The 55,697-nt window shown below is 62.5% G+C and carries 53 protein-coding genes; 21 read left to right on the top strand and 32 right to left on the bottom strand.

Annotated elements, in window-relative coordinates:
* Positions 1 to 213: 213 nt before the first annotated feature.
* Positions 214 to 2,091, bottom strand: coding sequence for a sugar-transfer associated ATP-grasp domain-containing protein (locus ACE3PP_RS07700; RefSeq protein WP_374380061.1), 1,878 nt, complete (start codon positions 2,089 to 2,091; stop codon positions 214 to 216).
* A 415-nt stretch (positions 2,092 to 2,506) separates the two neighbouring features.
* On the opposite strand from ACE3PP_RS07700, the gene ACE3PP_RS07695 reads away from it, so the two are divergent.
* The 5 genes from ACE3PP_RS07695 to ACE3PP_RS07675 all read left to right on the top strand — a co-directional run bounded on the left by ACE3PP_RS07695 (position 2,507) and on the right by ACE3PP_RS07675 (position 9,223).
* Entirely contained in the window at positions 2,507 to 4,399 is a 1,893-nt protein-coding gene (locus ACE3PP_RS07695; RefSeq protein WP_374380058.1) for an LTA synthase family protein, read from the top strand.
* On the top strand, positions 4,396 to 6,204 hold the full coding sequence (locus tag ACE3PP_RS07690; protein ID WP_374380056.1) for an LTA synthase family protein: 1,809 nt from the start codon (positions 4,396 to 4,398) through the stop codon (positions 6,202 to 6,204). Before ACE3PP_RS07695 ends, ACE3PP_RS07690 begins: the two co-directional genes overlap by 4 nt.
* A complete protein-coding gene (locus ACE3PP_RS07685; protein WP_374380053.1) occupies positions 6,201 to 6,665 on the top strand; it encodes an N-acetyltransferase family protein in 465 nt (154 codons plus the stop codon). Before ACE3PP_RS07690 ends, ACE3PP_RS07685 begins: the two co-directional genes overlap by 4 nt.
* Before the next feature lie 72 nt (positions 6,666 to 6,737).
* On the top strand, positions 6,738 to 8,207 hold the full coding sequence (locus ACE3PP_RS07680; RefSeq protein WP_374380050.1) for a sensor histidine kinase: 1,470 nt from the start codon (positions 6,738 to 6,740) through the stop codon (positions 8,205 to 8,207).
* 29 nt (positions 8,208 to 8,236) lie between these two features.
* Positions 8,237 to 9,223: a glycoside hydrolase family 5 protein gene (locus tag ACE3PP_RS07675; protein ID WP_374380047.1), complete on the top strand. Its 987-nt coding sequence runs from the start codon at positions 8,237 to 8,239 to the stop codon at positions 9,221 to 9,223.
* Between the two features lie 27 nt (positions 9,224 to 9,250).
* Here the strand turns inward: ACE3PP_RS07675 and lpdA are convergent, their stop codons facing one another.
* The 11 genes from lpdA to ACE3PP_RS07620 all read right to left on the bottom strand — a co-directional run bounded on the left by lpdA (position 9,251) and on the right by ACE3PP_RS07620 (position 24,268).
* Positions 9,251 to 10,654 carry a dihydrolipoyl dehydrogenase gene (gene lpdA, locus ACE3PP_RS07670; protein WP_374380044.1) on the bottom strand — a complete coding sequence of 468 codons (1,404 nt, stop codon included), beginning with the start codon at positions 10,652 to 10,654 and terminating at the stop codon, positions 9,251 to 9,253.
* Positions 10,655 to 10,709: 55 nt separating this feature from the next.
* Positions 10,710 to 11,447, bottom strand: a complete 738-nt coding sequence (locus ACE3PP_RS07665; protein ID WP_374380041.1) for a peptidase C39 family protein — start codon at positions 11,445 to 11,447, stop codon at positions 10,710 to 10,712.
* A 6-nt stretch (positions 11,448 to 11,453) separates the two neighbouring features.
* Complete coding sequence (gene odhB / locus ACE3PP_RS07660) at positions 11,454 to 12,695, bottom strand: 2-oxoglutarate dehydrogenase complex dihydrolipoyllysine-residue succinyltransferase (protein WP_374380038.1); 1,242 nt, start codon at positions 12,693 to 12,695, stop codon at positions 11,454 to 11,456.
* Positions 12,696 to 12,743: 48 nt separating this feature from the next.
* The gene (locus ACE3PP_RS07655) at positions 12,744 to 15,641 is read right to left on the bottom strand and encodes a 2-oxoglutarate dehydrogenase E1 component (protein WP_374380035.1); all 2,898 of its coding nucleotides are present in this window, start codon (positions 15,639 to 15,641) and stop codon (positions 12,744 to 12,746) included.
* A 332-nt stretch (positions 15,642 to 15,973) separates the two neighbouring features.
* Positions 15,974 to 16,849 (bottom strand): succinate--CoA ligase subunit alpha, encoded by an 876-nt coding sequence (gene sucD / locus ACE3PP_RS07650; protein WP_374380033.1) that lies wholly within the window; start codon positions 16,847 to 16,849, stop codon positions 15,974 to 15,976.
* Between the two features lie 6 nt (positions 16,850 to 16,855).
* Positions 16,856 to 18,022 (bottom strand): ADP-forming succinate--CoA ligase subunit beta, encoded by a 1,167-nt coding sequence (gene sucC, locus ACE3PP_RS07645; protein ID WP_374380031.1) that lies wholly within the window; start codon positions 18,020 to 18,022, stop codon positions 16,856 to 16,858.
* A gap of 271 nt (positions 18,023 to 18,293) precedes the next feature.
* The gene (locus ACE3PP_RS07640; RefSeq protein ID WP_374380028.1) at positions 18,294 to 18,452 is read right to left on the bottom strand and encodes a hypothetical protein; all 159 of its coding nucleotides are present in this window, start codon (positions 18,450 to 18,452) and stop codon (positions 18,294 to 18,296) included.
* Positions 18,449 to 19,414 (bottom strand): malate dehydrogenase, encoded by a 966-nt coding sequence (gene mdh, locus ACE3PP_RS07635; protein ID WP_374380025.1) that lies wholly within the window; start codon positions 19,412 to 19,414, stop codon positions 18,449 to 18,451. Before mdh ends, ACE3PP_RS07640 begins: the two co-directional genes overlap by 4 nt.
* 153 nt (positions 19,415 to 19,567) lie before the next feature.
* Positions 19,568 to 20,713, bottom strand: a complete 1,146-nt coding sequence (zapE, locus tag ACE3PP_RS07630; protein ID WP_374380022.1) for a cell division protein ZapE — start codon at positions 20,711 to 20,713, stop codon at positions 19,568 to 19,570.
* 292 nt (positions 20,714 to 21,005) lie between these two features.
* Positions 21,006 to 22,670, bottom strand: a complete 1,665-nt coding sequence (locus tag ACE3PP_RS07625; RefSeq protein ID WP_374380019.1) for a hypothetical protein — start codon at positions 22,668 to 22,670, stop codon at positions 21,006 to 21,008.
* Positions 22,671 to 22,855: 185 nt separating this feature from the next.
* Positions 22,856 to 24,268: a tetratricopeptide repeat protein gene (locus ACE3PP_RS07620; protein WP_374380016.1), complete on the bottom strand. Its 1,413-nt coding sequence runs from the start codon at positions 24,266 to 24,268 to the stop codon at positions 22,856 to 22,858.
* A gap of 102 nt (positions 24,269 to 24,370) precedes the next feature.
* On the opposite strand from ACE3PP_RS07620, the gene ACE3PP_RS07615 reads away from it, so the two are divergent.
* Positions 24,371 to 24,727 (top strand): DUF1636 family protein, encoded by a 357-nt coding sequence (locus ACE3PP_RS07615; RefSeq protein WP_374380013.1) that lies wholly within the window; start codon positions 24,371 to 24,373, stop codon positions 24,725 to 24,727.
* Here ACE3PP_RS07615 and ACE3PP_RS07610 read toward each other — a convergent pair.
* The 7 genes from ACE3PP_RS07610 to ACE3PP_RS07580 form a co-directional block, all read right to left on the bottom strand.
* Entirely contained in the window at positions 24,724 to 25,296 is a 573-nt protein-coding gene (locus tag ACE3PP_RS07610; protein WP_374380010.1) for a DUF924 family protein, read from the bottom strand. The two genes, ACE3PP_RS07615 and ACE3PP_RS07610, sit on opposite strands and share 4 nt — an antisense overlap.
* Positions 25,293 to 26,042 (bottom strand): glutathione S-transferase family protein, encoded by a 750-nt coding sequence (locus tag ACE3PP_RS07605; protein WP_374380007.1) that lies wholly within the window; start codon positions 26,040 to 26,042, stop codon positions 25,293 to 25,295. The genes ACE3PP_RS07610 and ACE3PP_RS07605 overlap by 4 nt, the downstream gene beginning before the upstream one ends.
* 21 nt (positions 26,043 to 26,063) lie before the next feature.
* On the bottom strand, positions 26,064 to 26,885 hold the full coding sequence (locus ACE3PP_RS07600) for an ABC transporter permease (protein WP_374380004.1): 822 nt from the start codon (positions 26,883 to 26,885) through the stop codon (positions 26,064 to 26,066).
* Positions 26,886 to 26,900: 15 nt separating this feature from the next.
* A complete protein-coding gene (locus ACE3PP_RS07595; protein ID WP_374380001.1) occupies positions 26,901 to 27,761 on the bottom strand; it encodes an ABC transporter permease in 861 nt (286 codons plus the stop codon).
* A 27-nt stretch (positions 27,762 to 27,788) separates the two neighbouring features.
* Positions 27,789 to 28,928 carry a PotD/PotF family extracellular solute-binding protein gene (locus ACE3PP_RS07590; protein ID WP_374379998.1) on the bottom strand — a complete coding sequence of 380 codons (1,140 nt, stop codon included), beginning with the start codon at positions 28,926 to 28,928 and terminating at the stop codon, positions 27,789 to 27,791.
* 104 nt (positions 28,929 to 29,032) lie between these two features.
* Positions 29,033 to 30,157, bottom strand: coding sequence for an ABC transporter ATP-binding protein (locus ACE3PP_RS07585; RefSeq protein ID WP_374379995.1), 1,125 nt, complete (start codon positions 30,155 to 30,157; stop codon positions 29,033 to 29,035).
* Positions 30,158 to 30,363: 206 nt separating this feature from the next.
* Positions 30,364 to 31,095, bottom strand: coding sequence for a Bax inhibitor-1 family protein (locus ACE3PP_RS07580; protein WP_374379992.1), 732 nt, complete (start codon positions 31,093 to 31,095; stop codon positions 30,364 to 30,366).
* A 178-nt stretch (positions 31,096 to 31,273) separates the two neighbouring features.
* Here ACE3PP_RS07580 and trpS point away from each other — a divergent pair, with 178 nt between their 5' ends.
* The 6 genes from trpS (at position 31,274) to ACE3PP_RS07550 (ending at position 36,768) form a co-directional block, all read left to right on the top strand.
* Positions 31,274 to 32,305: a tryptophan--tRNA ligase gene (trpS, locus tag ACE3PP_RS07575; protein WP_374379990.1), complete on the top strand. Its 1,032-nt coding sequence runs from the start codon at positions 31,274 to 31,276 to the stop codon at positions 32,303 to 32,305.
* A 99-nt stretch (positions 32,306 to 32,404) separates the two neighbouring features.
* Positions 32,405 to 33,442 (top strand): DUF2333 family protein, encoded by a 1,038-nt coding sequence (locus ACE3PP_RS07570; RefSeq protein ID WP_374379988.1) that lies wholly within the window; start codon positions 32,405 to 32,407, stop codon positions 33,440 to 33,442.
* A gap of 267 nt (positions 33,443 to 33,709) precedes the next feature.
* Positions 33,710 to 34,630 (top strand): sulfite exporter TauE/SafE family protein, encoded by a 921-nt coding sequence (locus ACE3PP_RS07565; protein WP_374380469.1) that lies wholly within the window; start codon positions 33,710 to 33,712, stop codon positions 34,628 to 34,630.
* Between the two features lie 26 nt (positions 34,631 to 34,656).
* On the top strand, positions 34,657 to 35,400 hold the full coding sequence (locus tag ACE3PP_RS07560) for a TIGR02186 family protein (RefSeq protein ID WP_374379985.1): 744 nt from the start codon (positions 34,657 to 34,659) through the stop codon (positions 35,398 to 35,400).
* A gap of 33 nt (positions 35,401 to 35,433) precedes the next feature.
* Positions 35,434 to 35,925: a universal stress protein gene (locus tag ACE3PP_RS07555; protein WP_374379983.1), complete on the top strand. Its 492-nt coding sequence runs from the start codon at positions 35,434 to 35,436 to the stop codon at positions 35,923 to 35,925.
* 150 nt (positions 35,926 to 36,075) lie between these two features.
* Positions 36,076 to 36,768 (top strand): FecR domain-containing protein, encoded by a 693-nt coding sequence (locus ACE3PP_RS07550; RefSeq protein ID WP_374379981.1) that lies wholly within the window; start codon positions 36,076 to 36,078, stop codon positions 36,766 to 36,768.
* A 29-nt stretch (positions 36,769 to 36,797) separates the two neighbouring features.
* On the opposite strand, the gene ACE3PP_RS07545 is transcribed toward ACE3PP_RS07550, so the two are convergent.
* Positions 36,798 to 37,727 (bottom strand): threonine/serine dehydratase, encoded by a 930-nt coding sequence (locus ACE3PP_RS07545; RefSeq protein ID WP_374379978.1) that lies wholly within the window; start codon positions 37,725 to 37,727, stop codon positions 36,798 to 36,800.
* Positions 37,724 to 38,170 carry an Lrp/AsnC family transcriptional regulator gene (locus ACE3PP_RS07540; protein ID WP_374310559.1) on the bottom strand — a complete coding sequence of 149 codons (447 nt, stop codon included), beginning with the start codon at positions 38,168 to 38,170 and terminating at the stop codon, positions 37,724 to 37,726. Before ACE3PP_RS07540 ends, ACE3PP_RS07545 begins: the two co-directional genes overlap by 4 nt.
* 244 nt (positions 38,171 to 38,414) lie before the next feature.
* Between ACE3PP_RS07540 and ACE3PP_RS07535 the strand changes: the two genes are divergently transcribed.
* Positions 38,415 to 39,602 carry an MFS transporter gene (locus tag ACE3PP_RS07535; protein WP_374379975.1) on the top strand — a complete coding sequence of 396 codons (1,188 nt, stop codon included), beginning with the start codon at positions 38,415 to 38,417 and terminating at the stop codon, positions 39,600 to 39,602.
* Positions 39,603 to 39,733: 131 nt separating this feature from the next.
* Positions 39,734 to 40,201 (top strand): phosphorelay protein, encoded by a 468-nt coding sequence (locus tag ACE3PP_RS07530; protein WP_374379972.1) that lies wholly within the window; start codon positions 39,734 to 39,736, stop codon positions 40,199 to 40,201.
* Between the two features lie 6 nt (positions 40,202 to 40,207).
* Here ACE3PP_RS07530 and ACE3PP_RS07525 read toward each other — a convergent pair whose 3' ends face one another.
* The 4 genes from ACE3PP_RS07525 to ACE3PP_RS07510 form a co-directional block, all read right to left on the bottom strand.
* A complete protein-coding gene (locus tag ACE3PP_RS07525) occupies positions 40,208 to 40,780 on the bottom strand; it encodes a demethoxyubiquinone hydroxylase family protein (protein WP_374379969.1) in 573 nt (190 codons plus the stop codon).
* 20 nt (positions 40,781 to 40,800) lie between these two features.
* The gene (locus tag ACE3PP_RS07520; RefSeq protein ID WP_374379966.1) at positions 40,801 to 41,298 is read right to left on the bottom strand and encodes a disulfide bond formation protein B; all 498 of its coding nucleotides are present in this window, start codon (positions 41,296 to 41,298) and stop codon (positions 40,801 to 40,803) included.
* An 18-nt stretch (positions 41,299 to 41,316) separates the two neighbouring features.
* Complete coding sequence (locus ACE3PP_RS07515; protein ID WP_374379963.1) at positions 41,317 to 41,868, bottom strand: YqaA family protein; 552 nt, start codon at positions 41,866 to 41,868, stop codon at positions 41,317 to 41,319.
* Between the two features lie 142 nt (positions 41,869 to 42,010).
* Positions 42,011 to 42,379: a DsrE family protein gene (locus ACE3PP_RS07510; protein ID WP_374379960.1), complete on the bottom strand. Its 369-nt coding sequence runs from the start codon at positions 42,377 to 42,379 to the stop codon at positions 42,011 to 42,013.
* 88 nt (positions 42,380 to 42,467) lie between these two features.
* On the opposite strand from ACE3PP_RS07510, the gene ACE3PP_RS07505 reads away from it, so the two are divergent.
* Positions 42,468 to 43,508, top strand: a complete 1,041-nt coding sequence (locus ACE3PP_RS07505) for a cupin domain-containing protein (RefSeq protein ID WP_374379957.1) — start codon at positions 42,468 to 42,470, stop codon at positions 43,506 to 43,508.
* Here the strand turns inward: ACE3PP_RS07505 and ACE3PP_RS07500 are convergent, their stop codons facing one another.
* Complete coding sequence (locus ACE3PP_RS07500) at positions 43,509 to 43,778, bottom strand: usg protein (protein WP_374379954.1); 270 nt, start codon at positions 43,776 to 43,778, stop codon at positions 43,509 to 43,511. It abuts the gene before it with no gap.
* A gap of 397 nt (positions 43,779 to 44,175) precedes the next feature.
* Here ACE3PP_RS07500 and groES point away from each other — a divergent pair, with 397 nt between their 5' ends.
* The 3 genes from groES to ACE3PP_RS07485 all read left to right on the top strand — a co-directional run bounded on the left by groES (position 44,176) and on the right by ACE3PP_RS07485 (position 47,179).
* Positions 44,176 to 44,496, top strand: coding sequence for a co-chaperone GroES (gene groES / locus ACE3PP_RS07495; RefSeq protein WP_374379951.1), 321 nt, complete (start codon positions 44,176 to 44,178; stop codon positions 44,494 to 44,496).
* A gap of 52 nt (positions 44,497 to 44,548) precedes the next feature.
* The gene (gene groL, locus ACE3PP_RS07490) at positions 44,549 to 46,192 is read left to right on the top strand and encodes a chaperonin GroEL (RefSeq protein WP_374379948.1); all 1,644 of its coding nucleotides are present in this window, start codon (positions 44,549 to 44,551) and stop codon (positions 46,190 to 46,192) included.
* 210 nt (positions 46,193 to 46,402) lie between these two features.
* A complete protein-coding gene (locus ACE3PP_RS07485; RefSeq protein WP_374379945.1) occupies positions 46,403 to 47,179 on the top strand; it encodes a tetratricopeptide repeat protein in 777 nt (258 codons plus the stop codon).
* A 53-nt stretch (positions 47,180 to 47,232) separates the two neighbouring features.
* On the opposite strand, the gene ACE3PP_RS07480 is transcribed toward ACE3PP_RS07485, so the two are convergent.
* Positions 47,233 to 48,387: a DUF3734 domain-containing protein gene (locus ACE3PP_RS07480; RefSeq protein ID WP_374379942.1), complete on the bottom strand. Its 1,155-nt coding sequence runs from the start codon at positions 48,385 to 48,387 to the stop codon at positions 47,233 to 47,235.
* Positions 48,388 to 48,402: 15 nt separating this feature from the next.
* On the bottom strand, positions 48,403 to 49,185 hold the full coding sequence (locus ACE3PP_RS07475) for a 3-hydroxybutyrate dehydrogenase (RefSeq protein WP_374379940.1): 783 nt from the start codon (positions 49,183 to 49,185) through the stop codon (positions 48,403 to 48,405).
* A gap of 229 nt (positions 49,186 to 49,414) precedes the next feature.
* On the opposite strand from ACE3PP_RS07475, the gene ACE3PP_RS07470 reads away from it, so the two are divergent.
* The gene (locus ACE3PP_RS07470) at positions 49,415 to 50,686 is read left to right on the top strand and encodes a serine hydrolase domain-containing protein (protein WP_374379937.1); all 1,272 of its coding nucleotides are present in this window, start codon (positions 49,415 to 49,417) and stop codon (positions 50,684 to 50,686) included.
* Between the two features lies 1 nt (position 50,687).
* Here ACE3PP_RS07470 and ACE3PP_RS07465 read toward each other — a convergent pair whose 3' ends face one another.
* Positions 50,688 to 51,290: a DUF1989 domain-containing protein gene (locus ACE3PP_RS07465; RefSeq protein ID WP_374379934.1), complete on the bottom strand. Its 603-nt coding sequence runs from the start codon at positions 51,288 to 51,290 to the stop codon at positions 50,688 to 50,690.
* Positions 51,291 to 51,370: 80 nt separating this feature from the next.
* On the opposite strand from ACE3PP_RS07465, the gene hemN reads away from it, so the two are divergent.
* A complete protein-coding gene (gene hemN, locus ACE3PP_RS07460; protein WP_374379931.1) occupies positions 51,371 to 52,714 on the top strand; it encodes an oxygen-independent coproporphyrinogen III oxidase in 1,344 nt (447 codons plus the stop codon).
* Between the two features lie 3 nt (positions 52,715 to 52,717).
* On the opposite strand, the gene rdgB is transcribed toward hemN, so the two are convergent.
* The 3 genes from rdgB to ACE3PP_RS07445 all read right to left on the bottom strand — a co-directional run bounded on the left by rdgB (position 52,718) and on the right by ACE3PP_RS07445 (position 54,417).
* A complete protein-coding gene (rdgB, locus tag ACE3PP_RS07455; RefSeq protein ID WP_374379928.1) occupies positions 52,718 to 53,317 on the bottom strand; it encodes an RdgB/HAM1 family non-canonical purine NTP pyrophosphatase in 600 nt (199 codons plus the stop codon).
* Complete coding sequence (gene rph, locus ACE3PP_RS07450) at positions 53,317 to 54,051, bottom strand: ribonuclease PH (protein ID WP_374379925.1); 735 nt, start codon at positions 54,049 to 54,051, stop codon at positions 53,317 to 53,319. The genes rdgB and rph overlap by 1 nt, the downstream gene beginning before the upstream one ends.
* 63 nt (positions 54,052 to 54,114) lie before the next feature.
* A complete protein-coding gene (locus ACE3PP_RS07445; RefSeq protein ID WP_374379922.1) occupies positions 54,115 to 54,417 on the bottom strand; it encodes an HNH endonuclease in 303 nt (100 codons plus the stop codon).
* Between the two features lie 121 nt (positions 54,418 to 54,538).
* On the opposite strand from ACE3PP_RS07445, the gene ACE3PP_RS07440 reads away from it, so the two are divergent.
* Positions 54,539 to 55,636 carry a calcium-binding protein gene (locus tag ACE3PP_RS07440; protein ID WP_374379919.1) on the top strand — a complete coding sequence of 366 codons (1,098 nt, stop codon included), beginning with the start codon at positions 54,539 to 54,541 and terminating at the stop codon, positions 55,634 to 55,636.
* Positions 55,637 to 55,697: the final 61 nt, after the last annotated feature.

Here is a 55,697-nt window from a genome sequence, read left to right as displayed (position 1 = left end):
CCCAAGTCCGCTTGCGCCGACACCCCCGCTCGCTGGCGCGCACCCCCACCCTAACCCTCCCCCTGAAGGGAGAGGGGATTCGAGCCGGAATTGCATCGATGTTCCAGCTAGCTCGGTGAGATTCCCTCTCCCTTCAGGGGGAGGGGCTGTCGGCGAATGCCGACATGCGTCGGCGGGGTGGGGGCGGAAGCGACGGCTCTTGCCGTCAAGTACTCACCCCAGCAGCGCGCCGCGCAGATCGCGCTTCACATGCCAGGCGATCAGCTTGCCGAGGCGCGCGTTGCCGAGGGGTGCCCGCATCGTGCGCTGGATGATGTCGAGGTCCGGGGCGCCGTTGGCTTCGATGATGCTGGGGCCGTCTTCCAGGATGGCGATGTCCCAGCCGATGACGGTGAAATCGCTGAAGTGCGGATGCGCCCGTTCCACCAAGGCACGCGCTTCGTTCCAGAGCGGCAAAATGCGGCCCTCGATCGGGGCGTCGGTGATGGGATGCCGCGTGAACCAGCCGGAATCAATTGAAAGGCCCAGATCCGTCGCGGGGCCCAATCGTCCGGTCTCGATGTCGACCGCCGAGGCAATGCCGCCAGCGTGAAAGTTATCGACCGGTGAACCGGATACGCGCGGCATGCGGAAAGCCGCATTCGTCACCTCATAGGCACCGGTCTCGTTGCGGCAGGTGACGATGCGGATCGTGGCCAATGTCTTGCAATTGACGTCGGCAAGCGCAGGATGATTGACAAGGGTCTTCTGCACCAGCAGCGGCACCTCGGCCGACTGCTCGGTGACGGATTGGCGCAGCGCCGCCGGCGACATGTGCTGGCCGTCCTTGGCGATGAAAATGCCCTCGGCATACTGCCATTTGACGGCACCGCGACCACCGCTGCCCTTGCGCGGCTTGATGAAAAGATCGAAGGGCGGCAGTTCCTTGACGCTCTCATAGGCGGGCTCGGCCTGGCCCCGGCTGGCGGCGAAGACCACCGGTGCAACGGGTAGCCCAAGTTCTCGGCAGCGATCGTGGAAACTGAGTTTCTCGCTGAGGCGGTGCCCGGTCGGCTTGTGCATGATCTTGTAGGCAGCCGACTTGGTTTCGTTGCGCTGCAGATACTGACCGGCGACGCGGCCGCATTCGGGGGCGAAAAGCTCGAACTGATAGTAGGCTTTGGGTGCCAAGCCGAATTGCCACATGAAGCGCATCTGCTCGGCAAACTGGCGCAGCTTCGACTTGCCGGTCCGTTGGGCGATGCTGGGGCCGAGCTTGCGCGTCAGGCGCAGCCCCGCGGCGATGCCGCCGAAACCCTGGCCCAGTGCCAAGCCCATGACCGCACGATGGAAGCGGCGCCGGCTGAGCTTTTCCGAGGTGAAGGCGGCCGTTGCGAAAGCGAGCTGTGCCGCGCGGAGGGAGGCGGCATTGTCGGCAAGCGATTCCGCCTCGCCAATGCGGGCCAGCAAGGCGTGGCGCGTCGAGATCTCGGCCGCCAGCAGGATGAAGCCCAGCAGATAAAGCTGCAGGTAAATGAATTCGATAAGATCGCCGATATTGTCGTAGGTATCGAAATCGAGGCCCATTTGGAGCCTGAGATGCGGTTCGCCGATTTCAAGGCCGAGCGCGATGCTGTTGAGGCCGAAAGCGAGGGCCAAAATGGCAACGATCGGCGTCGGCTGCCGTGTGGCATGCGTGGCGCGGCGCGGCCGCAGGCGGGCGATGGTGAGGAGGAAGGCGCCGCCCGCCATCCAGCGCATGACGGCACCGAGCCAGCTCGGCGAGATTTGTGCCTCGAAATGTTCGGCGGCGGTGCCGCTCAGTTCGATGAGAACCAGAAACGCGCAGAAAGCCGCCGTGGCGATCCAGAAGGCGCGCCCGAAGGGATCGGCGTCGCCCGGCGTCGCCGCCACCTTCGCTTGACGTGCCAGGGCCACGGCCAGTACGGCGGCAAAGGCGTAAACAAAGCAGTTCACGCTGTCGACCCAGTCCTGGTGGGTGATCTGCGCAACGACAAAGGCAATGAGCGCCAGCGGTATGAGCAGGGCCCAGATGAAGACGGAACGAATAAGGTCGCGGGGGTCGACGGCGCGGGAGCTGGGGGCGATCATCTTGGGCGGATGGTCCTTCGTACTTCAATGTGGCCGGCTCGGGGTCGGCCTTATCCAGAGACGATCCCGCAAGGGGATCCGTTGGGCCGGCAAGCATTGCGTCGCCCCCGACGTCCTATGCTAGCAGGGCATAGCGCAGTCTTGTTACTCTTTCCTGACAAAAAACTGACTGCGGCAGCAATCTCTTGGTCTGCTTTAAAATATATATATTTCAAATAGTTAAAATCATCCCGCCGCAATCAGACCAGCCGTCTTTGCCAAGCCAGGCGCCCGCGCGTGGTCGCCGTTCGATCACGTACTTTTGTGACTGAAATCGGCGCCGAACCAAGACTCTTTTGTTAAATTCGTCTAGAAACGCTTGCCCGCCGGCAGGGGACCCGGCGCGCAGCAAAAGGCGACGGGCGGCCGGACAGAAATGATGTGGGCGGGAAAGAACTGGGGCGCCGTGCGCGCGCATTTGAAGCATCGCTGGCAATTGCCGCTGATGGTGGTCGCCCCCGCCTATCTGGTTTCCTATTTGGTGTCCGGTCTTGCCTTCGGCGTCTGGGTGGAACCGCACCGGGCACTCATCGACCTGGCCCTGCTCGTGCTCCTGGCGCGCCTGGTCCTCACCTTCTCGCGCAAGGTCTGGGCGTTTGCCGCCCTGATGAGCCTGCTCATCGCCGCTTTTTTCATCGGTTCCAGTGCCAAGATCGCCATGCTGGGCCGGCCGGTCATGCCGGACGACATCTACAGCGTGGTGGCGCTGGTGCGCATCATGGGGTGGGCAGGCTGGATCGTCGTGGCGTTGCCGCTCATGGTGATGGCGGGGCTCTTCATCGGCAATCTGAAGTTCCGCGGGCGTGCGGCCAAGGCTTCGTTCGCGACCCTGGTCGCCTTGCCGATCGGAATCGGTGCCATCAGCGAGCAGGCCCTGCGCGGTGCCGACATCCTGGTCGGCAACCATCCCTGGGACCAGCGCGAGAATTTCACCATGCGCGGGCCCACCTTCCACATCCTCCAGGAGACGTTGCGCGCCTTCGCAACGCGCAAGCCCGCCCCCAGCGAGACGGAGGTGGCTGCCGCACTCGACCGGATCGACAGCGAAGCCGGGGACCAGCCCAGCACCGCCTATCTGGATGCGAATGTCACCCCGGCCGGCCTTGGCAACTCGAAGCCGCGCAATGTGCATATCCTGCTGCTGGAAAGCTTCTGGGATCCGACGCCGCTTCTGCCCAAGGACCATCCGACCCTCGACGGCAAGCCGCTCCTCGATCCGCGCTTCACCAAGCTGTGGGACGAGACGGGGCGCTCCACCGCCATGTCCCCCACCTTCAGCGGCGGCACCGCGAATGCCGAGTTCGAAGTGCTGTGCGGCTTCCCGATCGACAGCTGGGCGGTGAAGTTCGAACAGGGGTTCAATACCGCGCCGTGCCTGCCCTCCTTGCTGGGGGAAGAAGGCTATCGGACGGTGGCAAGTCATCCCAATGCGCCGGGCTTCTGGAACCGCATCAACGCCTATCGGCGCTTGGGGTTCGAGACCTTCTGGTCGCAGGGCGATTTCAAGATGGACGAGATGATCGTCTGGATGCTTTCCGACCGCTCGCTCTACCGGCAGGTGGCCGAGAAGATCGCGGCGGAGAAGGCCGCCGACCCGCGCCCGGTGCTCGACTTCATCGTGACGCTCTATGGCCACTGGACCTATGACATGGTGCCGGAACGGCCCGCCGTGGTGCCGGTCAATCCGGAACAGACGGAGCTCGGCCAATATGCGACGGCGATGCATTACAAGTCGATCGAACTCATGGACGAGATCGAACGGCTGCGGCGCGAGGATCCGGATTCACTCATCATCGCCTTCGGCGATCATCTTCCCAATCTGGGCTACAATTGGGGCGAATATAAGAATAACGACTTCTTCAAGGGCGGATGGGGCGATTTCTCGCCGGCCATGTATGCCCGTTCGCGCACCACGCCGCTCATTGTCATCGATGGCGAGAACGGTCCCCTGAAGCTGGGCTCGCAGCCGCTCTACCGTCTCAACCAGCTGGTCCTCGATCGGCTCGGCATCGACGCGCCGAATATCGGCGCGCTGGTGCCGCCGCCGGAAAGGATCACCGTGCGCCCGGTCCCCGACACGATCATCGGCTATGACGCGGCCAATATGCCCTTCCTCTGCAACCCCGGTGTCGTGAGCGGCGATTGTGCGACTGCCGCGGCCTGGCTTGAGGATGTGAAGCTGGTGGCGCGCGATATCTTCGACGGCGCCGGGCATGCGCTGACGCTCCTGGAACGGCACCGCCATCCGGTCGCGGCCAGCCTGCAATGAAGGCCCAGCTCGCGCGTCATCCCTGGCTTCTGCCGGTGCTTTCGACCTCTGTCTATTACGCCCTGGCCTATCTCGCTTCGTCCCACTTCTTCAATGTCGCCATCGTGCCGCGCCGTGTGCCGGCTGATCTTCTGGCGCTGCTCCTCCTCTCGCTGCTGCTCTTTGCCCTGTCGCGGCGGGTGAGCCTTTTCCTCATGCTGCAGGGTCTCCTCGTCGCGACCCTCTATCTCGGGAGTGCCGCGAAGAACGCGATGACCGGCCGGCCCCTGATGCCGGAAGATATCTACAGTCTCGATGCGTTCATCCGCCTGATGGGGCCGCTCGGCTGGCTGGTCGCCGGCATTCCGTGCCTTCTCATCCTGGTGCTCTTCTTCGGCAATCTCAAATTCGAAGGGCGCCTGCGTCGGGCGGTCCTGGCGACCGCGACCGGCCTCTTCCTCAGTGCCGGCGCGGGGTCGATCGGGCTGGTCGACTGGATGGATCATTTCTGGGGCGACAAGCCCTGGGACCAGCGCGAGAATTTCGTCTGGCGCGGCGGCACCATCCACATGCTGCAAGAATTGGTGCGGGTCGTGGCGCTGGCCACACCAGCACCCAAGGCGGATGCGGTGAAGGAAGCGATCGACCGGCGTCTCGCCGCCGCAGACGTGGCGCCCCGCGCCGGGCATCGCCGCAATCTTCATGTCGTGCTGGAGGAGAGCTTCTGGGACCCGTCGCCGCTGACCGCCACGGGGTTGACGCAATCGCCGCTCGACCCACGCTTCGTGGCGCTGTGGGGTGCGGCCGGCCGCTCGACCGCCATGTCGCCGGCCTTCGGCGGTCAGACCGCCAATGCCGAGTTCGAAGTGCTGTGCGGCTTTCCGCTGGCGCAAGGGGCCGTGCGTTTCGAGCAGCCGCTCAATGACGATCTCCCCTGCCTGCCGCGTGTGCTGGCCGAGAGCGGCTACCGGACGGTCGCAAGCCATCCCAACACGCCCGGTTTCTGGAACAGGCAAGCAAGCTATGACCGGTTGGGCTTCGAAACCTTCTGGTCGATCGGTGACTTCGTTCAGGACGACATGACATCGATCTTTCTGTCGGACGCGTCGCTGCACCGGCAGGTCGCCGGGAAGCTGAAGGCAAGCGACGATCCGCGCCCGGTCTTCGACTACACAGTGACCTATTACGGTCACTGGATGTATGATGTCGACGCCAAGCGCCCGCTCATCGCGGGCTCGGCCAGCCATGTCGATGAAGTGAACCGCTATGTCAGCGTCGTACATTGGAAGTCGCGCGAGATGATGGACGCGATCGAGCGCTGGCGCCGCGAGGATCCGGATTCGGTCATCGTCGTCTTCGGCGACCATCTGCCGCTTCTTGGCCAGAATTTGGCCGGCTATGCGGAGTCGGGCTTTCTGGGCGGTGCCGACGATCATGTCTCGCCGCCGGTCCAGGCCAAGAGCACCGAGACGCCGCTTGTCGTCATCGACGGTGAAAAGGGGCCGCTGCGCCTGGGAGCCCTGCCCATGTACCGGTTGCCTTCATTGCTTCTTGATCTGGTGGGCGCCGAGCATAAGGCGATCGCGGATCTTGCCGCCCCACCGGCGGGTCTGGCCCTGCGGCCGCTGCCCGGCCATGTGGTCGGCCTCAATGCTGCGGGCGAACCGTTCCTCTGCCAAGGTGCCGATCGCAATCCGCCCTGTGATGCCGTGGCGGCCTGGCAGAAGGATCTCGATATCTTGTCACACGATCTATTTTCGGGCGCTGGCCATGCGGCAGATTGGGATGCGGTGCCGCGCGACAAGTTTGCCGGACTGCGCCAATGACGAGTGTGCGGCCTCTGACGGTCGCCGATGTCGATATCGTGCAGGAAATGGTGCTGGAGTTCGGTGCCTATCTCCGCAATCTCGGCGACAATTGGCAGCACAATTTCACGGCCGAGAAATACCTGCGTGACGGCTTCGGCCCACACCAGGCCTTCCGCGGCTTTATTGCGGAACGCGACGGCATGGCCCTAGGCTATATCCTGATGGCGCCCAATTACGACGTCGATCAAGGCATGCGCATCGAGATCGTCATCGATCTTTGGGTCCGGGCGCACGTGCGCAGGAGCGGGGCTGGCCGCCTGCTGATGCAGCGGGCAGCCGCTGAAGCACGGCAGAAAGGTGCAGGTCAATTGCTGTGGGCGGTATATCGTCCCAATGAACTGGCGCGCGATTTCTATCTGGCCATCGGTGGGAAGATGGTCGCCGACCTGGACTGGATGTATCTGCCGTTGGAGAATTGAGCCAAGACAGCCAAGATATCGCCTAACCGGTCGTTAATCTTGTGAAGGTTAGGGTGCAGATGGAGAGACATCTTGCCCCATTCGCGTGCTCAAAGCCTCAAATTCGTCCGCCGGGTCGCTGTCGTCAGCGCCATCGTCATGCTGTTTTCAGCACTGCTTGTAGCGCCTATCCGCTATCGCACGGAAAGCGAAGACATCCGGCATACGGCGGAAGCATATAATGAAAGCATGGCGCACAGCCTCGTGCTGATGGTGCGCGACGATATTGTGACCGTTCTTCTCAGTCATGACCATGCCCCTGACCCCAAGGCGATGCGCGGTGTGCAAACGGTGTTCAACACGGCCTTCGGGGAGTTGGCGCAAAGCTCCAAGCTGCTCAAGGTGAAGCTGTTCGACGAGACCGGGCATCTCATCTATTCGACCGCGGCCGATGAGGAAGGCGAGGAGGGGGACGACGAGGACAACGCCTTTGCCTGGGCGATGCGCGAGAAAACCACCAAGAGCGATTTGACGTTCCGGCGCAATATGGCGACTTTGGAAGGCATGCGATCAGATCGTCATGTCGTCGCCAGCTATGTGCCGATTTTTGCGGATAGGGAGCGAAAGACGTTCCTGGGGCTTTTCGAGATTTACTCCGACGTCACCGACCGGATGCAATCCTTCAAGAATGAGATCTTTCTTGAAATGACCCTGACCGTCGTCGTCGTCGGGCTCGGCTATGCCGGCCTGCTGATGGCTGTTGTGATGGGGGCGCGCAGCCTGGACCGAGCTCATCGGGATGGGTTGAAGATGGCAGCGCAGGTTGCCTCCCTGAGCGCTGCGGCTGATGCCAAGACCAAGCTGTTCACGTCCATGAGTCATCATCTGAAGACACCGCTCAATGCCATCATCGGCTTTTCGGAGATGATCGAAGGTGAGCGGCTGGGCCCCATCGGCGATCGTCGGTATGTCCGCTATGCTGGCGACATTCTGGAATCCGGCAAGGGTCTGCTGAAAGGCATCGACAACATTCTTGAATATGTCCGGGTCGACAGCGGCAAGCTGGTTCTCCACCCTGACTTGGCAGATCCGCGCGACATCCTGTCGGCCATTGTGCGCGAGCTGAGACCTGTGGCTGAAGCGGCCAAGGTTGTCTTGGATATCGAGGTCGTGCAGGAACTTCCCTATATTGTCGTTGATGCCAAGTGCCTGCGCCAGATCCTGCGCAATTTGGTGGACAATGCGGTGCGTTACAGCAAAGCCAACGGGCATGTCCGCCTCGGTGCCCGGCTCATCAATGATACGCAGATCCTTTTCACGGTCGAAGATGACGGCATCGGCATATCGGAAGAAGATCTGGGCGGTGTCTTCGTCCCGTTTGGACAACGGGCGCAGATTCTGACACAGTTTCAAGGCGGCTTCGGTATCGGCCTGCCTTTGTCGAAGCGGCTTGCCGAGTGCATGGGCGGTTCATTGTCATTGGAGCGGCGGGTGGAAGGCGGCATGTTGGCATCGCTGATCCTGCCGCACGAGACGGCGGAGGCCGGCGACAAGACGGTCTGAGCAAGATTGGAAAGGAGAGGGAAGCAGCCATGATCAACGCTCTGTTCCACTGCCTTTCAATCGGGCTCCTTCTGATCCTTGCGACAAGTTTCCCGGCGTCAGCCATCGACGTGAAGGGGCGGTTCTTCGTCGATCATGGCAGCGTCGTGCGCCTTAAGGGGATCGCCATGGGCGATGTCGGCGATCTGCCGGCGGATCAGAATCCCTATCCCGAGATTGCCGGCGATTGGCACGCGAACATTGTTCGCCTCTCGATCCACCCCGGCTTTTGGCGCGACGATTCCGTGGGGGCATTGGCACGCCTGACCCAGCATGTCGAGTGGGCCCGTGCGGCCGGACTCTATGTCATCATCGACTATCACGCCATCGGCTGGCCGGACGGCTATCGACAGAATGTGTTCGTCGACGGCGATACGAATACGACGGATTGGTACGACACGCGTCTCAGCCTGGCGCTGGATTTCTGGCGCGCCGTCGCCGCCACGTTCAAGGACGACGATATCCTTTTTGAACTGTGGAACGAGCCCGTCTCGTCTGCCGATGAGAACATGCGCGGTGCCGCCGAACGCTGGCGGAAGTTGGCACCGATCTGGCAGCAATTGACGCATCTCATCCGCGGACAGGGGAACCGCAATGTCATCCTGGCGGCCGGTTCGCAATGGGCCTTCGCGCTCGACGGCATTGCCGACTATCCGCTGCCGGATCCGAACACGGCTTATGTCTGGCATGCCTATCCCAGCGCCGATTTCCGCGCCTATGCGGCTACCGTCGAAAAGTTGGCGGAGGAGCAGACGATCGTTGTCACCGAATGGGGCTTCGAGCCCGGCGCCAAGGAACATTGGGGCGGCACGGCCAAGGGCTTCGGCGAGCCCTTTGCGGCGCTGCTCGATGCCAACAAACTGTCCTATACCGGCTGGTGCTGGAACGTCGACTATGGCCCGACTTTGCGCAAATCGGACGGCAGAGCGCTGACACCCTGGGGCGCTTTCCTGAAACGCCATCTGCACGCCGGCTGAAAGCCGGCGCGCGAGATAGCAAGCTGTTTACATGTGGATAGGCTTCATGGTGATCGCCATCGCCGCTTCCTTGATGGCTTCGTTATGGGTTGGATGGCCGTGGAAGGCCCGCGCCACATCCTCAGACGAGCCCTGGAATTCCATCGCCATGACGCATTCATGGATGAGCGTGCCGGCACCCGGCCCCAGAATGTGGGCGCCGAGCAGGCGGTCGCTCTTGGCGTCGGCCAGCAGCTTGACCTGACCGTCGGTTTCGCCCGCCGCCTTGGCACGCGAATTCACCGTGAAGGGGAACTTGCCGACCTTGTAGGCGATGCCTGCCGCCTTCAGTTCTTCCTCTGTCTTGCCGACCGAGGCCAGTTCCGGGTTGGTGTAGACGATGCTGGGGCAGGTCTCGTAATTGATATGGCCCCTCTGCCCAGCGAGCGTTTCGGCGATCGCCACGCCTTCTTCCTCGGCCTTGTGGGCGAGCATCGGGCCGACGATCACGTCGCCGATCGCATAGATGCCGGGGACATTGGTCTGGAAGTGATGATCGACCGCGACGCGGCCGCGCTCGTCCAGCTTCACGCCGGCTTTGTCGAGGCCGAGGCCTTCGGTATAGGGGCGGCGGCCGACCGAAACCAGGACCACGTCGGCAGTGACGGTTTCCGCCGTGCCACCTTTCGCGGGCTCGACGGAAAGATCGATCTTGGCGCCTTTCGATTTCGCGCCGGTCACTTTCTGGCCGAGGCGGAACTCGATCCCCTGCTTGGCGAGGATCTTCTGGAACTGGGTCGCGATCTCGCCGTCCGTCGTCGGGATGATGCGATCGAGAAACTCGATGACCGTCACTTTGGCACCGAGGCGCCGCCAGACGGAGCCGAGTTCCAGACCGATGACGCCGCCGCCGATGACGACCATGTGCTCGGGCACCTTTTCCAGGGTCAGCGCGCCGGTCGAGGTGACGATCTTCTTCTCGTCGATGGTGAGGCCGGGAAGGGGCGTCGAGTCCGAACCCGTCGCAATGACGATGTTCTTCGCAACGACCGTCTGATTGGCCTCGCCCGTCACCTGCACCTTGCCGCCGCCCAGCAGCGCGCCGCTGCCTTTGAGGTAGGTGACCTTGTTCTTCTTGAAGAGAAATTCGATGCCCTTGGTGAGATCGCCCACCACCTTGTCCTTGCGGGCCAACATGGTCTTCAGGTCGAGCGAGACGCCTTTCACCTCGACGCCGTGGGCGGCTAGGTGATGAGCGGCCTCCTCGAACTTCTCGGACGAGGCGAGGAGCGCCTTCGACGGAATGCAGCCGACATTGAGGCAGGTCCCGCCGAGCACGCCGCGCTTTTCAACACAGGCGACCTTGAGACCCAGTTGCGCCGCCTTGATGGCGCAGACATAGCCGCCCGGCCCACCGCCGATGACGACGACATCGAATGTTTCTTCGGCCATGATACTCACTCCCTTTCGGGCCGCGCGGCCCGCCAATATCAGATCTGTTGGGTTGTCAGAATTGCTGGGCGCGGATCAGGATCACCGCGCGTTCCTGGCGAGGTCCATACTTCGCCATCTCCATGAATGACGCATGGGTGGCAGCGCGGCCGGTCTGCGACCGGGCTGTCTGCCCCTTGTTGCGCGAAATCCACGGATCGTTGAGGTAGACGTGCTTGTCGTCGCAATCGGCAAAGACCAGCCAATGCGGTGTGTTGTCGCCATGAAAGGCCTTGGTCGACACCAGCACGATCGGAATGGCGCCTTCGGCCCGTGCCTTGGCAAGGTCGGCGATATCCCATTTGCGGACGGTGATGGGCAGGCCCAGTTCGCGGACGGAGGCTTCGTCCGTCTCCTGCACCAGCTTGCCCGCTTTCCGCCATTCCGGCTTCTTCTGATAGTCGAGCAGAACGGCGCCTTTGTGGCTGAGCCAGATTTCCGGCAGAAACCCGCGCCGCCAGGCGGCAAGGGCGATGCCATAGGGTGACGAGCCGGCATGGCCTGCCCCCATATAGACCGTGTTGGCTTCGCGCCAGACCTGCAGCTCGTGGACGCGATCGAAATCGGTCGAGCTGTCGAGGCCCTTCATCGCCATCAGCAGCGACGCGGCACCACAGGAAAAGTCGGTCGTCTGGTTGTAATAGGGAAGGCGCTGCCGCGTTCTCTTCGCGGCAGCTTTGCCTTTCCCGGTCTTGCGCCCCAGTGCCTTAGGGCCTGGTGCTTTGCGGGCCGATGCCTTCTTGGCCAAGGCCATTTGGCGTCAGAGCTCGATCAGCAGGCGCTGCGGATCTTCGAGGCATTCCTTGATGCGGACCAGGAAGGTCACTGCCTCGCGCCCGTCGATGATGCGGTGATCGTAAGAGAGCGCCAGATACATCATCGGGCGCCCCTCGATCTTGCCATCGACCACCATCGGCCGCTGCTGGATCTTGTGCATGCCAAGGATGCCGGATTGCGGCGGGTTGATGATCGGCGTCGACATCAGCGAGCCATAGGTGCCGCCGTTCGAGATGGTGAAGGTGCCGCCGGTCAGGTCTTCGATGGAGAGCTTGCCGTCGCGGGCGCGCTTGCCGAGCTCGGCGATGGAGGATTCGATCTCGGCGAAGCTCAAGGCATCGACATTCCTGAGGACCGGCACGACCAGGCCCTGCTCGGTGCCGACCGCGACGCCGACATCGTAATGGTTCTTGTAGATGATGTCGTCGCCGTCGATCTCGGCATTGACGGCCGGAATTTCCTTGAGCGCCTGCAGCGAGGCCTTCACGAAGAAGGACATGAAGCCGAGCTTCACCTTGTGCTTCTTCTCGAAGCTGTCCTTGTACTTGTCGCGCAGCGCCATCACGGCCGTCATGTCCACCTCGTTGAAGGTGGTGAGAATGGCGGCATTGTTCTGGGCCTGCTTCAGGCGTTCGGCGATGCGGCGGCGCAGGCGCGACATCGGCACGCGTTCCTCGCGCTCGGTGAGGTTGCGCGGCACATGCGGCACGACGGGAGCCGGGGCCGGCGCCGGGCGCGCGGCGGCCGGGGCAGCAGCGGGTGCCGCCTTCTGCTTTTCCAGATGATCGAGCACGTCGCCCTTGGTCAGGCGCCCATCCTTGCCGGTGCCGGCAATGGCCGATGGGTTGACGCCGCTTTCATCGACCAGCTTCTTCACGGCCGGGGACAGGCGGTCGTCGGCGGCAGGGGCAGCAGCAGCCGCCTTGACGGCTGGCGCGGGTGCGGCGGCGGCCACCGTGGGCTTGGCGGCCGGGGCAGCTGCAGCGCCACCGGTGACGATCGAGCCGATCACGGTGCCGACATTGACGGTGGTGCCGGCCGGGGCCGAAATCTCACCCAGCGTGCCAGCCGCGCTGGCGAAGACTTCGACGGTTACCTTGTCGGTTTCCAGCTCGACCAGCGCCTCGTCCTTCTTCACGGGGTCGCCGATATTCTTCATCCACTTGGCGACGGTCGCTTCGCTGACCGATTCGCCCAAGGCTGGAACCGTGATCGGTGTTGACATTCTTTTCTCTCCCAATGCCGATGATGTTGCTTTGCTGGTTGGCCGGGCTCAGCTGAGGCTGAGCGCTTCGTCGACCAGCTTGGCTTGTTCCTTGATGTGTCGCTTGTAGAGGCCGGTGGCCGGCGAGGCCGAAGCCGGGCGGCCGACATAGCGGACGCGGCGCTGTTTGGTCTCCAGGCTTTCCATGACTGTGTCGATTTCCGGCGAGACGAAGAACCAGGCGCCCATGTTCTTGGGCTCTTCCTGGCACCAGACGATTTCGGCGCCGGGGAAACGCTTCAGCTCGGCTGCAAGGGCCTTGTCCGGGAACGGATAGAGCTGCTCGACGCGCATGATGTAGACATCCTCGAGCCCGCGCTTCTCGCGCTCCTCGAAGAGGTCGTAATAGACCTTGCCGGTGCACAGCACGACGCGCTTGATCTTCTTGTCCTGGAGCTTGGGGTTGTCGTCCCAGAGCAGGCGGTGGAAGGTCGTGCCGGGGCCGAACTCGGCGAGCTTCGAAACCGCCAGCTTGTGACGCAGCAGCGATTTCGGCGTCATCAGGATGAGCGGCTTGCGGAAGCTCCGGTGCAGTTGCCGGCGTAGCGCGTGATAGTAATTGGCCGGGGTGGTGAGGTTCGCCACCTGCATATTGTCTTCGGCGCAGAGCTGCAGATAACGCTCAAGCCGGGCCGAGCTGTGCTCCGGACCCTGGCCTTCATAGCCGTGGGGCAGCAGCATGACGAGGCCCGACATGCGCAGCCATTTCGATTCGCCCGAGGAAATGAACTGGTCGATGATGACCTGGGCGCCGTTGGCGAAATCGCCGAACTGCGCTTCCCAGAGGACCAGGGTCTTCGGTTCGGCGAGGCTGTAGCCGTAATCGAAGCCGAGCACGCCGGCTTCGGAAAGCGGCGAGTTGATCACTTCGAAAAAGGCCTGGCCGTCGCGGATGTGGTTGAGGGGCGTGTATTCCTCTTCCGATTCCTGGTCGGTGAAGACGGCGTGGCGCTGGCTGAAGGTGCCGCGCTTGCAATCCTGGCCGGAAAGGCGGACGCCGAAACCTTCGTCGAGCAGCGTGCCGAAGGCCAGGGCTTCGCCGGTCGCCCAGTCGATGCCTTCGCCCGATTTGAACATCTCTTCCTTCTGGGCGAGCTGGCGGGCGATCTTGCGGTTCAAGTTGAAGGTGCCGGGCACCGTCGTCATCGCCTTGCCGACCAACTGCAGCTTGTCCTCAGGGACGGCCGTGTCGCCGCGGCGTTCATCCGCCGTCGCGGTGCCGAGGCCCGCCCAGGCGCCTTCCAGCCAATCGGCCTTGTTGGGCTTGTAGGACATCGACGCCTCGAACTCGGCATCGAGCCGCGCCTGGAAGTCGTTCATGATGCGGTCGACTTCGTCCTGGCTCATGCTGCCTTCTTCGACCAGGCGCTGGGCATAGATCGTGCGCGTCGTCGGATGCGTCGCGATCTTCTTGTACATCAGCGGCTGGGTGAAGGCCGGCTCGTCGCTTTCATTGTGGCCATAGCGGCGATAGCAGAACATGTCGATGATGACGTCGTGCTTGAACTCCTGACGGAAGTCCATCGCGGTCCGGGCGACGTGCAGCACGGCTTCCGGGTCGTCGGCATTGACGTGGAAGATCGGCGCCTGAATGGCCTTGGCGATGTCCGAGCAATAGGGCCCGGAGCGCGAGGCCGTGGGGCTCGTGGTGAAGCCGATCTGGTTGTTGATGATGAAGTGGATCGTGCCGCCCACTTCGTAGTCGAAGAGCTGCGACAGATCGAGGCATTCCGGCACCAGACCCTGGCCGGCAAAGGCCGCATCGCCGTGCAGCAGCAGGCCCATGACCTGCTCGCGCGTCTTGTCCTTGCGCTGGTCCTGCTTGGCGCGGACCTTGCCGAGAACGACCGTGTTGACGCATTCGAGATGCGACGGGTTGGCGGTCAGCGACAGATGCACGGTGCGGCCGTCGAACTCGCGGTCGGCCGAGGTGCCGAGATGGTATTTGACGTCGGCGGAACCCTGCACGTCCTCGGGGTTCGAGGCGTTGCCCTGGAATTCCGAGAAGATCGCGGCGTAGGGCTTGTTCATGAAGTTGGCGAGCACGGAGAGGCGCCCGCGATGCGCCATGCCGATCACCACTTCCTTGAGGCCAAGCTGGCTGCCGCGCTTGATGATCTGTTCAAGCGCCGGAATGAGCGTCTCGCCGCCATCAAGGCCGAAGCGCTTGGTGCCGGTATATTTCTTGTCGAGGAAGTTCTCGAACATCTGCGCCTCGGTGAGGCGCTCGAGGATGGCCTGCTTGCCGCGTTCGGTGAAGTCGCGGTGGTTGCGGCTGCCTTCCATGCGCTGCTGCAGCCATTTGCGCTGGTCGGAATCCTGGATGTGCATGTACTCGACGCCGATCGAGCCGCAATAGGTCTGGCGCAGCGCGTGGATGAGTTGGCGGAGCGTCGCCGTCTCGAAGCCCATCGCGCCGTCGAGGAAGATCTCGCGGTCGAGATCGGCATCGTTGAAGCCGTGGGTGCGGTAGTCGAGTTCGGGATGGCGAGCGCGGGGTTTGAGCTCCAGCGGATCGAGATTGGCCTCGAGATGGCCGCGCACGCGGTAGACGCGGACCAGCATGATGGCGCGCAGCGAATCGCGGGCGGCGGCGCGCTGTTCGGCGGCACCGACATGGCTGCTGATGAAGGCGCGGCGGCCGGCATCGCTGGTGGTGAGATTGATCGCTTCGGCAACACCGTTGCCGATTTCGATATCGCGCTCGCGCGGGGCCCAACTAGCACCGTGGAGATCCTTCAAGGCCGCGGCGGCCTCTTCCTTCAGGTCGGCAAAGAAGCTCTGCCAGGATTCATCGACCGAATTGGGGTCGGTCAGATATTTGGCATAGAGCTCTTCGATGAACGGCGCGTTGGGGCCGGAAAGGAAGTTGGGGACCGCTTGGAGATTGGGATTTGGCTGGTTCATGGTTCACCCGTTTGGGCCGATGCCCGCAAGAGATCAAGCCACCAAAAGGTCTAGCATGGCGCCAGGCCGAAGGCGGCCGTCGATGGAGTTGGAGCGGATATGTCGGGGAAATCGCCCGGCGGTGGCCATGTTGGCCCGGGGGCGGCTTCTCCGACAAATCCCGCTGCCGTCATTTGCGCATGGGATGGTTACCCAATGGTTACCGCTTCCCACAGAACTGTGCCGGGGAAGGACTTTGGGGAGATAGCAACCGGGTCCCGGGATATCAACCCGGAACCCGGCAGGGTAATTTATGGCGGAAAGACGAACCCGGTGCCGGGAGCCGGTCACCGTTACTTGCCCATCGCTTTCAGCATGGAGGACCCAAGCGCCGCGGGGGAATCGGCCACGACGAAACCGGCCGACTTCATGGCCTCGATCTTGTCGCCCGAACCGCCCTTGCCACCGCTGATGATGGCGCCGGCATGGCCCATGCGGCGGCCCGGAGGGGCCGTGACGCCGGCGATGAAGCCGACGATGGGCTTTTTCTTCTTGGCCGCCTTGTAGAAGGCGGCGGCGTCTTCCTCGGCATTGCCGCCGATTTCGCCGATCATGACGATGCCCTGGGTTTCGTCGTCGGCCAGGAACATGTCCAGGCAGTCGACGAAGTTGGTGCCGTTGACGGGATCGCCACCGATGCCGATGCAGGTGGTCTGGCCGAGGCCGGCCGCCGTGGTCTGGGCGACGGCTTCATAGGTCAGCGTGCCGGAACGCGACACGATGCCGATCTTGCCCTTCCGGTGAATATGGCCCGGCATGATGCCGATCTTGCACTCCTCCGGCGTGATGATGCCGGGGCAGTTCGGACCGATGAGGCGGGTTGCGGAACCCTGGAGGGCGCGCTTCACCTTCACCATGTCGAGGACCGGAATGCCTTCGGTGATGCAGACGGCGAGCGCGATCTTGGCGTCGATCGCCTCAAGGATCGCGTCTGCCGCGAAGGGCGGCGGCACATAGATGACGCTGGCGTTGGCGCCGGTCTTGGCGACCGCTTCGGCCACCGTGTCGAAGACGGGCAGGTCGAGATGCTTGGTGCCGCCCTTACCCGGGGTGACGCCGCCCACCATCTTGGTGCCATAGGCGATGGCCTGCTCCGAGTGGAAGGTGCCTTGCGCGCCGGTGAAGCCCTGACAGATGACTTTGGTGTTTTTATTGACGAGAACGGACATGGTTGCTCAAGCCTCCTTCACGGCCTTGACGACCTTTTCGGCCGCATCCGCAAGGTTGTCGGCGGACAGGATGGGCAGCCCGGACTGCGCCAGGATCTTCTTGCCCAATTCGACATTGGTGCCTTCGAGGCGCACGACCAGCGGCACGTGGAGGCTGACCTCACGCGCGGCGGCGACGACACCCTCGGCGATGACATCGCAACGCATGATGCCGCCGAAGATGTTGACCAGGATGCCTTCGACATTGGGATCGGAAAGGATGATCTTGAAGGCCGCGGTGACGCGTTCCTTCGTGGCACCACCGCCGACATCGAGGAAGTTCGCCGGCGATCCGCCGTAGAGCTTGATGATGTCCATCGTCGCCATGGCAAGGCCGGCGCCGTTGACCATGCAGCCGATCGACCCGTCGAGCTTGATGTAGTTGAGGCTGTGCTTGGCCGCTTCGAGCTCGGCCGGATCTTCTTCATCCGGATCGCGCAGCTCTTCGACGTCCTTGTGACGGAAGAGCGCGTTGTCGTCGAAGTTGATCTTGGCATCGAGTGCCAGCACGTCGCCGGCACCGGTGACGACCAGCGGGTTGATCTCGACGATCGAGCAATCGAGATCGACGAAGGCCTTGTATAGGGCCATGATGAACTTGGTCGCGGATGCGATCTGGTTGCCGGTGAGCTTCAGGAAGAAAGCGATCTGGCGGCAATGGAACGCCTGCACGCCCGTCACCGGGTCGACCGCCACTTTGAGGATCTTTTCCGGGTTCTTGGCGGCGACCTCTTCGATCTCCATGCCGCCTTCTTCGGAGGCCATGATGGTGATGCGCGATGTAGCGCGGTCAACCAGCATACCCAGATACAGTTCGCGTTTGATGTCGCAGCCGGCTTCGATGTAGACGCGCTTCACGACCTTGCCCACGGGGCCGGTCTGGTGCGTCACCAGCGTCATGCCGAGCATCGAGGTCGATAGGCTTTTGACGTCGTCCAAGGTCTTGGCAACCTTGACGCCGCCGGCCTTGCCGCGGCCACCGGCATGAATCTGCGCCTTCACGACACAGAGACCACCGCCCAGTTTCTTGGCTGCATCGACCGCCTCGTCGGCGGAATAGGCGACGTGGCCGTCTGGAACGGCGACGCCAAACTTCCGGATCAGGGCTTTAGCCTGATATTCATGGATGTTCATCCAGGATGACCCGCTTGCTGCGTTGCGAAGGGCTGCACCCCGGCGGTCATTCGGCAGCCACCGGGCCGCGCGATTATTCCTAGGAAGTCTTTAGGAATTCTTAGAAAAAAAGCGGGCGACAGCGACAGCCGACGATTTGCTGTGGTGCAGCAGATCGTACTCTATCACCATGCCGGGCGGGTTCAAGCCAATTGAACTGAAACCCGCCGGTGCAAAGCAATAGGACTGTCGCCGTCGCAGGCCGTTTGGTCAAAAAAGACCAGACCGGAAGTTACTTCTTCTTCGCGGCCTTCTTGGCGGTCTTCTTGGCGGTCTTCTTCGCTGCCGGCTTCTTGGCAGCGGCCTTCTTCGTGGTCTTCTTCTTGGCAGCCGGCTTCTTGGCAGCCTTCTTGGCAACCTTCTTGGCCGCCAGTTCGATGGTCTTCTTCATTGCTTCTCTCCTCTTTGAAGCTTCCTCACCACATCGATGAGGCCCCTTACGGCCGTGACCGACTTGTCGAACATGGCTTTTTCAGCCTTGTTGAGGTCGATCTCGACCACTCTCTCTACCCCGCCCGCGCCGATCACGACCGGCACGCCGACATAGAGTCCCTTCACCCCGTACTGGCCCGACAAATAGGCCGCGCAGGGAAGCACGCGTTTCTTGTCCTTGAGATAGGATTCGGCCATCGCGATGGCGGAAGCCGCCGGCGCATAGAAAGCGGAACCCGTCTTCAGAAGATTGACGATTTCAGCGCCGCCATCGCGGGTGCGCTGGACGATCTGGTCGAGCTTGGCCTGCGTGGTCCAGCCCTTCTTCACCAGATCCGGCAGCGGAATGCCGGCGATCGTGGAATAGCGGACCAGCGGCACCATCGTGTCGCCATGACCACCCAGCACGAAGGCAGTCACGTCTTCGACCGAGACCTTGAATTCCTCGGACAGGAAATAACGGAAGCGCGCAGAATCGAGCACGCCAGCCATGCCGACGACCCGGTTCTCCGGCAGGCCGGACGCCTGCTGCAGGACATAGACCATGACGTCGAGCGGATTGGTGATGCAGATGACGAAGGCCTTCGGGGCATATTTCTTGATGCCCTTGCCGACCGATTCCATCACCTTTGCGTTGGTGGCGATGAGATCGTCGCGGCTCATGCCCGGCTTGCGCGGGATGCCGGCGGTGACGATGACGACGTCGGCGCCCTTGATCGCCTTATAATCGGACGCGCCAGCATAATTGGCGTCGAAACCTTCGACCGGCGAGGCTTCCGCGATGTCGAGTGCCTTGCCCTGGGGAACGCCATCGACAACGTCGAAAAGAACGATGTCACCGAGTTCCTTGAGGCCAGCGAGCAGTGCCAACGTGCCGCCGATCTGACCCGCACCAATGAGGGCTATCTTATTCCGTGCCATTCTGTAATCCTGATGTCCCTTACGCATTGCCACGATTCGCTTTAGGCAATGCACCTGCGCTTTAAGCGCACTCCTCTAGATGTTGAGTTAATAACCTGAATTTGCCACAAGGGCAAGAGGCATTAACTCTTCGCGCGAAAATTCTCCCTCACCTCACGTCAAATGCGGTCGCGTCAGATAGTCGACCGACTGCATTTCGTTGAGCCGGCTCACCGTGCGTTCGAATTCGAACGCGCCGTCGCCGGCGGGATAAAGACGTTCCGGTTTGTCGGCGGCGGCGATGATCGTCGTCACCTTATGTTCGTAGAGTTCATCGATCAGCGTCATGAAACGCCGGGCTTCGTTGCGTCGATCGGCGTTGAGCGTCGGCACGCCGTCCAGCAGCACGACGTCATAATGCGTGGCGATGGCGAGATAGTCGGCGGCGCCGAGGGGCTTGGCGCACAGCTCGTCAAAGTCGAACCAGGCGACCCGGCCGTGGGCATTGGCAACCTGGCGCAGAATATCGAGGCGACGGCCCTGGACCGTGAGATGGGCTGCGATCGGCGGCTCGTTGTCGGTCATGCGGGCGAAGGCATCGCGCATCTGTCGGGCGCTGAGGTCCGTCAGCGGATAGTGATAGACGCTCATATCCTTGAGCCGCGCCATCCGGTAATCGCGCCCGCCATCGAGCTCGAGCACGTCGAGCTTCTCCTTGAGGAGGGCGATGAAGGGCAGGAACTGGTCGCGCTGCAGGCCACCCTTGTAGAGATCGTCCGGCGCCCAGTTCGACGTCGCCACCATGACCACGCCGCGCTCGAACAGGGCACTGAAGAGCCGCCCCAGGATCATCGCGTCGGCGATGTTGGTGACATGGAATTCGTCGAAACAGATCAGCGTCACCTCGGCGGCGAGCTTCTCGGCCAAAGCGGGAATGAGGTCGACCTGCTTGGGTTTCTCCTGCCGCCACTTATGCAGCTGGTCGTGCACTTCCAGCATGAAGGCATGAAAATGGACCCGGCGCTTCTTCTCCACCTGAACATGGGCGAAGAAGAGATCCATCAGCATCGATTTGCCGCGACCGACCCCGCCATAGAGGTAGAGGCCTTGCGGTGCTTCTTCATCGCGGCGACGTGCGAGGCCCAGGCGCGCAGCCCAGGAACGGAGCGCGCCGCTATTGTCGGCTTCGGGGCGATAGTCATTGAGCGCATTGTAGAGCGACTGCAGCTTCTCGGCTGCGAGCTCCTGCGCCGGATCATGGTGCAAGCGACCGCCACGCTGCATCGCGCGATAGGCGGGGAGTGGCCCGTCATCACTCATGGATGCGACCAACACATCGGTCGTTGCTGAAATCGCGACTCGGTCAATATGCATGTCTCGCATATCACAACATATTTTTTTGCGCTTATCCACCGAGAAGTGATTCGCGCGTGTCCAAGCGACCACAGATTTCGTCCGGACTGAGTCATCGCGGCAACAGTTTGAACGTCACGCAGTGCATCGCATGGACCTCATCCGCGTCTGCGACGCGCACCAAAAAGAAACCGCGCCGGTCATTGCTGACCGACGCGGTTTAGCATCGCGAAGATGAATAAAGCGTTCACATCTTCGATTACATGCCGGAGAGCGACATGCCGTTGACCTTGGCATCGCCGGCGGCATCGACCTCCAGCTTCAGCTTGTCGACGGGCTTGCCGTCGCCGCCGGTTTCGCGCTTGGCCATCGACTGGATCATCGACAGGCCACCCATGATCTGGGCCGCGTTGGGTGAGCTCTGCGCTGCTTCCTTGACCAGGTTGAGCGCCTCATCGAGCCCATGCAGCCCGACATCGAGCGCACCGACCAGACCCAGAGTGGCATCCGGCTTGACGTCGAAATTGCCCGTGGCATCGAGCTGCAGCACCTCTGAATTGAGGCCCGACGGCGCGACGGTGAGCTTCATCGGCGCCTTCTGCAGCAATTGCTGCATGGCGATGAACATGATGCCGGCAGCGGCGTCGGAGTGCGCGGCGTCGGCCGCGACGAGGTTCGGGAAGTTGTCGCCGATCAGCTGCCACAGCTCCTTCGAGGGAACCTCGCTGAGGTTGAGGTCGAGCTTGCCGGATGCCGGCAGCAACTTCGTAAAGAGCGGATCGGCGGTCAGTTCCGGGTCGTTGATGGAGAGCTTGTCGTGGGAGATGCCCAGATTGACGACGGCCTTTTCCTTGTCGAGCCCGTCGAAGGCCATGGTCAAGCCGCCCTGGCCGAGGCGGAAGGGCTCGCTGCCATCCTTCTCCTTGAAGCCGGCATCATTGACAGTGATGTCGTACTTGACGCCGCCGAGCAGGCCCGAGACGCCCTTGATGAGGGTCCCGAATTTGGTGGCCTGTTCCGGCGACATGCCGGAAGCCTCGGTCGGTGCCGCCGTCGCATCGCCCTGCTGTCCTTCGGCATTCGCCTGCGCCTTGGCCGCCGCTTCGGCGATTTCGGCCATCAAGGTCTGCATTTCGCGCGTCTTGGCGACATATTCCTTGAGCTTCACGGCGCTCATGATGCCGGTGAAGTTGAGCTCGCCGATGTTGAGCGTGCCGCCGGTATTGTCCAGCGCGCTGAAGCCGGTCAATTGCAGCTTGCCGTTCTGATCGAAGAGACCGCCGCCCTTGTCGGTGCTGCTGAGAGTGACGTTCAGCGTCTTGGCGGCAACGTTGCCGCCTTCGGGCTTGTCGTCCTTGGCGGAGAGATCGGTCGCCTGCCAGTCGAACGACAGGAAGGTTTCCAGGCTGCTGGACCATTCACCGGTAAAGGATTTGGTCGTGACGGCCAGCGATCCCACCGCCGCATTGTTCTTGTCCTTGGCGGTAATGACATTGGCGTGGCGGAGATCGCTGGCGATATAGGCGTCGTCGCCCTTGGGCGTCAGCTTGTAGGAAACCGTACCGATATCGAGCTTCGTATCGTCGGCCGTGCCCAGGGTGACGCCCTCGATCGAGACGTCGAACGCATCGGTGCCGGGTGTTACCTTGACGGCGCCATGCCGCAGGATGCGGGTCGCTTCCGGCCCTTCGGCCAGCAGCAGGTAATCATCGATCGCCTTCTGGATGATCGGGGCCTTCGCCGCATCGATGGCAGCAGCGGGGGCTGCGGTTTCGGTGCTGTTCGACTGCCCGCCGGCCGCCTGTTCTTCCTTGTCGCCACAAGCCGCGACCAGAAGCAGAGCTACGACGCTGCCAGCCGCCAGCGAAGTCTTGCAGGCCAGACCGAAAGAACCCATACGGTCCGCATTCCACCAACGCCCCATCTTTCTCACTCCTTGGATGATATCGGTCGGATCCGCAGCCAGCGATCATCGCGGCCTCGGCCGACCCTCATTGCGTCAAATCGCGCCGCCTATAGCAGATAAAGCATCCGGCGGTCTGCTGCCGCTGACGTTTGTGTGATGTTTCGCACAGCGCCGCATGGCCATGATGCCGCGCCGGGTTGCCGTCACGGCGTCGGTACGAACGGCTTGGCACCGGGTTGCGGCGCACCGGGAATCACCGGCACCAGCGGATCCTGCGGCAACGTTGATGGCGTCGATTTGGGCAGCGGTTGCGGTGTTGCCGCCGCGGGGGCAGTCGCTGCCGGTGTTGTCTCCAATCCTGGGGCAACCAGAACCGGCTGCGTGGCCGGGTCTTGCGTGACCGGAGCGGGTGTCACGACCAGTGCCGGCTGATCCGTAGCGGGTTGTGCGACCGGTGCTGTTGCCGGCGCACTAGGCGCAGATTCCTCGAACAAGGGCGGCAGGTCCGGCGCCGCCGTGGCGGCGGGTGCTGCAGCCGGATCGGTCGCCGCTGGTTCCGGCATGGCCGTTGCAGGCATGGGCGCTGCGACCGGTGCCGGTGCGGGTTCAGCAGCGCCCGGCACGGATTGTTCCTTGGCCTTCGGCTGCCAATTGTCGTGGAGGGTCTGGGCCGAGGCGAGTTCCTGTGGCGTCATCGACTGGGCAAGGGCCGCTGCCTTGGCCGAACCGTCGGCGACACCCCGATCGGCAGCGAGACTGTACCAAGTGTAGGCCTGCACCTTGTCGGCGGGAACCCCTTGGCCGCTGGCATAAAGATCGCCCAGGGCCATCATGGAGGCCGCGTCCTTCCCATTGGCGCCGCGTTCGAAATGCTCGACGGCACGGACGAAATCCGGCTGTCCGCCGACACCGTTCCGATAGAGCGTACCAATATTGTATTCGGCGCCGATGCTGCCGCCGGCAACCGCGATCTCCAGCCACTTCAAGGCTTCCTGCCCATTGGGCACGATGCCGAGACCGCTTTGATAGGCACGGCCCAGTTCCAGGGCGCCGGGAATGGAGCCCGCTTCGGCGGCACGCTGCAGCCAGGTCGTTGAGGCGGCAAGGTCGGGGTTGATGCCGGGCAGGCCTTCACGATGAACGATCGCCAGCTTCAGCATCGCCTTGATGTTGCCGAGATCGGCCGACCGCGTGTACCAGCCCACGGCTTCTTGATAGTCCTGCGGCACGCCGCGGCCGGTTTCATAGAGCCGACCGAGCGCATACTGGCCGTACATCTGGGCGGCGGAAATGAGCTGCGGTCCCTGGGCGCCCAGGGCAGCGCCGTTATAGCGCGGCGCCGTGTCGATCTCGGCGGCGATGCGGTAATAGGTGGCGGCCTGTTGAAAATCCGGGGCGCCGATGGCGCCGTCCTCATAGATCTTTCCCAAATTGAAGGCTGCGACCGGATTGCCGAGCTTGGCTTCCTCAGCCAGCAGAGGCACCGCCCCGGCGACATTCCCCGACTGCAGCGCCGCCTCGGCCGCCGCGTAATCGGCCTGGGCCGGAACGCTCAGATAGATCGGTGCCGAAACGATCAGAAGGGCAGCGGTCGAAAGCAGCAGGCGACGCATCATGGGCTCATCAAGCGGGTGGATCCGGCCGGCAATCTACAGAAAGAGCTTGAAAATTGCCAGCTTGGGCCCGAACTTGCGCTGCCTCACCGGACCGGAGCCCACATGGCCGCGCGCCACACACTCTTCATCTGCACCACCTGCAAGCGCGCTGGCGAAGCGCCGCTCGGCGCGGGCTTCGTGGATGAACTCGACCGTGCGGGCTTGCCGGACGATGTCGCGGTGGCCGGCATCGCCTGCATGTCGAACTGCGCGAGGCCTTTGAGCGTCGCTCTCGCGGCGCCCGGCAAGGCCACCTATATGCTGGCCGAAATCGAGCCGGCGACCGATGCGGACAGCCTCCTCGAATTGACGCGGCTCTATGTCGCAAGCCCGGACGGCCAGACCAAGCTGCTGGAACGGCCCAAGGCGATCCGGCGCAAGATCATCGCCCGCGTGCCGGCGCCACCGGTTGGCTCTTAGAACGAGCTCCCCGGACCTTTCAGAAAGTCGATTTCGTCCTCGGTCGAGGTTCGGCCGAGCGCGCCGTTGCGATGTGGATAGCGGCCGAAGCGCTTGATGATGTCGCGGTGACGGTGGGCATAGTCGAGCTGCTCCTCCGCATCTTCCCGATCGGGCCCATCCGTTTCGTCGCGCAGCCGCGTGAATAGTTCGATCGAGCGATCTTGGATGGCCAATTCCTCGGCATGCTCGAAGGGCAGATAGAAGAAGCGCCGCTGTTGGAAGGGAAAGGTGCGATCGAAGCCACGGGCAATCGCTTTCTCGGCAACGGCTCGGGCGCGCACATCGCCCAGGAACGCCTTGGCTTCGTCCCTATATATATTGCGCGACATCTGATCGAGCAGGATGAGGAGGGCGAGGCACCCGGTCGGGCTCTCGCTCCAGCCTTCAAAGCCACCCATCTGCGCTTCATGTACGGCCGCGCCGAAGCGGTGCCGGATCTCTTCGTCGAAGGCGCGGTCCTTCTCGAACCAAAGCGGCTGCGATCGGGCGGAGAACCAGAAATCGAGGACGGCGCGCGGGTCGGTCACGCAGCGACCGGCCCCACATCGTTCATCTCGGCGACGCGGGCGATGGCCGGACGCGCACGGACCTTTTCAGCAAGACGCCGCACGCTGGGGAAGCGCTTGTAGAGATCCGGGCAGCATTCCTGCCAGGTGGAAAGCATGTAAAGGAGTGCATCGGCGGCGGAAAATTGATCGCCGAGCAGATAGGGACCGCTCTTGGCCAGATGCGCATCGACGCGCGACCAGAGGGCGGCGATTTCTTCCTTTGCCTTCTCCTGGACACCGGCAATGCCGCCGGCTTCGGTCGTGATGCGGTCGGGATAGTAATAGCGCAGCATTGCCGGCTGCAGCGTGTTGTTGAGGTGGAAGAGCCACATCAGGAATGGCCCACGCTTGGGATCGTCCGCCGCCGGGGCCAAGCCCGATTTCGGGAAACGATCGGCGATCAGCAGCGAGATCGCGGCGCATTCGCTGATGACGCTGCCGTCAGGAAGCTTCATGGCCGGCAGTTTGCCGGCCGGGTTGATCTTCAGAAAGTCTGCGCCCTTGTGCGCATTCTTCGCCATGTCGACAAGAACGACATCATAGGCGGCACCGGCCTCTTCCAGGCAATAATGCGCGGCGATGGATGCCGAATTGTGTGACCAATAGAGCGTGTACATGAAGTTCCCCCGGTTTTGCGTCGGCATTCTCGGATGCCATTTCCAGGCGCTTTTATAGACCGCGCCGGTCTGATTGACCAATGCACGGCGCGCATCGTCGCGATGCATCGGCGTATCCGGACGCGAAGGTCAGTTCGCGGGATTCTGGCCACGGCGCAGCAGGAACTGCGATCCGATCAGCATGATCAGGGAAACCACCAACACCGCCGTACCGATGGCGTTGATCTCCGGCGTGACACCGCGGCGGATCGAGGCGAAGACATAGATCGGCAGGGTAACGCGGCTTCCGGCCACGAAGGACGCAATGACGTAATCGTCGAGGCTGAAGGTGAAGGACAGCAGAAAGCCCGCGAGAATGGCGGGCAAGATCTGCGGAAAAGTGATCTGCCGGAAAGTCCCCCACGGATCAGCATAAAGATCCATCGACGCTTCGATCAGGCTGCGGTCCATGCCCATCAGTCGCGCGCGCACGATGACGATGATGAGCGCCATGGCGAACAGCGAATGCGCGCAGATGAGCGAGCCGAAGCCGAGACCCAGTTGCGGCGCCGTCGCCGGATCGCCCGGCCAGAAGGCGAGGATCTGCGGGTTGATGACGTTGAAGGCGGTGACCAGAGCAATCAAGGTCGAGATGCCGATGACGATGCCGGGCACCATGATGGCGACATAGGTGAGGCCGTCGAAGAGGATTCGCGCCGCACCCTTGACGCGCGGCAGCATCAACGCGGCTGCCGTGCCAAAGATCGTCGCCAGCGCCGATGAGGTAAAAGCGACCAGCAGCGAATTCATCAACGCTTCCTTGACCAGCCGATTATTCAAGGCGGTCTCGTACCATTGCAGCGAGAAGCCGTGGAAATCGCTGGCACTCCTCCCGGCGCTGAAGCTGAACAGCGCGATGATGGCAAGGGGCGTGTAGAGAAAGATGTAGACGCAGAGCGCGTAGAGCCGCATGGCGTACCGACCCCTCTAGACCAAGGATTGGTCGCGGAAGCCGCGACGGTTGAGGGTCAGGCGCAAATAGAGTGTCACCGTGATCAGCATGATGGCGACGAGGCTCACGGCAACGGCCGAGCCGAACGGCCAGTTGCGCGATTGCAGGAACAGATCGACCAGCGCATTGCCGATGAAGAAGACCTTGCCGCCGCCAAGCAGGGCCGGGATCAGATACTCGCCCATCAGCAGGATGAAAACCAGCATGCAGCCGGTGGCAACGCCGGGCGCCGAAAGCGGCAGCGTCACCTGACGGAAGGTGGCCCAGGGCGAGGCACCAAGATCTTCCGACGCTTCGAGGAGGCGCTTGTCGAGCTTCTCAAGGCTCACGAAAATCGGGAACACCATCAGCGGCAGATAGGCATAGACGATGCCGAGCAGCACGGCGAAGGGCGTGTTGATCAGCCTCACATCCGGTATGCCGGCCCAATCGAGCAAAGCGGGAATACCCTTGCCCCCCAGAATGAAGATCCAGGCATAGGTGCGGATGAGAAAGCTGGTCCAGAACGGCACGATGACGAGGATGAGCAGCAGCAGCTTGCTGCGTCGGCTCGCCTTCACGGCCAGGAAATAGGCCAGCGGATAGGCGGCGAGGAGACACAGGATCGTGCCGGTCGGCGCCAGTGACAGTGTGTTGCGGAAGGCCGCCCAGCGCGCCGGCAGGTTGGCATACTGGGCCAAGGTAAAGGCGGGCTCATAGCCCCCGGCGTCGGCGCGCTCACCGAAGCTCAGGACCAAAACAACGACGATCGGCAGCACCAGCAGGGCAAGAAAAATGGCGAAGGAAGGCGACATCAGAAGAATTGCCGTCCAGTCCCATTTTCTTGCCCGTGCCATGTGCCGTCGATTCCAGTTGGCGTTCAGTTACGCGGCCTTGAAGCGCGCCAGGATTTCAGCGCGCGCCGGGTTGGTGAAAGTGGCCGCCGACCCGAATTCCAGCGGCGAGAGCAGGTCCGCTGCCGGATACATGATCGGATCGTTGAGCAGTTCCGGCGGCAGCAGCTTGTTGGTGCGGCTGTCGGTCGAAGGCTGCCCGTGGAACTGGACTTCCGTCGCATTGACGGCCGGGTCGAGCAGGAAGTTGATGAGCGCATAGCCGCCTTCGCGGTTCGGCGCGGATTTCGGCACGGCGTAGAAATCGGTCCAGATCTCGCCGCCCTCCTTGCCCAGGACATAGATGATCTCGGGCAGGTCGCGATGCAGCTGCTTGCCGTCGCCGGTCCAGCAAATGCCGAGCCAGGCGTCGCCGTTGCGGAAAGCGGGCTGGTAGTCGGACGTGATGGCGAAGAGATGCGGCTTCGAATCGAGCAACAGCTTCTCGGCGTCGGCCAATTCCTTCTCGTCGTTCGAATTGAACGAATAGCCGAAATATTTGAGCGCATTGCCGATGGTGGTCAGCTGGTAGTCATGGACGGTGACGCGACCGCTATAGGTGCTGCGCGTCAAATCCCAGAATTCCTTCCAGGTGGTCGGGTTCTCTTTGACCTTCGCGGTGTTGACGGCAAAGCCGGTCGTGCCCCAGTCCTTGGCGGCGCCGTAGACTGTCCCCTTCACCGTGCCCTCGCCGATGAGGCGGGCATCCTGTGCCGCGATGTCGTAGTTGGGGATCTTCGCAAGATCCAAGGGCTCGATCAGGCCGAGGTCGGCATGGGTCGACACGGTGTAATTGGTGGGAACGAACACGTCCCAGCCGGTGCCGCCGGCCTGCAGCTTGGCGAGGAATTCCTCGTTCGAGCCGAACACGCTGACTTCGACATCGGCGCCGGTCAGTTCCTTGAACTTCTCGAAATCCTTGGGATCATGATAGTTGGGCCACGTCGCCAACGACACCTTGTCGCCGATATTGCCCGCATATGCCGGGCGTGGGCGCAGGCCCGGAACCGCCGAGGCCATGACGGCCATCGCCGTGCCGAGGCCGGTGACGCCGAGGAAATGACGGCGTGAGATGGAGCCCATCTGATAGCGCCGCAGTTGGGCCATGAATTCCTTGCGTGGATCGGTCATTGCACTCTCCCTATGACGTTGTGCCAAACCTGTTTGTGGCGGCGCTTGTCGTTGTCTTTGGCTGCCGCCGTCACCGCCGGCGGAAGCAGCCTTTGAATTAACTGTCAGATCTCGGCGAGCGCCAAGGCCTTGGTCTGGTCCCAGCCCATGATGACGGCATCACCAGGTTCCAGCGAACGGCTTTCCGTGGCCTGCTTGGGCAGGCGCACCAGAACGGCGCCCAATCCTTCAGCTTCGACCTGGAATTCGCTGTGGTCCCCAAGATAGATGCGGTTGAGCAGTCGGGCCGGACGCGCGACGTCGAGCCCCGCTGGGGCAGCATTGGCCGGCCACAGGCCGATCACTTCCGGCCGCACCGCGATGGTGCCGCGTGCACCCGGTTGCAATCTGCTGCCCAGCTTGCTGAGCGGTGCCCGCAAGGTCAGTCCGCTCGCCGTCGTGATGGCGGCACCGCTTTCGTCGCAGCTGGCAACCGCGCCGCTGAAGAAGTTCGATTCGCCGACGAAATCCGCGACATAGCGATTGACCGGCGCATCATAAAGGTCCTCGGGCGAGCCGAACTGGACGATCTTGCCGTCCTTCATGATGCCGATCGTGTCGGACATGGAGAGGGCCTCTTCCTGGTCGTGCGTCACCAGGACGAAGGTGATGCCGACTTCGCGCTGCAGGTTCTGCAGTTCGATCTGCATCTCGCGGCGCAGCTTGCGATCGAGGGCCGCCAGCGGCTCGTCGAGCAGCAGAACGGTCGGCCGGTTGATGAGGGCGCGGGCCAAGGCGACGCGCTGCTGCTGGCCGCCCGACAATTCCCAAATGCGCCGTTTGCCGAGGTGCGGCAGGCGCACCAGCTCCAGTGCCTCGGCGACACGCTTGTCGATCTCGGCCTTGTCGGGGCGGGGCTGCCGCTGCCGCAGGCCGTAGCCGACATTGGCTGCCACATCCATGTGCGGGAACAGGGCGTAGTGCTGGAAAACCATGTTGACCGGCCGCTTGTGCGCCGGGACGCCGACGACCGATTGACCGGCGATCTCCACGCTACCGCTGTCGGGCTGCTCGAACCCGGCGATGAGGCGCAAGGACGTGGTCTTGCCGCAACCCGATGGGCCGAGGAAGGAATGGAACGAGCCTCGCTTGAGGCCGAAGCTGACGTCATCGACCGCCTTGACGTCGGCGAAATGTTTGACGACCGAACGAAATTCGACGTCGAAGGCCTTCTCGGACGCGTTTGCCACCAAGATCGCCGCACTCCCTGTTCCCGTGGCGGTCGTGTCCGGTCACCTCAGGGGGTCACCGCTGCCGCCTTAACAGCGAGTCTTACTGCGTTTGGTTCGCAATGAAAAGGACCGATCTAATTTTCATTCTAGGATCGGCACAAAAAGAAGCGGCGGCATCACGAAGGATGCCGCCGTTGGTTGGATGAACTCAGTAGATCGGTTGCTTAACGGCGGTCGCCGACGAAGCGCAGCAGCATCAGGAACAGGTTGATGAAGTCGAGATAGAGTGTGAAGGCACCCATGATCGACTTCTTGGCAGCGATATCGGCGCCATCGGCATCCCAATACATTTCCTTGATCTTCTGGGTGTCGTAGGCGGTAAGGCCGGTGAAGATCAGGACGCCCAGGACCGAAATCGCAAAGCCCAGGCCGCTGGAGCCGAGGAAGATGTTCACGACCGAGGCCAGGATGATGCCGAAGAGGCCCATGATGAGGAAATTGCCCATGCCGGTGAGGTCACGCTTGGTCGTGTAACCCCAAAGGCTCATCGCGGCGAAAGTGCCTGCCGAGATGAAGAAGGTCCGGGCGATGGATTCACCGGTATAGACCATGAAGATCGGCGCCAGGCCCAAGCCAAGGATAAAGGCGTAGGTCCAGAACAGCGCCTTGGCGGTGCCGACCTGGATGGCATGGATGCGGAAGCTCATGAAGAAGGCGACACCAAGCGCCACCAGCATGAGAATGAGGTTGTTGCGGATGATGCCCTCGAACAGGGCAGGTGCGAATTCAGCGCTGCGATAGACACCGTAGGCGACACCACCGGTGATGCCGAGGCCACCCGCCATATAGGCATAGACCTTCTGCATGTGGGCGCGGAGGCCGGCATCGATCTCGGCCGATTGGGCCTGGGCGTAGCCGCGCTGGATTGTGCGGCCAAAATTGGGTCTGTCGACCATCTGTTCACTCCCCGTTCTAAGAATTCGTGTCCGCGTGTCGCGGATGGCTGAGAATTTAGGACAAAGCGGGCGCTTTTCAATACCGCCGGCATGGGAATCCGCCGGGGAAACCCATTGCGGATCGGGCTTTTAGCGGCCATAAACCGGGCCGATCACCGTTGCGAGGAAGTTTAGGATCATGAAGGGCCGCATTTTCTCCGGCGTTCAGCCGACCCACACGTTGCATCTGGGCAATTATCTGGGCGCGGTCCGCAACTGGGTGCGCATGCAGAAGGAGTTCGAGTGCATCTTCTGCGTCGTCGACATGCATGCGATCACCCTGTTTCAGGATCCCAAGGAACTGACCAAGAACACGCGCGAAGTGACCGCCGCCTTCATGGCCTCGGGGATCGATGTCGGCCATTCGATCATCTTCGCCCAAAGCCAGAACCGGGTGCACGCCCAGCTCGCCTGGATCCTCAACTGCGTCGCACGTGTGGGCTGGCTCAACCGCATGACCCAGTTCAAGGAAAAGGCCGGGAAGGATCGTGAAAACGCCTCGGTCGGTCTCTACACCTACCCGGTGCTGATGGCGGCCGACATTCTGGCCTATCGCGCCACCCATGTGCCGGTGGGCGAGGATCAGAAGCAGCATCTGGAGCTGGCGCGCGACATCGCGCAGAAGTTCAACAATGATTTCGGGGTCGAGTGCCTGGTGACGCCGAATCCCGTCATCGGCGGTCCGGCGGCGCGCGTCATGTCCTTGCGCGACGGCAGCAAAAAGATGTCGAAGTCCGATCCCAGCGACTATGCCCGCATCAACATGACCGACGATGCGGACACGATCGCCCTGAAGCTGCGGAAAGCGAAGACCGACCCCGAACCTCTGCCGGGCGCCGATGTGCTCGATGAAAAGGGCCATGTGAAGGCCGAGGAAGAGGCCAAGCGGCCCGAGGCTTATAACCTCCTGGCGATTTACGCGGCCCTTTCGGACCAGGAAATCGGCGCTGTCATCGCCGCCAATGCCGGCAAGGAGTTCTCCGCCTTCAAGCGCGATCTGACCGATCTTGCCGTTTCGGTCCTGGGGCCGATCGGGTCGGAAATGAAGCGCCTCCTCGCCCATCCGGACGAGGTCGACGCGGTCCTCGCCAAGGGGGCCGCCAAGGCCCGCGCCATTTCCGAGCCGATCCTCAAGGAAATCGAGCACGCCGTCGGGTTCCTGTCGGCCTAAAAGTCAGCTGCGACGCCGGAGTCATTGTTTTGCCGGCCGAGATTGCTTATTTCCCTCCCAGAAGCCAGTCAGCCAGCCAGTCCGGGAAGATTTAAGCCGATGAGCGACGATTTCGATCTGGAGCCGCAAGCCAAGACCGGCTGGCGCCGATTCCTCCCGAGCTGGCCCAGCCGAACCAGTGCCGATCTCGATGATGATTCGGGGTCGGAAACGGGTGGTTCCCGGTGGCTTTCCGGGGCGAAATGGGGTGGCGGCGCCTTGCTGGCGATCCTGCTGCTTTATTACCCGGTGGGCGCCTTCATCTCCCACAAGATCAACGACGATCCGAACTTCCGGCCGCCGGCCATTCCGCCAGAGGCGAGCCAGACCGTGGCTATGGCTTCGGCCCTTCTCGATCGCGAAGTGAACGGGACGACGTGGCCCGCCAATTCGCCCTGGTTCTTCCCCGGCGCCATTCTCGACAACATGCCGAACTTCCAATCCGGCGAAATCCAGGCGCTGCAGCGCGTGGTGACGGAGTTCCGCGATCAGATCGGCCGTGCCCGCGGCACCAGCAGCACGGACCGTGCGCTGCAGGATGCGGCCGCCTACCTCAACAACCAACCGGACATCTGGTACATCGACCTCAGCCGTTCCTGGGCGCCGATGAAACCGTCGGAAAGCTATTACAATGATGCCATCAAGGCGCTGAACGACTTCAACGGGCGCCTGACCCGGGGCGATGCCGTGTTCGAGCGCCGGGCTGACAATCTCCTGTCGACGCTGGATCGGATCGGCAAAGACCTCGGCGCCGCATCGAACGACATCGACAAGGAGATCGACGAGCAATCCGGTGCCTGGTTCGATCTCAACGCCGACGACATCTTCTATCGCAACAAGGGCGAGCTCTACGCTTATGGCCTGCTGCTGCGGGCCCTGGGGCAGGATTTCAAATCCGTGCTCGCCGAAAAGGGCGCAAGCAATATCTGGGACCGCATGGTCGGCTCCATGATGGAGGGCGCGGCACTCGAGCCCTGGATCGTCATCAACGGCCGGCCCGCCTCCCTGGCGCAACCCAACCACCTTGCCGAGCAAGGTTTCTATCTGCTGCGCGCCCGCGCCCAGCTGGAAGAGATCACCGACATCCTGCAGAAGTAGCGGCGACCGGAAAATCAGCCCCTGGCCCGGCGGCCGCTGCCGGGCGCGGGAATTTGTTGGTCCAGACGGATTTGTACGATCCGTCACTTTCCCTCGGAATCGCTGTGATTTAGAGTGACCGGAACGCTGCAAAGCCCCGAGTCGCGCGGCGTTTCCAAGCAAGCCAAGCGGCGGCGGCGTAGATAGATCAGCCTTTCGGTCACGCTCCCGTCCATGAAGGGACAATAGGTGACCTGGGCGACAGCCATCCTCGACTGGTTTCTGGGTCTGCAGATCTATCTGCCGATCGCCGAGGTTGCGCTCAACGTCTTCCTGCTTTTGGGGCTCGGTGCCGGGGTCGGCGTCCTTTCCGGACTGTTCGGCGTCGGCGGTGGTTTCCTCCTCACGCCGCTCCTCATTTTTGTCGGCGTGCCGCCGGCAGTCGCCGTCGCTACCCAGTCGAATCAGGTTGTCGCCTCCTCGGTCTCCGGCGTGCTGGCGCATTGGGCGCGCGGCAATGTCGATGTGAAAATGGGCGCCGTGATGCTGGTCGGCGGCATGCTGGGCTCAAGTATCGGTGTTCTGCTCTTCACCTTGTTGAAGACGCTGGGGCAGATCGACCTCGTGATCGCCATCGCCTATGTGATTACCCTGTCCGGCATCGGCATCATGATGGCGGTGGAATCGATCCGGGCACTGCGCCGCGTGCGCCGCTCCATGGCACCCAAAAAGCTGCACCAGCACAATTGGGCGCAAGGGCTGCCCCTGAAGATGCGGTTCCGCAAGTCGCGCCTCTATATCAGCGCGCTGCTGCCGGCCTTGATCGGCTTCATCGTCGGCATCATGTCGGCGATCATGGGTGTCGGCGGCGCCTTCCTGCTGGTCCCGGCCATGATCTATCTGCTCGGCATGGCGACCGGTGCCGTCATCGGCACGTCGCTTTTCCAGATCATCTTCGTTCAGGCCTGGGTCACCTTCTGGCAGGCCAACACCAACCAGACCGTCGACATTCTGCTGGCGCTGATCCTCACCATCGGCGGCGTGGTGGGTGCCCAGATCGGCGGTCGGCTCGGCGCCAAGCTGCCGGGCGAACAATTGCGCTTCCTCATGGCCCTGGTCATCCTGGTGACCGCCGGCGGGCTGCTCTATCAGCTCGTTGCCCATCCGCACGATCTCTATTCCATCGTCATTGCCGGGGGTGGACATTGAGGTTGCAGCTTTTTGGATTTCAGGCGTTGAAATCACTGGGCCTCATTCTTGCCCTGGCCCTGCTTGGACTCGCGGGACTTCGCCCGGCCGTGGCCCAGGCGCCGCTCATCGCCGATCTCGACGACCATCTCATCGCCATCACGACAGGCTTTGCCGGTGCCGACGTGCTGCTGTTTGGAACGACGGACGGGCCAGGCGATGTCATCGTCGTGGTGCGCGGCCCCACCAGCGATGTCGATGTACTGCGCAAGGAGCGCGTGGGCGGCATCTGGATCAACCGCAAGGGGCTGAGCTTCCAAAACGTTCCCGCCGTCTACATGTTGGCCGCGTCGAAGCCGCTGGAAGAACTGTTGCCGGAAGATCAGCGCAGCTACTACCAGATGGGCATCGGCAATGTCCGCATGGTGCCGGTCTCGCCAGATGATACGGACGTCAAGACCTTCACCGAGGCGCTGGTCCGCGCCAAGCAGCGCAACGGCCTCTTTTCCGATCTGCCGGCACGCATCCTCTTCATCGGCGACCGCCTGTTCCGCGTGAACTTGCGCGTGCCGTCGACCGTGCCCACCGGCACCTACCTGGCCGAAGTCTATCTCGTGCGCGACCAGAAGGTGGTGGGCGCGCAGACGACGCCCTTGGTCATCAGCAAGGTCGGTTTCGGTGCCGATATTTACGACTTTGCGCATCGGCATAGTTCTTCCTATGGTGTCATTGCCGTGCTCGTGGCCTTGTTCGCAGGCTGGATGGCGCATCTTGCCTTCCGCCGCCGCTGATCGGGCCGGGAACTGGGTGAAGGGAGTGATGGGATGACGGACGCAGCCGAGCAGAAGCCGACATTGGGACGCGTCTTCCTGGTCGTTGTCGACGAATCGCCCGAACTGAAGGTGGCGCTGCGTTATGCCTGCCGGCGCGCCCAGAAATCGGGCGGTCGGGTCGCCATGTGCTATGTCATGGAGCCCACCGACTATCAGGAATGGGTCGGCGTCTCGAACCTGATCCGCGACGAAGCCCGCCAGCAGGCCGAAGCCACAATGCAGAAGATGGCGGGCGAAGTGCAAAAGCTGTCCGGCAATTTTCCGATCCTCTATTTCCGCGAGGGCGAACGGCAGGAAGAGGTGATGAAGCTCATCGCCGAAGAGCCGACTATCTCGATTCTGGTGCTGGGGGCGGCGACGGGTGCCAAGGGGCCGGGGCCGCTCATTTCCAGCCTGACCGGCAAGGCGATCGGCAAACTGCGCATCCCGATCACCGTCGTGCCCGGCAACCTCACCGACGCAGATATAGAAAATATAGCGTAGCCGGAGTAGGGCCTTAGGCACCACGCCCCCTTATACTCGCGACCCTTGGCTCTGTGATATCTGTCATTGCCGCGACCGAACCCTCGGCCCAATATGCTGGGGCATGTACCGCGCATGCCCTGCCGCACGCCCAGTTGTTCGAGGACGGATATGACAATCGATCGGCGCTCGTTCCTGCTGCGGGCGAAGCACCTCTTGCTCGGTGCCATTGGCCTTTCCGTTCTGTCGCCGCTCGCGCGCCACGCCTCGGCCGCGCAGATTATTGTCGGCAGTATTGTCAAGGTGCGCGGCGGTGCTTCTCTGCTGCGCGACGGGCAGCAGATCGTCCTTGAAGGCGGCGAGGAAGTCGCAGCCCGTGACGTGATCACGACGCTCGCCGACAGTCGCGTCCGCATTGCACTCAAGGACGGATCGACGCTCAATCTCGGCGAACTGACGCGCATGACCATTGCCGAGTTCGAGTTCAGCGCGGAGACGATGGAAAGAAAGGGCGCCTTCGATCTGAAGGGTGGCCTGCTGCAGGCGATCACCGCCAAGGCGGCGCCGGGATCGAGCTTTGTCATCCGTACCCGGAATGCCGTGGCCGCCACGCGCTCGACCGATTGGATCGTCAATGCGGACAAGGCCGAGACATCCGTCTTCGTCCTTGAAGGCAAGGTCGATGTCGCCGAATCCGCGCTTGGCTTCCGCAGCCTGTCGAGCGCCGAGCAAGACAAGGCGATGCTGCTGGCTGCCGGTCAGTCGGTTGTCATTGGTAAAATGGCCCTGGGCGCCGAATTGAAGGCGCAACCCAGTGACAACAGCAAGATCGCCAAGCTGCAGGCCGGGCTCGCTTTCGATTGATGGGGCCTTCGCCGCGTTAGGCGCGACAGCTAAGCGAGGCTCGACGGATCCACATTGCCGCCGCACAGGATGACGGCGACCTTCTCCCCCACCGCCGGCTTGTAGGCGCCGGAGAGGAGTGCGGCGAGCGCCGTGGCGCCGCCCGGTTCCGCGGCCAGGCGCAATTCCCGCCACAAAGCGGTTTGCGCGGCGCGGATCGCCTCGTCATCGACCAGCACCACGCCTTCGACGAACTGCTTGGCGATGGAGAAGGGCAGGGCGCCGATCCGGCGCGCCCCCAGCGAATCCGCGGCAATGCCGCCGACCTCGACATCGACCGGCGCCTTGGCGCGGAATGCGCTTTCCAAGGTCGGACAAGCCTTGGGCTCGACGCCAACCACATTGACCCGGCCCTCGAACCAGGCGGCGATGCCGCCGATCAATCCGCCGCCGCCGACTGCGACCAGGACGGTGTCGACTTGCGTCATCTGCGCATCAAGCTCGCGCGCCAGCGTCCCCTGGCCGGCAACCGTCGCCGGTGCGTCATAGGCGTGGATGCCGATAGCGCCAGTCTCACGCTGATGGGCTTCAGCGGCCGCCAGCGCATCGGCATAGGCGCCGGGAATGACGTGGACATTGGCGCCCAAGGATTCGATGCGGGCGATTTTGGCCTTGGCTGCCAGGCTGGGCACGAAGATCTCGGCGCGGTGGCCGAGGCTATGGGCGGCAAAGGCCACGGCCGCGCCATGATTGCCGCCGGAAGCTGCGACGACGCCGGCCTTTGGGACAGTCATGGAGAGGAGCGAGTTGAAGGCGCCGCGCGCCTTGAACGATCCGCTATGCTGCAGCAATTCCAGTTTCAGCGTCAGCTGCGCATGGCTGCCGAAGGCGCCGAGCTCCAGGGGCAGGATCGGCGTGCGACGAACATGGCCGTGGAGGCGCCCGGCGGCCTGCTCGATATCTTCCGGTGAAACGCTCAAGAGCGTCGCTCGACCACCGTCGACAGCAGGATCGAGGAGGTGGTGCGCTGGACACCCGGCAGGTGCCCGATGCGGGTCAGGATTTCGTCAAGATGCGCGGCATTGCTGGCGCTGACGATAGCGATGGCATCGTACGAGCCGGAGACGGTATAGGCCGATTGCACCTCCGGCAGCTTCTTCAGGGCGCCGATCGCCTGATCGTGCGCCTTGGGGTCGACGGAGAGGAGGACATGGGCACCGACGCCCGGTGCCTCGCCATCCTTGCCGACGACCAGCGTATAGCCGGCGATGATCCCGTCGCGTTCTAGCCGCTTCAATCTTTCCTGTACCGCGCTGCGCGACAGGGACAATTGCCGTCCCAGCGCCGCCGTCGGCGTGCGCGCGTTGTTGCGCAGGAGCGAGAGGAGTTTGCGATCGATATCGTCGAGGCTGCGTTTCGCCATTTCATCCGTCGAAGTGCCGGTAAGTTTATTTCTTGTCGCCTTTTTGCTGGCGGAAGGCAAGGTTGTTTCGGGACCGGCGGATTTCCCCGCACTGCACAATCCCGGGTTGCGGCCCAACGGCACTTGCCAGCGCCATGCCGAATTGGAATCAGGCCATGACGCTTCCGCTCATGTCGTCACGAATCCGTCATGCTATGGATGAACTCTGCCGACACACCCACCACAGATCCCGCCGATCCGACTCATGGCCTTCGAATCCCCCAACGCGCCGCTATCGGGCCGCAAGCCCGGCGCGATGGTGTTTGCCGTGCTCTACATGCTGGAATCGATGACGCGGGCGCTGGTCCTCGCCGTCATGCCGCTGCAGGCGAAGGAGATCTTCGTCACCGACGCGAAAGTGACGGCGATATACCTCTGCGTCACCATCTTTGGTCTTATTGCCGGTTTCGCCGTACCGCTGCTCATTCACCGCTATCGGCGGCGCTGGGTCTATTCGATGGGCCTCATCATCGGCGGCCTTTCCGTGGTGGCGCTCGCCTTCGATGATCCGATCGGCCAGTTCACGGGCCAGGTTCTGCGCACCCTGTCCGGCACCGCCTGCATCGTGGCGCTGACGCTTTACGTGCTTGATTTCATCCCGCGCGAGGATCTGGTGCGCTATGAGCCGCTGAAACTGCTGCTCGGTTGCATCCCCTGGGGTCTGGGGCCGATGCTTGGAGTCTTTCTCTACAATCATTTCGGCACTTGGTCAGTGGCGGCGACCGGCATGGGCGTGGCGTTGATTGCCGTCAGTCTCTTCGCTTATCTGCGCTTGACGGAAAACCCGGCCGTGGCGGCCGCAACCAAGCCGCCTCCCAACCCGCTCGACTCCATTGGCCGTTTCTTCGGGCAGCCCCGGCTGCGCCTCGCCTGGGTCATTGCTTTCGGTCGTTCCGGCTGGTGGTCACTCTTCTTCGTCTATCCGGCGCTCTATTTTCGGGACATGAAGATCGACGATTTCTGGTCCGGTTTCGTGACCGGGGCGGCCAATGTGCTGCTGATCCTGGCACCCATCTTCGGCTGGGTGGCGCGTCGGGTCGGCGTGCGTCTGCCGATCATGGTGGCCTTCTTCGGGGCGGGTATCACCACCCTCATCGTACCCCTGGCCTTCGGCTCGCCCCTCGCGGTGGGCACCCTGCTGTTGATCGCGGCCTTCTTCGTCGTGATGCTGGACTCGCTCGGCAACATTCCCTTCCTGCGCGCGGTGCGCCCCCTGGAACGACCGCAGATGATGTCGGTGTTCCGCACCTATATCGATATCGGCAATTTGCTGCCCTTCGCCGTCTTCACCGCCCTGCTGCAGTTCTTCGACCAGCGGGTGGTCTATATCGCCTATGGCGTGCTGATGCTGGTGGTGGGGTATTTCGCGCGCTATCTGCCCCGGCGACTGTGAGGGGGCGGCTCTAAGTGGGCTTGGGGGGAGATTATCGCTTGCCCCTAGGCGACCGGCCCGCCTGCCGCTATGATAAGCTGTTGATTCTGTTGTGATGGATAACGCCTCCAGCGGGCAAATGGCGTAGTTTGATGAGTGATGACAGCAAAGAAGGCGAGATGGCGCGGCGCTTGGCGCGCGCCGAGGCGGCGGTTGCCGATCTCGCCAAAAGCTATGTGACCTGGGCCAGCGCCGATGTGGAGAAGTGCGCCGAGCATCTGGCCGTGGCGCGTGCCGACACCGATGGGCGCGCCAGTGCCGTTCGGGATCTCTATGCGGTCGCCCACAACATCAAGGGACAGGGCTCGTCCTTCGGCTTTCCGCTGATGACCCGGATCGGCAATTCGCTGTGCCGCCTGACGCGCGCCAAGCGGCCGTTTGGAGATGGGGACCTCAACATCGTCCAGGCCCATCTCGACGCCATGCGTCTGGTCCTGGCGCAGAATATCCGCGGCGATGGCGGCCCGCTCGGTGCCAAGCTTTCCGAAAAGCTCGAAGGCATGGTGGTGGAGCTGCTGGGGCCGGAACCCCAACCCGAAGCCGACGATCTCATTCGCTAGAAGCGGCTAGAACCGCTCAGCCAGCCAGATGGCAAGGCGCGATCCGGCCTTGATGGCGCCCGAGAGCATTTCATAGCCCGGCGCCTGCTCGGCTCCGTGGGCAAGTCCCGTGTCGCGATGCTCGACTTCCTCGGCGCGGAACACCTCGATCTTTTCAGTCAGTGCCGGCTCGTTCTCGCCCAGGTCCCGCATCTGCTGGCGGTAATGCTCGTCGATCACTTCCTCGACCGCGACGGTGCAGGCCATCGCCGCCTTCGGTCCCATCAAGGCCGTGGCGGCACCGAGCGCAAAGCCCGCGACATGCCAGATCGGGAACAGGACCGAGGGACGCGCGCGGCGCTCGACCATCAGCTTCTCGAACGCATCGAGATGTTTGAGCTCCTGGTCCAGCATATGACGAATGACGTGACCTTCGGCCTTGCGGCCCAGCACGGCGAGCTGGCCCTCATAGATGCGCTTGGCGCCATACTCGCCGGCATGGTCGACTCGGATCACCCGTTCGACCAGCGCCTCGGGCGCAAGATCACCCGGCAGGCGCCGCTGCAGATCGGATTCGGTCGGATGGGTTGGCTGCGACATCGTTCATTCGCCTTAAGGAATTATTGCCTCGCCCGGGCGGCGCCCCAGAAAGAAAAGGCCGCCAGCGCCAGATAGAGCATGAAATTGTAACCTGCCATCGAAACGCCGAACAATTCAAAGGCGATCTCGTCGCAGCGCGTCACCGGTGCGTTCATGATCGCCGCCTCGAGATCGGCGCCCGATAGGCCGGCTGTGCCGCCGACGCAGGCCTCTGACCCCTGCCACCATTGCTGCTCGACCCCGACATGGAAAAGCGCGATGCCGGCCCCGGCCAGGAAGATGAGGCCGATGAGGGCGACCAGCCAGGGGCGCAGCTTCGACCGGGTACCGACGGCGATGGCGCCGATCGAAACGGCGATCGCCGCCCAATAGGCACCGCGTTGCCACAGGCAGAGATGACAGGGTGCCAGGCCGAACCCGTACTGCGCCAGCCAGGCGGCGCAAAGGGCGGCAAGGCTCATCCCGGCGGTCAGCCAGGGGACATGGTTGGGTTCAATGAAACTCGGGCGTGAAGCCATCGCGAAGCCCTTGCTGGATCAGAAGAGATATTTGAGCGCCACAAACCCGCCCACGACAAGGACCACGAACAGCGTCGTGACCAGGGTGAGGCGCTTTTCAATGAAGGCGCGGATCGGTTCGCCGAACAGATAGAGGAGGCCCGTCACCAGGAAGAAGCGGCCGCCGCGGGTCACGATCGACGCGACGATGAAGACCTTCAGGTCGAATTCCGCCATGCCGCTGGCGATGGTGACGAATTTATAGGGGATCGGCGTCATGCCCTTGATGAGGATGATCCAGAGGCCCCATTCGGCGAACATCTTCTGGAATTCGCCCATCGCGTCCGGATGGCCGTAGAAGGAGAGGATCGAAGCGCCGAGACCCTCCAGCGCATAGCCGATGTAATAGCCGCAGATGCCACCGAGGACGGAGGCCAGCGTACAGACGGCAGCAAAGGTGAAGGCGCGGCGCCGGTTGGCAAGCACCATCGGCACCAGCATCGGGTCGGGCGGAATGGGAAAGAACGAGCTTTCGGCGAAAGCGACCAGGAACAGCGCCCAGAGAGCCTTGGGGCTATCCGCCAGGCGCATGATCCAATCGTAAAGGCGACGCAGCAAAGGACACCGGATCCAAAGAAATCAGTGCCCAACCTCCTATCAGGTCGCCGGGACCTTCACAACCGCACCTTTCCGCGCCGCCGCGAAGGCCCCGCAATATCCCTGGATTCGCCCCTTAGAAAGACAGGGTCGCAGCGCCCTGCTTGATTTCGGCATGCATGGCACTGGCGCCCACGATGACCACACCCTCGAGAAGGTCGGCTTGGGCATAACCACGGGCTTCAACGCAGGGCGGGCAGGCCCAAATGACACCGCCCCGCTTCTGGAAATCCTCGATGAGGGCGAGGAGTGGCGAGAGCGGCGGGACATGGGTCAGGGCTTGGCCGCGCTTCCGCACCAGGTCGATCGCCGTGCTGGTCAGAAAGATCGACACCTTGAGGCCGGCCGTGATGCCGCCGTTAGCAATCGTAAATGCTACCGACGACAATTCGGAATCGATGCCGCGCGTGACCAGAATTACGAGTTTGTCAGTACCTTGGCTCATGAATATCCTCCACCGAAGCGAGCGTTTGTGAGGCCCGCTTTGTAGCCGTGGCAGAGGAGCGCCGTCTTTGGCCGGATCGCTGAATGGCTTGATCGAAAAACCGCAGCCCGGCATGGGTGCGGGCACCGGTGCCGACGTGCTCTCGGATGTGTTGCGCCATGTCCGCCTGACCGGTTCACTGCAATTTTGCTTCTTTGCGAGCGGTGCCTGGAAGACGGACGACAAGCCATCGCTCAGCAACATGGCCCAGAAAAGCGTCGCGGCGAAGGCGGCCGGCGCCATCGGCACAATTCCGTTTCACATCCTGGTCGACGGCCAATGCTGGATGAAGCTGGAAGGTCGTCATATCGATCTCATGGCCGGCGATGTCGTGGCCTTCCCCTTTGGCACCGGCCATCAATTGGGTGCGGGGAGCGATGACGGCGGCGACGATTGTCCGATGATCACGCCGGTTGCCGATCTGCCGCCCAAACCCTGGCGCGACATGCCGACGCTGCAGTACGGATCCGGTGGGCCGGGCGTGCGCATCCTGTGCGGCTATCTGCAATGCGATGCGATGAGCTTTGACCCGCTGCGCCAGGCTTTGCCGAGCCTTCTCCATGTGCGCACGCGCGCGGATGCCGATGCGGCCTGGCTTCGAGCCGCCATCGCGCAGATCGTGGCCGAATTCGATCAACCGAGAAGCGGCGGCGCGGTGATCCTCGAACGTCTCACCGAGGTAACCTTCATCGAACTGTTGCGTCACCAGATGCAGGTAGCGGCGAGCACCGACACCGGCTGGCTGGCAGCTCTTGCAGACCCGGCGCTTGGCCGCTGCCTCACCCTCATCCACGAGGACCCGACATTTGATTGGTCGGTCGAGAAGCTCGCGGCACAGAGCGGGCTGTCGCGCTCGGCCCTTGCCGATCGGTTCGACGCGGTCCTGGGGATTGCACCGATGCGCTATGTGCGCGCGTGGCGCCTGTCGCTCGCCCGCTCGGCCCTGCGCAGCGGCAACAAGGGCGTCTCGGCGATTGCCTTCGAAGCCGGCTATGGAACAGAAGCGGCTTTCAACCGTGCCTTCGCACGCGCCTTCGGCTTGCCGCCGGCCGCCTGGCGGCAGGCGGCGCGGCGCTCCCAGCCCGCCTGATCAGTGCAGGGTGAGGAGAGCCTCGCTGTGGCGCCATTCGCCGGGGGTGATGATGCTGGCCTTCGCCACTTTCACCGAATGCAGCTTGCCCTCTAGGTTGCGACTCCAGAAATCGAGGAATTTGCGAAGGACGGGGAGGCGCGGGGCGAGGTCGTAATCCTGCCAGAGATAGCTCTGCAGCAGGCCCGGATGATCCGGCATGTGATAGAGGATCTCGGCCGTCACCAGCCGGTAGTCATTGAGCTGCAAATGGAGCGCGGATTGACCCATATGTCCTCCTCTAAATCTTCCCATTCTGGGGGGCGGCTTCGGATGGTCGGTGAACCTTTGCTGATCGTTTGATGGCCGATTCGTTAACGACATGATGCCGCAACGGAAGCTAATAAAGAATAAAAATATGCGTATTTACAATAAGTTAGCACTCATTTAGGAAGATTGCTGCCAGCCGCCAGCGCTTCGGACCGGGCCAAGTACCTGACGGGATTCGCAAATTCGACCGGTCATTAGGCCGGGACAGATTGGCTCAACCCCTTGACGGGGGCCGGCATTGCTCCTAAATGGCTGGCACTCGCTTACCTCGAGTGCTAACAGCCGCGCCAAGCGGCGCTGGTCCCGGGGGTGGCGCGCAAGGGAAACTCACTATTTCATACTCTTACGGAGGATCACCATGAAGTTCCGTCCGCTCCACGACCGCGTTCTCGTGCGTCGTATCGAGGGCATCGAGAAGACCGCCGGCGGCATCATCATCCCGGACACTGCCAAGGAAAAGCCGCAAGAAGGCGAAGTCATCGCGGCTGGCGCTGGCGCCAAGTCCGAGGACGGCAAGGTCACCCCGCTCGACGTGAAGGCTGGCGACCGCATCCTGTTCGGCAAGTGGTCGGGCACGGAAGTGAAGGTCGACGGTGAGGACCTCCTCATCATGAAGGAAAGCGACATCCTCGGCATCATCGAGGGCACCGCTTCCGGTTCGAAGAAGAAGGTCGCCTAAGCCGTTCCGGCTGGCGCCGCTTTCCTCGAAAACCTAACAGGAGTTATTCCATATGGCTGCTAAAGACGTACGTTTCTCCGCCGACGCCCGTGACCGCATGCTCCGCGGCGTCGACATTCTCGCCAACGCCGTGAAGGTGACCTTGGGCCCGAAGGGCCGCAACGTCGTCATCGACAAGGCCTTCGGCGCCCCGCGCATCACCAAGGACGGCGTCACCGTCGCCAAGGAAATCGAGCTTGCTGACAAGTTCGAGAACATGGGCGCTCAGATGGTCCGCGAAGTCGCTTCGAAGACCAACGACCTCGCCGGTGACGGCACCACCACCGCGACCGTGCTCGCCCAGTCGATCGTTCGTGAAGGCGCCAAGGCTGTGGCCGCCGGCATGAACCCGATGGACCTGAAGCGCGGCATCGACCTCGCCGTCGAAGCCGTCGTCGAAGACGTCAAGAAGCGCGCCAAGAAGGTCTCGACTTCGGAAGAGATCGCCCAGGTCGGCACGATTTCCGCCAACGGCGAAAAAGAAATCGGCGCCATGATCGCCAAGGCGATGCAGAAGGTCGGCAACGAAGGCGTCATCACGGTTGAAGAAGCCAAGGGCCTCGACACCGAGCTTGAAGTCGTCGAAGGCATGCAGTTCGACCGTGGCTATCTCTCGCCGTACTTCATCACCAACGCCGAGAAGATGATCACCGACCTCGACAACCCCTACATCCTTCTCCACGAGAAGAAGCTCTCGAACCTGCAGTCGATGCTGCCGGTCCTCGAAGCCGTGGTGCAGTCGGGCCGTCCGCTCCTCATCATCTCGGAAGACGTCGAAGGTGAGGCTCTCGCGACCCTCGTCGTCAACAAGCTGCGCGGCGGCCTCAAGGTCGCGGCCGTGAAGGCTCCGGGCTTCGGCGATCGCCGCAAGGCCATGCTGGAAGACATCGCCATCCTCACCGGTGGTCAGGTCATCTCGGAAGACCTCGGCATTAAGCTCGAGACCGTCACCCTCGACATGCTCGGCAAGGCCAAGAAGGTCGTGATCGAGAAGGAAAACACCACCATCGTCGACGGCGCCGGCAAGAAGAAAGAGATCGAAGGTCGTTGCGCCCAGATCCGCGCCCAGATCGAAGAGACCTCGTCGGAATACGACAAGGAAAAGCTCGCCGAGCGTCTGGCGAAGCTCGCTGGCGGCGTCGCGGTCATCCGCGTCGGCGGTGCGACCGAAGTCGAAGTGAAGGAGCGCAAGGATCGCGTTGACGACGCCATGCACGCCACCCGTGCGGCGGTCGAAGAAGGCATCGTCGCCGGCGGCGGCGTTGCTCTCCTCTATTCGATCAAGGCGCTCGACAAGGTGAAGGTGGACAACGACGACCAGAAGGTCGGCGTCGACATCGTCCGCCGCGCGCTGCAGGCCCCGGTTCGTCAGATCGCCGAGAACGCCGGCGTCGACGGTGCCGTGATCGCCGGCAAGCTCCTGGAAGGCAAGGGTGCCAACTGGGGCTACAACGCGCAGACCGGTGAGTTCACCGATCTGGTGAAGGACGGCGTCATCGACCCGGCGAAGGTCGTGCGCTGCGCCCTGCAGGATGCGGCCTCGGTCGCCTCGCTGCTGATCACCACGGAAGCCATGATCGCCGACCGTCCGGAAAAGAAGGCCCCCCCGATGGGCGGCGCTCCGGACATGGGCGGCATGGGCGGCATGGACTTCTAAGTCCAAGCCAACCAGGTTCAAGTCTAACGAAGACCCCGCGGCAGCAATGCCGCGGGGTTTTTTGTTTGCCCGCTGCTGTTGCGGCTTGACGGGTTGTATTCGTTATGTTCTATTCTTCTAATAAGAGCGGATCGAATGATCTGAACCGATCGATCGCCGCGACCGACAAAGACCCATCGACCGACCAAACCTGCCGCTCCGGATCCTCCCATGCCCCTTCTTCCGCTGCTCATTCTGGCCCTTGATATCTTCATGGCGGTCCATGTCATTCGCAACGGCAAGACCTGCTGGTGGATCAGCATCATCCTGGTCTTTCCGTTGATCGGCAGCCTGGTCTATTTCTTCGTCGAGATTTTCCCGACCCTCGATCTCAAACCCCAGCCCAGGGTTGTCAGTATGCAGCGGGCGCGCTGGAAGCAGGCGCAGGATTCACGCGTGCGCGAGCGGGAGGTTCGGGGGCGCAACATCAACGACGTCGTCAATTCCGGCTCGATCAATGACAAGCTGTCGCTTGCTGACGAATGCATGAAGCGCGACCGCTATGCCGACGCGATCCGCCTCTATGAAAGTGCGCGGGAAGGTTTCTTTGTCAACGCGGCCGACGTTCTGTTGGGACTTGCCCGTGCCCAGCTTGAAAACGGCGAATTCGTTCCCTGCCGGCAGACCTTGCGCGAACTGGCCGAGGCGCATCCCGGTTCATTCGCCCAGGAACGCATCATCCTCACCGCGCGGGCACTGGCCGGTGCCGGCGATTTCGCGACCGCCATTGCCGAACTGGAGGCGCTGCTCGACCGCAAGGACAGTCTTGAAGCCCGCCGCCTGGAAGCCCGCTATTACTATGCCGAGTTCCTGTGGAAGCAAGGAATGAAGGATCGCTCGCTCGCCCAGCTCGCCGAAGTCATCAAGCATGGCAAGCTCTTCGCCATGACCGAAGAGGAAGAATATTGGGTCACCCGCGCTGGCGAGGTTCAGGCGGCGCTACGGTGATTTCCTGAACCGTCAAGCCCGGGGATGAGGAAATAGACCGCCCGGCGCGTGATCTACTCTTCCACCCGATGCACGTCGTGCGTCACGACCGCGTGGCCGCCGGTGGGCCTAGCCAGGAACTCGGGGTGAGTGAGGGTGTTCTTGATATCGTCCAACCCCTGGCGCCAGTGCTCACGCATATTGAGGATGCTGAACTCGTAATCCTTGCTGTGGGTCTCGTACTGCTTGTCGCGATAGATAAGCTGGACCGTGTTGTAGACCTTCGAACATGAAAGCTCGCGCAGCTTGGCGACTTCCGGGTCGTTCTGCTGGTCGGCGGGAATTCTGTCGAGCGCCTTTTTGAGCGCGTGCCGCAGATGCTGTGTATAGCCGGCAACATCGGTGACCAGCCGCGTGCGGCTGGAATAGACGATGTCCTTCCTGCGCTCGTCGACATCGAGCAGATTTTTCGGCAGCGGCCCCTTTGACGACCACAAATCGACCTGGAAAGCGAGCGTGTCGCGCCGCGGCGGCCGTGACAGCACTTCCATGAGTGGCGTGTTGGAGACAAGGCCGCCATCCCAATAATGCCGGCCGTCGATCTCAATCGCCGGGAAGCCGGGCGGCAGCGCGCCCGAGGCCATGAAATGCTCCGGCCCCAATTTCCGGTTGGCATTGTCGAAATATTCGAAATTGCCGGTTTCGATATCAACGGCACCGACCGAGACTCGTTCGATGCGCGCGTTGATGCGGTCGAAATCGACCAATCGCTCCAGCGTTTCTTTCAGCGGCTTGGTGTCGTAATAGCTGGTGGCCTCAGGCCCGCCCGGCCAGTTGAGGAAGGGCGGCGGTACGCGCGGCACGAAGAAGCCGCGTTGCCCCTCGAGGATGGCCCGCATCGACGACCAGGCACCGGCCAGGGTGCGCATGTCGCCGTCGCCCAGCAGGCTTGCGACTTCCGAGCCCAGGGTGAAAGCCGGCAGCAGCGCCGATTGGCAGATCGTTTCCCAGAATTCGGTCAGGCGCTCCAGCCGCTTCTCCGGCGGATTGCCGCCCAGGATCGCGGCATTGAGCGCGCCGATGGAAATGCCCGCGAACCAGTTGGGGGCGATGCCGGCCTCGTGGAGGCCCTGATAGACGCCGGCCTGGTAGCTGCCCAGCGCACCGCCGCCCTGCAGGACAAGGGCGACGGTTTCATAGGGCGGCAGTTCGATCTTCGGCGCGTTCATCGCGGTATGCGCCAGCTACTGCATGTGCCAGCCGTGGCTCACCGTGATCGACTGGCCGGTGAGGGCGGCCGACGGGAAGGTGGCAAGGAATAGTGCCGTCTCGGCCACATCCTCGACGGTTGTGAAAACGCCGTCGACCGTGTCCTTCAGCATGATGGTCTTGATGACTTCCTGCTCGCTGATCCCGAACTCCTTCGCCTGTTCGGGGATCTGCTTGTCGACGAGCGGCGTGCGCACGAAGCCCGGACAGATGACGTTGACGCGGACATTGTATTCGGCGCCTTCCTTGGCGGCGACGCGCGCGAGGCCGAGGAGCCCGTGTTTCGCCGCCACATAGGGCGCCTTCAGCTTCGAGGCGAGGTGCGAGTGGACCGAGCCCATATAGATGACGGTCCCGCCGCGCTTGTCCTTGTACATGTGCCGCATGGCGGCACGGGTGGTGAGGAACGCACCGTCCATGTGGATCGCCAGCATCTTCTGCCAGTCGCGATACTCGAACTCGACGATCGGTTTCACGATCTGGATGCCGGCATTGGAAACGAGGATGTCGAGCCCGCCCAGTTTGTCGATGCAGAGCGCTGTGCCGTCATCCACGGCCTTTTCGCTGGTGACGTCCATCGCAATCCCCAGCGCCTTCCCGCCCTTCGCGTTGATCTCGGCCGCGGCCGCGTCGGCGCCAGCCTGATTGAGATCCGCAATGGCGACGGCGGCGCCTGCCTTGGCATAGATCTCGGCGATGGCCTTGCCGATGCCGCTGGCGGCACCGGTGACGAGAGCGACTTTACCATTGAGTTGCATAAGCTCATCCTTTCAATAAGTTGCCTCTGCCATTGTCAGAGAACACGCACCCATCTCCCAGCGATCCTAGCTCGGTCTGCTGCATTGCGAAATCTCCTGATACCCGCCTTTCCAGAAAGACATCGGACCTCAAACGACCCCAGCAATGGGTGAGGCTGGCTCAAAGCCCGTAATGAGTGTAAGTTCTCATGATCTTGTTACCGATAATGCATATGCAGTGAGGTAGCGGATGGCGCCGAAATCTGCCCGAAATCCTGAAGAAGCCCCCCGCATCCGGCTATCTGCCTCATATGCGGTCGCATGCGTTCTGAACATTCTAGCTGCCGGCTTTCTTGTTGCATGCGCTGCACCAACCGGGGAAGTAGCGCAGAAAAAAACAATCTTCACAGCGATTCCAGGTGGCGCAGATCTTCCGACCCAAATTCCCAATGCCGTGATCGCCGGAGATTACGATTGCGGGCGTTGGCACGCTTGCCCGCTGCGCGAATTCATGTGGCGATCACGCCTGTGCGCTTTGGTCGTCGTCAAGGACGGCACAATCGTCTACGAGCGTTATGCACCGGATCAATCGACCCGGTGCAAGCGAGAAGCAGGTGACGGGCCGAATGGGCGCGACCGGCACTATGGCTTGGCGTCGATCACGAAGTCGATCACATCGACTTTGCTGGGTTTGTTGATTGCGCGCAACGAAGCAGACCCGGCACATCCGTGGGGTGAAATCGATCTGGCAAAGCCGGTCGGCCATTACGTACCGGGACTGACCGATGCCGCCGGGCAACCGACCCTCGAACAGGTGTTGAGAATGCGCAGCGGGTTTGCGTGGGACGACCGCGACAACCTTCTCTACGAAAGAACAGTGCTCGACTCAGAACATCGCGGCGTGCCATTCGCGGCCGCCGCCGGCGAATTGGCCAAGCGCATCCCCGGTCCATCTGCCTTCAATTATTCCGGTCTGGACACGACTTTGGCTGGCCTTGTCGTCGAAGCCATTCTGCAACGAAATCACGAGACACGCGGATGGCACCTTGATGATGCTTTGACGCACTGGATTTGGCAGCCGCTTGCGATGAAGGGCAATGCCGAATGGAAAACCGATTCCGATCGAACGCCGGCACCATTCTGCTGTCTTTCAATGCGTGCACGAGATCTGGCCAAGTTTGGCCAGTTCATTCTCGACAATGTCGTAGCGCCCGCCGATTCCGATTCTGCGCCGCTGCATGGGTGGATGGCGAAGGCATTGCAGATGCAGGGTGGCGTCACGGATCTTGCTGCCACCCACTGTCGCAATTTCAACCTCGATTACGGATATCAGTGGTGGCCGTTTCTCAACCCAGCATCCGGCTTCCTTGGCCTGGGCATTCGTGGCCAGATGCTCCATGTCTTTCCGCGCGAGCACATCGTCATTGTCCAGTTCAGCACCATGTCGCACGACGAGGAACTGGACCTTGAATGCGCCAGCTACGCCGCGCATCGCGCGATTGTTGCGGCGCTGTCGAACTGATTTATGAGCCGATCACGACTTCCGCATCATGAATGATGCAGTCCTTGCCGTTGATGGGCATCAGATCCATGGGGCAGGTGGAAAAGACGGCGACAACATTCATTTCGGCACGGAAGGTGATGGCGTCGCCAGGCAAGCTCATCGGCTCGTTCCAATAAAGCTCGCCATTGGGCTCCCACGGAATGTTCATGAAGAGGTTGAGCGGCGAGGGGGTTTCCGGCGCCTTGAGGTTGAGGGAGGCCAGCGCATCGCGCAGATTGTCGGTGCAATTGTCGTGATGGCCCTGATGCCCCAGCCCTTGATAGCGATAAATATCGCAGGCGGCGATCAGGGTGTCGTGGCGTCCCGGCGAAGTATCGTCGGTGACGGTCAGGATCGGCCGCCGCCGGTTGGTGAGGTAGGAATCGCCGATCTGGCTGACCAGCCGGCGGAACCCGGCCCGGCTGTGTTCCATGGACATGAACTCGCTCATATCGTCGGCGTTGAAGGCCCAGCTATCGACCACTTGGCTGCCGTGGGTATTCACGATTTTGAAGGTGCGGCCCTTCTCGACCCGCACGGCGAGGCCCTTTCGGGCCGGAATGGTCAATTTTGTCGCACTCATTTCAGCCTTTTCCCGTTCTTCCGATGCTGGGTTGATTTGAATCAAGAACCCCGGGCGGGTCAACTCTTAGCCTTGGCCGCATGATGATCACCGACCATTTGATCGCGGTCTACGACCGACCGGTCCCGCGCTATACGTCCTATCCGACGGCGCCGCACTTCCACGGCGGCATCGGCCCGGACGCCATGACCGAATGGCTCATTGCCCTGCCGGCCGATGCGCCGTTGTCGCTTTATATCCACGTGCCGTTCTGCAAGAAGATGTGCTGGTATTGCGGCTGCAATACACAGATCGTCGCCCGCCACCAGCCCGTGGCCGAATTTACCGAGACCCTGCTCGCTGAAATTGCGCGCATCGGCGACATTCTCAAGGCGAGCGGCCACAAATGCCAGGTCAGCTCGGTCCATTTCGGCGGCGGCACGCCCAACAGCCTGGCGCCGGACGAGTTCGAGCGCATCATGGCAGCGCTCGGCCATCACTTTGCGCTCGGTGCCGATCTCGATCTGGCGATCGAGCTCGATCCCCGCACGGTCGATGCCGGTTTCCTGGCAGCAATGCGCCGCGTGGGTGTCAACCGCGCCTCATTGGGTGTTCAGGACTTCGACCCCGTCGTGCAGGCGGCGGTCAACCGCGTGCAGCCCTTCGACATGGTGCGCGGCTGCGTCGAAAGCCTGCGCGACGCGGGCATCCGCTCGCTCAATCTCGACCTCATTTACGGATTGCCGTTCCAGAGTGTCTCCGGCCTGCGCCGCACCGTGTCGCAGGCAGTCGAACTGGCGCCGGACCGTATCGCTCTTTTCGGCTATGCCCATGTGCCGTGGATGAAGCCGCACCAGCGCCTCATCGACGATGCCTCATTGCCCGATTCCTACGCTCGCTTCCGCCAGTTCGAAGCAGCGGCGCAGGCGCTTCTCGCTGCGGACTATGCCCGAATCGGTCTCGACCATTTTGCCAAGCCCGGCGACGCCTTGCGCGTCGCGCGCGACAATCGCACGCTGAAGCGGAACTTCCAGGGCTATACGGTCGACCGGGCCGATACGCTGATTGGCTTCGGACCGTCGGCGATTTCAGCTTTTCCCCAAGGCTATATCCAGAATGCGCCGGACCATGCCCCTTGGGCACGGGCCATCGGCGAGGGTCGGCTTGCCGCCTGCAAGGGTGTGGCCATCACGGATGAAGACCAGCGTCGGCGCGCGATCATCGAACAGATCATGTGCTTCGGCCGTGTCGACCTTGCGGACTTTTCTTTCGATCCCGCCGATGCATTGGCAGGCCTGATGCCGCTCATCGATGATGGCCTCGCCCATCTCAACGGGACGGTGTTGACGGTGACCGAGCGTGGCCTGCCGTTCCAGCGCGTGGTCGCGGCGGCCTTCGACGCCTATCTGGTGCCGGAAGCCAAGCGGCACAGCCGCGCCGTCTGAAATCTATCTCCGGAAGCAGGAATCGACGAAGAGGCGGAAGGCCACGGCGCGGTGGCTCATCTCGTGCTTCTTCGTGGGCTCCATCTCGCCAAACGTGACGTCATAGCCGGTCGGCCGGAAGATCGGGTCATAGCCGAAGCCGCGCGCGCCGCGGGGCGCATCCACGATCTCGCCCCAGACATCGCCTTCGAACTCGTCGCAATGGCCGTCAGGCCAGGCGAGCGCCAGCGCCGAGACGAAGCGGGCCGAACGGTCGGTCTTCTCCTTGAGAAGGTCGAGCACGCGGCCCATCGCGTAGCCGAAATCCTTGTTCGGCCCCGCCCAGCGTGCCGAATAGATACCCGGATCGCGCCCTAAAGCCATCACTTCGAGCCCGGAATCGTCCGCGAGGGCCGGCAAGCCGCTGGCGGTCGCTGCCGCCACGGCCTTGAGACGTGCATTGCCGATGAAGGTCGTCTCCGTCTCCTCCGGCTCCGGCAAGCCGAGAGCACCGGCCGAGACGATTTCGACTTGGTAAGGCGCCAGCAGCTCGGCAATCTCCTTGAGCTTGCCTGGATTGTGGCTGGCGAGGACCAGCTTGCCGCCAGTGAAGGTCCGCGCCATCACTTCTTCTTTTCGGCAGCGGCGGCAAGGGCCGCGCGCTGCATCTCGAACAATTCGCTGGTGCCCTTGCGCGCAAGTGTCAGGAGGCTCGCGAACTGGGCGTCGGTGAAGGCTTCCTTCTCGGCCGTCGCCTGAACCTCAACCATGCCGCCCTTGGCGGTGAGGACGAAATTGGCATCGGCCTCGGCATTCGAATCCTCGGCATAGTCGAGGTCGAGGGCCGCCTGATTCTCATAGAGTCCGCAGGAGATCGCCGCCACCTGGTCGATCAGGGGGATGGTCTTCACGATGCCCATGTTCTTCATCAGGCGAAAGCACTCATGGAGGGCGATGTAGGAGCCGGTAATCGCCGCCGTCCGCGTGCCGCCATCCGCCTGGATGACATCGCAGTCGATCTTGATCTGCTTTTCACCGAAGGCCTTCAAATCGGTGACGGCGCGCAAGGCGCGGCCGATGAGGCGCTGGATTTCCTGGGTACGGCCCGATTGCTTGCCTTTTGCCGCCTCGCGGTCGCCGCGCGTATGCGTGGCGCGCGGCAGCATGCCGTATTCCGCCGTGACCCAGCCCTTGCCGGTGCCTTTCAGGAAAGGCGGCACTTTCTCATCGAGCGAGGCGGTGCAGATGACATGGGTGTCGCCGAATTTCACCAGGCACGAACCTTCGGCATGGCGGTTGAAGCCGACGATGAATTCGACGGTGCGGAGCTGGTCGACGGGGCGGCCGGAGGGGCGCATGGCTTTGATCCTTCGTTGAAATCGGGCGGAACCTACAGGCCTGTGCCCGGCCCCGCAATGGGCCTATTTCCGCCGCCTCGCCCGGGTCCATTTGCTGCGGTCCTGATAGTCGGGCGGCCGCTTTCTGACCCAGGCAATGAACCGGGCAAGGTCCGGATGCGCCTTCAGGGCGTCAATCGAGCTGAAGTCGCGGGCGAGCTCCGCCTCGCTCAACATGGCATGGATCGCCTGATGGCAGATCTTGTGCAAGTCGACCTGTGTCGTCCCGCCCAGGCTGCGCGGGATCAGGTGGTGGCGATCCACAGCGCTGCCCCCCGGCAAGGGCCGGTCGCAGAGCGGGCAGTTGGTGGTCGGTAATTTATTCATTGGAAATGCATCTTATTTCAGCAGGGTGACGGCTGTCACCGCTCAGGGTCGAACGCCCAAGATGTCGCCATCGACGGATCTCCCAACAGGCCATCGCGCCCGTCCTGGAAGGAGATCCATCATGCCGATCACCATCGACCCTGAAGTCCTGAAGAAGTTCTACCCCTACTATTTCTACAACTACATTGGCGGCACCAACGCCGATAATGCCTTCAGCGGGACCGATAAATCCGATTGGATTCAGAGCTTTGGGGGCAATGACACTGTTCATGGCCTGGGTGGCAACGACCGGATCGAGGGCGGCGAGGGGAACGACACGCTCTATGGCGACGGCGGTGATGATGTCGTCTGGGGTGAAGCCGGCAATGACGGACTCTATGGCGGCACCGGCAACGATGTTCTGGATGGCGGCATTGGCGACGATGCCCTGACCGGTGGTGATCATTTCGACCAGCTCTATGGCGGCCAGGGCAACGACTGGCTGTTCGGCGAGGGTGGTGATGACAGCCTGGTCGGCGACGAGGGCAACGACAAGCTGTTCGGCGGCGATGGCAATGATGGCATTCACGGTGGTGACGGCAATGACATAGCCTGGGGAGATGCCGGCAACGACACGATCTATGGCTCTGGCGGCAATGACGAACTGCAGGGTGGCACCGGCAATGACCGGCTTGAAGGTGGCGATGGACACGACAAGCTGTTCGGCGGCGAAGGCAATGATGGCCTTTTCGGTGATGCCGGAGACGATGAGCTGCATGGCGGCGACGGTTACGACACTCTGACCGGCGGCGAGGGCAATGACAAGCTCTATGGCGACGGCGGCACCGATATCATCAACGGAAACAATGGCAACGACAACATCTGGGGTGGGTCGGGCAATGACTACATCACCGGCGGGGATGGTGTGAACGCCATGTTCGGCGAAGATGGCGACGATTACCTGACCTTCGATGGAATCCTCGACTATGCCTGGAGCGGTACCGGCCATGACAAGCTCGCATTCGATGTCGACGGCTATGACGGCAAGGCGTCGATCAATGATTTCGATCTCTGGGACGATACGCTGGTCTTCAATGGCTGGTCGGGTGATGTGTCGGTTGGCGCCTCGGCATCGGGCGACGTGCAGTTCACCTTCGACAAAGGCGGCGTCGTCATTCTGACCAATGTCGATTATCAGGCGGGCATGACACTCAGCGATTTCAACATCGAGTGGAACTGAAGCCCAGCCAGAAAAGTTGCAGGCGCCACGCCCGGGACCGATGCAAGAGGTCCCGGGCGTT

It is taken from the genome of Dongia sp. (assembly GCF_041910485.1).
GTDB lineage: Bacteria > Pseudomonadota > Alphaproteobacteria > Dongiales > Dongiaceae > Dongia.
This window is presented reverse-complemented; position numbering and strand designations above follow the sequence as displayed.

Bases quoted from the DNA above. Each gene is read 5' to 3' on its own strand.
- ACE3PP_RS07700 (WP_374380061.1), bottom strand. From the start codon at position 2,091: ATGATCGCCCCCAGCTCCCGCGCCGTCGACCCCCGCGACCTTATTCGT.
- ACE3PP_RS07695 (WP_374380058.1), top strand. From the start codon at position 2,507: ATGATGTGGGCGGGAAAGAACTGGGGCGCCGTGCGCGCGCATTTGAAG.
- ACE3PP_RS07690 (WP_374380056.1), top strand. From the start codon at position 4,396: ATGAAGGCCCAGCTCGCGCGTCATCCCTGGCTTCTGCCGGTGCTTTCG.
- ACE3PP_RS07685 (WP_374380053.1), top strand. From the start codon at position 6,201: ATGACGAGTGTGCGGCCTCTGACGGTCGCCGATGTCGATATCGTGCAG.
- ACE3PP_RS07675 (WP_374380047.1), top strand. From the start codon at position 8,237: ATGATCAACGCTCTGTTCCACTGCCTTTCAATCGGGCTCCTTCTGATC.
- lpdA (WP_374380044.1), bottom strand. From the start codon at position 10,654: ATGGCCGAAGAAACATTCGATGTCGTCGTCATCGGCGGTGGGCCGGGC.
- ACE3PP_RS07665 (WP_374380041.1), bottom strand. From the start codon at position 11,447: ATGGCCTTGGCCAAGAAGGCATCGGCCCGCAAAGCACCAGGCCCTAAG.
- odhB (WP_374380038.1), bottom strand. From the start codon at position 12,695: ATGTCAACACCGATCACGGTTCCAGCCTTGGGCGAATCGGTCAGCGAA.
- ACE3PP_RS07655 (WP_374380035.1), bottom strand. From the start codon at position 15,641: ATGAACCAGCCAAATCCCAATCTCCAAGCGGTCCCCAACTTCCTTTCC.
- sucD (WP_374380033.1), bottom strand. From the start codon at position 16,849: ATGTCCGTTCTCGTCAATAAAAACACCAAAGTCATCTGTCAGGGCTTC.
- sucC (WP_374380031.1), bottom strand. From the start codon at position 18,022: ATGAACATCCATGAATATCAGGCTAAAGCCCTGATCCGGAAGTTTGGC.
- ACE3PP_RS07640 (WP_374380028.1), bottom strand. From the start codon at position 18,452: ATGAAGAAGACCATCGAACTGGCGGCCAAGAAGGTTGCCAAGAAGGCT.
- mdh (WP_374380025.1), bottom strand. From the start codon at position 19,414: ATGGCACGGAATAAGATAGCCCTCATTGGTGCGGGTCAGATCGGCGGC.
- zapE (WP_374380022.1), bottom strand. From the start codon at position 20,713: ATGAGTGATGACGGGCCACTCCCCGCCTATCGCGCGATGCAGCGTGGC.
- ACE3PP_RS07625 (WP_374380019.1), bottom strand. From the start codon at position 22,670: ATGGGGCGTTGGTGGAATGCGGACCGTATGGGTTCTTTCGGTCTGGCC.
- ACE3PP_RS07620 (WP_374380016.1), bottom strand. From the start codon at position 24,268: ATGATGCGTCGCCTGCTGCTTTCGACCGCTGCCCTTCTGATCGTTTCG.
- ACE3PP_RS07615 (WP_374380013.1), top strand. From the start codon at position 24,371: ATGGCCGCGCGCCACACACTCTTCATCTGCACCACCTGCAAGCGCGCT.
- ACE3PP_RS07605 (WP_374380007.1), bottom strand. From the start codon at position 26,042: ATGCATCGCGACGATGCGCGCCGTGCATTGGTCAATCAGACCGGCGCG.
- ACE3PP_RS07600 (WP_374380004.1), bottom strand. From the start codon at position 26,885: ATGCGGCTCTACGCGCTCTGCGTCTACATCTTTCTCTACACGCCCCTT.
- ACE3PP_RS07595 (WP_374380001.1), bottom strand. From the start codon at position 27,761: ATGGCACGGGCAAGAAAATGGGACTGGACGGCAATTCTTCTGATGTCG.
- ACE3PP_RS07590 (WP_374379998.1), bottom strand. From the start codon at position 28,928: ATGACCGATCCACGCAAGGAATTCATGGCCCAACTGCGGCGCTATCAG.
- ACE3PP_RS07580 (WP_374379992.1), bottom strand. From the start codon at position 31,095: ATGGTCGACAGACCCAATTTTGGCCGCACAATCCAGCGCGGCTACGCC.
- trpS (WP_374379990.1), top strand. From the start codon at position 31,274: ATGAAGGGCCGCATTTTCTCCGGCGTTCAGCCGACCCACACGTTGCAT.
- ACE3PP_RS07570 (WP_374379988.1), top strand. From the start codon at position 32,405: ATGAGCGACGATTTCGATCTGGAGCCGCAAGCCAAGACCGGCTGGCGC.
- ACE3PP_RS07555 (WP_374379983.1), top strand. From the start codon at position 35,434: ATGACGGACGCAGCCGAGCAGAAGCCGACATTGGGACGCGTCTTCCTG.
- ACE3PP_RS07550 (WP_374379981.1), top strand. From the start codon at position 36,076: ATGACAATCGATCGGCGCTCGTTCCTGCTGCGGGCGAAGCACCTCTTG.
- ACE3PP_RS07540 (WP_374310559.1), bottom strand. From the start codon at position 38,170: ATGGCGAAACGCAGCCTCGACGATATCGATCGCAAACTCCTCTCGCTC.
- ACE3PP_RS07535 (WP_374379975.1), top strand. From the start codon at position 38,415: ATGGCCTTCGAATCCCCCAACGCGCCGCTATCGGGCCGCAAGCCCGGC.
- ACE3PP_RS07530 (WP_374379972.1), top strand. From the start codon at position 39,734: ATGAGTGATGACAGCAAAGAAGGCGAGATGGCGCGGCGCTTGGCGCGC.
- ACE3PP_RS07525 (WP_374379969.1), bottom strand. From the start codon at position 40,780: ATGTCGCAGCCAACCCATCCGACCGAATCCGATCTGCAGCGGCGCCTG.
- ACE3PP_RS07520 (WP_374379966.1), bottom strand. From the start codon at position 41,298: ATGGCTTCACGCCCGAGTTTCATTGAACCCAACCATGTCCCCTGGCTG.
- ACE3PP_RS07515 (WP_374379963.1), bottom strand. From the start codon at position 41,868: ATGCGCCTGGCGGATAGCCCCAAGGCTCTCTGGGCGCTGTTCCTGGTC.
- ACE3PP_RS07510 (WP_374379960.1), bottom strand. From the start codon at position 42,379: ATGAGCCAAGGTACTGACAAACTCGTAATTCTGGTCACGCGCGGCATC.
- ACE3PP_RS07500 (WP_374379954.1), bottom strand. From the start codon at position 43,778: ATGGGTCAATCCGCGCTCCATTTGCAGCTCAATGACTACCGGCTGGTG.
- groES (WP_374379951.1), top strand. From the start codon at position 44,176: ATGAAGTTCCGTCCGCTCCACGACCGCGTTCTCGTGCGTCGTATCGAG.
- groL (WP_374379948.1), top strand. From the start codon at position 44,549: ATGGCTGCTAAAGACGTACGTTTCTCCGCCGACGCCCGTGACCGCATG.
- ACE3PP_RS07485 (WP_374379945.1), top strand. From the start codon at position 46,403: ATGCCCCTTCTTCCGCTGCTCATTCTGGCCCTTGATATCTTCATGGCG.
- ACE3PP_RS07480 (WP_374379942.1), bottom strand. From the start codon at position 48,387: ATGAACGCGCCGAAGATCGAACTGCCGCCCTATGAAACCGTCGCCCTT.
- ACE3PP_RS07475 (WP_374379940.1), bottom strand. From the start codon at position 49,185: ATGCAACTCAATGGTAAAGTCGCTCTCGTCACCGGTGCCGCCAGCGGC.
- ACE3PP_RS07470 (WP_374379937.1), top strand. From the start codon at position 49,415: ATGGCGCCGAAATCTGCCCGAAATCCTGAAGAAGCCCCCCGCATCCGG.
- ACE3PP_RS07465 (WP_374379934.1), bottom strand. From the start codon at position 51,290: ATGAGTGCGACAAAATTGACCATTCCGGCCCGAAAGGGCCTCGCCGTG.
- hemN (WP_374379931.1), top strand. From the start codon at position 51,371: ATGATGATCACCGACCATTTGATCGCGGTCTACGACCGACCGGTCCCG.
- rdgB (WP_374379928.1), bottom strand. From the start codon at position 53,317: ATGGCGCGGACCTTCACTGGCGGCAAGCTGGTCCTCGCCAGCCACAAT.
- rph (WP_374379925.1), bottom strand. From the start codon at position 54,051: ATGCGCCCCTCCGGCCGCCCCGTCGACCAGCTCCGCACCGTCGAATTC.
- ACE3PP_RS07445 (WP_374379922.1), bottom strand. From the start codon at position 54,417: ATGAATAAATTACCGACCACCAACTGCCCGCTCTGCGACCGGCCCTTG.
- ACE3PP_RS07440 (WP_374379919.1), top strand. From the start codon at position 54,539: ATGCCGATCACCATCGACCCTGAAGTCCTGAAGAAGTTCTACCCCTAC.